The organism is Luteococcus sediminum, assembly GCF_054783495.1.
On the sequence record NZ_BAAGQL010000009.1, the window covers coordinates 1 to 56,592 of the forward strand.

Below are 56,592 nucleotides of genomic sequence, written 5' to 3' on the forward strand. Positions count from 1 at the left end.
TACAGACCTAGACAATCGGTATCTTCGCAGGTCAGCGGGCACTTCCCTCCTTCACGTCCAGACACCCCCATGAAATCTCCGGGTTAGAGGGCAACATCGAGGCCCATCTCACCTCTCATGGCTGGGCAAAGGCCGACCCTGGCACCCACGACAAGAGGCTCGGGCTGTTCCCCGAGGAGTTGTTTGCCTTCGTCGGCCTCACCCAGCCCAAGGCGTGGGCCAATCTGGTGCGCCGGCACGGTGGTGAGGAGGCTGCACGCATCAAGTTCCTGAGCCGCGTCGCTGCCGAACTCGACCAGCGCGGCACGATCTCCGTCCTGCGAGACCCGGTCAAGGACCTCGGTGTTGATGTGCGGCTGTGCTACTTCAAGCCAGCATCGGGACTCAACGCAGAGCAGACCTCTCGTTACGAGGCCAATCGGCTGGCGGTGGTGCGCCAACTGCACCATTCGGAGGCGAATCCGATGGACTCGCTGGACATGACCCTGGTGGTCAATGGCATCCCAGTGGCCACGGCCGAATTGAAGAACACCCTCACGGGGCAGAACGTGGAGAATGCCCGCCAGCAGTACCGCAACGATCGCAACCCGTCCGACCTGATCTTCGCCGGCCGAACCCTGGTGCACTTCGCCGTCGATCCGCACCACGTGTCGATGACCACGAAGCTCGCGGGCGAGCAGACTCGCTTCCTGCCCTTCGACCAGGGCAGTGCCGGCGCAGGCCAGCCGGGCACGGCAGGCAATCCCCCGGTGGCGCTGTCGGAAGGGTCAACCGGCAGCTACCAGACCTCATACCTGTGGGAGCAGGTGTGGCAGCGCGATGCGTGGCTCGACATCCTGGGCAACTTCGTCCACTCCAGCAACGGCACCATCCTCTTCCCCCGCTTCCACCAGTGGCATGCGGTGCGCTCCATCCTGGAGGCCACCCGCCGCGACGGCGCCGGGGTCGACCGGCTGGTGCAGCACTCGGCAGGCTCGGGCAAGTCAAACACCATTGCCTGGTCCGCCCACCAGCTCAGCCGTCTGCACGACGCATCAGACTGTCCGATCTTCGACAAGGTGGTCGTGATCACCGACCGCAAGGTGCTCGACAAGCAGCTGCAGGACACGGTGGCCGGCTTCGACCACACCCCCGGCACCATCGTGCGCGTCGACAAGCACTCCTCCCAGCTCAAGGAAGCCCTCGAAGGCAACGCCGCCCGCATCATCATCACCACCCTGCAGAAGTTCCCCGTGGTGGTGAAGGCCGCCGCCGAGGAGGCCGCTCGCGGAGAGGCCAAGGAAGTGGCAGGCCGCCAGTTCGCCATCATCGTCGACGAGGCCCACTCCTCCACCAGCGGCGAGGCGGTCAAGGAACTCAAGCGAGTCCTCGGAGGCCCAGAGGCAATGCTGGCCGCGGCCGAAGAAGCCGAGAATGCCGCCGAAGAAGCCGCCGATGCGGCCGACATCATCGTCGAATCCGCCGCCTACCGCGGCAAGCAGAAGAACCTCTCCTTCTTCGCCTTCACGGCCACCCCCAAGGCCAAGACTCTCGACCTGTTCGGCGAAAACGGTCCAGACGGGCTCAAGCGCCCCTTCCACATCTATTCGATGCGTCAGGCCATTGCCGAAGGCTTCATCCTGGACGTGCTGAGCAACTACACCACCTATGGCGTCTACTACCGGCTGGCCAACAGTGAGGGTGCTCTCGACCCCGACCTCGACACCCGCAAGGGCAAGGCGGCGCTGGCCCGGTTCGCGTCGCTGCACCCCTACAACCTCGATGCCAAGGCCGAGGTGATCGTCGAACACTTCCGACAGAAGACCGCCGCCCGGATCAACGGCCGCGCCAAGGCCATGGTGGTCATCCGCTCACGCCTCCACGCGGTAAAGACCAAGGAAGCGATCGACCACTACATCGCACGCAAGGGCTACGACAAGGGCGCCCACCCGCTGCGCGCGCTGGTGGCCTTCTCCGGTGAGGTCCCCGACCCTGACCTGCCCGAGAAGAAGCGGACCGAGGCGGAGATCAACGGCTTCCCCGAAGGCCAGCTGCCGAAGAAGTTCCACAGCGACGAATACCAGGTGCTGGTGGTGGCCGAGAAGTACCAGACCGGCTTCGACGAGCCACTGCTGCACACCATGTACGTCGACAAGAAGCTCTCCGGGGTGAAGGCGGTCCAGACTCTCTCGCGGTTGAATCGCACGGCCCCCGGAAAGGAGGACACCTTCGTCCTGGACTTCGCCAACACCGCCGAGGAGATCCAGCAGGCCTTCGAGCCCTTCTACGAGGTGTCCCTGGCCACACCCACCGACCCCAATGTGCTCTACAACCTCAGCAACGAGCTGTGGGCGGCGCAGGTGCTGTCGGACCCCGAGATGGACGCCAGCGTGGAGGCGCTGCTCAGCGACGACCCCAGCCGGCAGGACCAGATCTACGCCAACCTCAACCCCGCGGTGGGGCGCTGGATTGCGCTGGATGATGATGCGGCCGAAGCCTTCCGCGGCACCTTGAAGAGCTACTGCCGTGTCTACAGCTTCTTGGCTCAGGTGATGCAGTTCATCGACCCGTCGCTGGAAAAGCTGTACCTCTACGGCAAGCTGCTGCTCACCCAGCTTCCCGCCGCCGACGGGGATCCCCTGCCGCAGATCAGCGAACAGGTCCAGTTGACCCATCTGCGCCTTGCCGTGACCGAAGAAACCTCCATTGCCCTGGCCGGCGACGACACCCCCGGCTCTGCCCTGCCCGGCGAAGGGCTCGGACCGGGCACGGAACCCGAGATGGACAAGCTGTCGGCGCTGATCCAGGTGATCAACGAGAAGTTCGGTGCCGACCTGGACGACTCCGACAAGCTGCTGTTCGAGCAGACCCGGATCGACATCATGCGCCATGAAGGCATGAGGGTCGTCGCCGAGAACAACGACCGCAGCCAGTACCGGATCGTGCTGGAGGACAACGCCGACGACATGATGCTGGACCGGAGCAACCGCAACGAAGGGCTGCGCGACCGCTACTTCGCCAACCCTGAGTTCAAGCGGCTGGTGCTCGACTTCCTGATGAGCACCTACGACGAGTTCCGCAGCACCGTCTGAGCCCCTCTGTCACCCGTGCCCGCACGGTGAACCATTCTTGTCAGACCTCAATGCCACGCTTTCCATGGGAGCAAGGAAGCCCCACCCACTGATCAATGGGGAGGTCAACGTGGATTCCAATCAAGCAGTCATCGTCGAGGACGTGGCGGCGTGGCGACAGGTCATCCTTGGCGATGGCGCGCGACGACGCCAGCGCGTCACCCTGCACGGAGAGTTCCGTGGAAAACTCAAGCATGCATCGGGAAGGACCAGCCTGATCCTTCCCGGCATCGCGGGCGATGACTCAAGCGGCTTTGCCTCATTGGGCGGCTATGTGGTGTCGGTGAACAAGGTTGACGTGGCGGCAGGAGACCAAATCCATTGCGCAGCCGAGATGGCAGGCACCCTTCGCGTGGACAACCGTGGCCAGCTCTACCTCAACAACGCGACGCTCGCGCTCAAGCCCAATCTCCGAGGCCCCTACGAGCGCTGGCGAGCGCGGCAGTGCCGACTCAGCGGCATCCGGGTTGGTGAACGCCCCCGAGTGAAGCTCTCCCAGACGGAAACCGAGGTGACTGCCCACCTGACGGCCAACGCCGACAAGAGGATCCTCTGGGCGGGCAGCAGGGAACTCAAGGCCTTTGGCGACGCGGTGCGCACTGAGCACGGGGTGGATCGCAAGATCGCAGACCGGTTGCTTGCCCAGGATGTCAGTCTCGGCAGCCATGACACCCCGCAAAAGCTCGCTGCCCTCCTCAACACGGTCTCCTCAGACAACACAGCCATGGTGATCATCGCGCGCGGCGGCGGCGACATCGGCGACCTCGCTAGACTGGAGAATGCCGACCTGCTGCGCGCCGCAAAGGAGTGTGCGCAGCGAGTCCCGATCATTCTCGCTGCGGGTCACAAGGACGATGAGCTACTACTGGGTGGTGCCGTCACCTGGAGCGTCGGTGTGCCCGCGAACCTTGGCTATGTGCTGCGCCCCTTCTGCCACGGACTGGGCGGGACAACCGCTGACCGCAAGAGCAAGGAGTTCCAGCGTCGACAGGCCAACTCTCTGAGGAGGCAGCTTCTTGATCTCAGCAGCGAGAACAACGCCTTGTCCCGAGAACTCGCGGACAAGACGAGTGAACTGCGCCGCGCGCTGCGGGACCTTGGCGACGCTCGACGCCAGACTCAGCATGCATACGACGAGGCTGGCCGACAACTCCGTTGGACCACCCAACGGCATCTGGACGGATTGGCAGAACAAGCCCGGCACCGGATTGCCCGGACCTATCATCTCGCCTGTTTCACCATGGCTCTGCTGACTGCCACGGCTTGGCTGGCCATTGATTCCTTTGCCCCTGAGTTCGTTCGGGGCCACCCTCAAGCCGTGCTGGGAACCAGCCTCATCACCTTGATCATCTGTCTGCACCTTGCTCTAGCACCCCGACGGCTGGGTAAACGCCCCCGATTCGCCTCGTCCAAACCAATTGATCAAGAAGCAGCATTCCGGTCAGTTCGGACGGTCTGCGGCTACAACCGTGCTGTCCACGCGACTGATATCTCCATGGATACGCACTCCCAATGACCGATCTGCGACCCATTGGTCTGGCAAGAACAAGAGCGCCTCCTCTCTCGACACCACACCTCATGGACGGCCCGCCCAACGCACACGTAGCGTCACTGATACCAACGACGGAAGAGACGGCATGAACGACATCCTGAAGGATCCGAACTATGGAATCGACGTCATCATCCACATCCCCATCGACGACCTGCTACCCGTGCTCGCTCTGCTCAAGATCCTTGAGCGTCACATCGGCAGCCCTGCACTCACTCCTGACGATCTGATCGAGCGACTGCTGAACGCGGTGGTCAACAGCGGTTCAGTTCGCCCCGACTACAGTTTGATCTTCGAGCAGCACCAAGCACTCGATGCTGATGGACGGCGTCAGGCGCTGCAGGACATCTTGCAAAGCCTGAACAAAAGGTATGGAGATCTGTTCTTTGAACAGACAAACAGGTGACGAGAACAGGCGCGGTGGCCATGGAGATGGGCTGTTCAGCCACCGCGACTGAACTCTGCAGCTTCTGGTGGTTCTCAGTGTGTCTTGCACTCGCAGCACCTCAATTCGTGAAGATCCGCGGCTCTACTTCCAGAAGCATCACTCCCCCGTCGGAAGCTTCCACGTGGCGCGGGGATCCTTGGCGGATTTCCCCTCCCAGACCACCTCACCTACTTCCTGCAGCGCCTTGAGCGCCCGGATCGTCGCGGGCCGCTGGCGTCCGATGCCCGTCGAGATCTCTCCTGTTCCCAAGGGGCGGCCGGCGGCGCGCAGCACTTCCAGCACGCTGTGGGCGCCGCCGGGAAGTCGCGCCTCTGTCTCCGCAGCCAGCCGCGGCGTGCTCAGCAGGGTGAGCCGGACACTGCCGGACGTCTGCCGGTAGATGGGGTCGGCCAGTCCTCGCATGCGCATCTCGTCGAAGATGCGGATGATGCCCTCACCCTTCTCTTGGGTGATTCCCAGGTCATTGCAGACGCGGGCGATCCGCGGATTGCGGGCATAGCGGGCGATGTCGAGCGGGCGTTGCGGGTCGACGATCCCGGGAAAGCGCCCGGGGCTCTCGATCTCGATGCGGTCCGGGTACAGGTGGACCCTGATGTGGTCGCCGGCCATGCTGTAGGACCGGTGCACAACGGCATTCACCAAGCCCTCCAACCAGGCATCACGGGGAACCAGGTCAACCGGCCCGAACTTGCCGTCCTCGCGCAGGGCCCGGCGGCGTGGCATCCACTCCTCCACCAGCGCCGCGGATTCCTCAATGACATGGGGGATCGGCCCCTCGATGCGTCGATCACCGCCCTCGGCGAGGCTCTGCCGGCCGCCGGTGCCCGCCTCTGTCGACAGGTAGCGCAGGATGCGCACGTGCGCATGCGGCATGAGCTCCTGCGGACGGAGCGCCAGCAGCAGGTAGGCGGCGATCGTCACGTCCCCCTGCAGGCCGAGCAGGCTGCGGGCGGCCAGCACACGCTCGTCATTGCCCCGGGCGCCGATCGCTCGTCGCAGTCCGTCAAGCAGGGCCGGGTCCAGGTCATTGGACGAGATCCCGGGCATGGGGCGCGCCTCGTACTCCGCCGCGCCCCGGTCGTAGAGCAGCTCCTCGCGCTGGGTGACCGTCAGCTTCATGGTGGAGTCGCCAACGCGGAGGTAGCAGTGACCCGACGTGCTCTCGTGCACGGTCCGACCGGGCGAGACATCTGCCAGCAGGACGGTCTGCCCATCGATGACAGGTAGTTCCGTGAACCGTACCCGCGGTGGCGGGGCGCAGTGGGTCTGCGGCACCCGGCGCAATTCGTTGACGTGACGGGTGTTCGCGTCCAGGTCCTCGATGACGCCCTCACTGATGCCGACGACCACCAGCCCACCCTCGGCATTGGCCATGCCGATGATGGACTTGGCGAAGACTTCGGCCGTGACGCGCACGGACTTGCGCTCGACCCACTGATCCTCGGGCACGCTGAACAGCAAGGACTGCCGCTCCGCAGAATCCATCGCTTGAAGATTCGTCACATCGAGCTGCATCTACTCTCACCTACTCTAATATTATTAGAGTTAGAGTAGCTCAGCAAGATTGACCTGTTCTGCTGGAGCCTCTGGCTCCCCCAGCCCACTACGCAATCCTCCAAGGCCCGGCGAAGGCCTGCAAGGCGTCCGTTGCGAAGCACTCGCACACGTGAGCTTTTCCTCAGGCTTCAATCGCAGCGCGGTCAAGCGCAGGCCCCAGCGACAGGTGGATCCCGCGCTCAGCGGTCTCGATCTCGACCGGTCGACCGTGTACTGCGCTCACAACATCTGCGGTGGCCAGCCAAGCTGCGGTGAGGGCGCGCGCCTGGGTGACTTCGGCCGCGAAGAGGGACAACTCCCGGTACTGGTCACGGCGCTCCCAGGCGTCCGCCTTGTAGTCGCCCTCGAACAGGCGCGGCAGGGCCGGAGTCACCAGCCGGACGAACTTCTGCACGAGACCGGGGCTCGTCACATCGACCGGCGCCAAATCCAGCTCGTTGCTCACGAACAATCGCCGGTGCAGACGAGCTGGGTCACGAACGACCGCACTCAAGTCACGTCCAAAATCGCCCGTCGACTTCGCCTGAACGCACCGTGCCCAGCGGATGGCCGGATCCTCGGCCAGCTCATGCAGGAAGTCGAGGTTCAACGAGTGGTGCGGTAGCGCCTCGTGGACAACATCGGTGAGCGCGATCTCCGTACTTGCCGCCAGCGCATCGAACTGGTCTGCGAGCAGGGCGCGGTATCCGCGCAGTGATTCCTGAACCTGGTCCAGCTCGTAGAGAATCGACTGGGGAAGGGCTGCCTTCTTGTTCTCCACGAGGAATCGCATCATGGCGTCGGCCTCGCGCCCGACGTATTCGCTGACGTTGAGGTCGATGCCTGGAGTCGAGGAGTGGACCTTCCCCCAACGGCCGAGCATGTCCTCCAGCCATTCACGGTGGCGGGCAAGTTCGGCATTCGAGCGATCCCACTCCATCTGTTGGTGCCGCTGCCAAGTCTCGAAGATGGATGTCGCAGAATCCGTCACTGCTGCGATCGCCTGCACGTAGGGATTGAAGCTGAACGCTGCGGGCTGCACCGGGGCGGCGGAGGGCGGCGTCGGGGGCGCGGGCAGGGGAAACCACTTCACACCGCCTGGGCCGTACTGCATGGCCCAGTGGGAGCCGTCGTCCTTGGTCACGGAATAGGTCCGGGGTGGTGTGGTCATGGCTTCTCCTGGTGTCGGGGGAGGACTTGCGTGGATGGGTGGCCGATTCGCTTCACTCTTTGTACCGAAGGGGATACCTGCCGGGGCGCAACCGGAGGACAGTCTCAGGGGCGCTTCAGTCGGTCAGGCACGTGGTTGTCGTCGTGGACAGGTCAGTCCAAGGGCCGCAAATTGATGCGCAAATCCTCGGGTGACAGCGACGATTCCCGCATCATGTCGATCATGTCCTCTTGCCGGGGCTGCCCGAGGGCAACGCGGTAGAAGGCCACGTCCTGCTTCACCCGCTGGTAGGCCGACTGCTCCGTGCTGAACGCGATCGGTGCCACATGGCGTTCGATCCGTGCGTCTCCCGGGTAGACCCAGTCGGGGGCGAAACCGAAATCGTCGGTGTGTGCAGAAGCACAGGCGTACGCCCGACTCCACGGGTTCGCCGCATCACTCGACAAGATCTCCATGCTGTGCGCCTGTGCGATGTTCTTGCGGACCGCATGGCCGTGATAGCGGTCCACCCGCCCCTCGCGCTGCTCGAAGTCCACCGGATTGGGCGGCGTGTTCCAGTGGAAGACGGCGTGACACCACCAGTGGAAGTCCACCCCTTCCTGACCCACCGATGTGGACGCCAGGACGAAAGGCCAGAACGGCGAATTGAAGGCTGCACGCACCTGGGGCTGACGGGCATCCTCAGCCTTCTGGTCGCGCCCGCCGTACCGGGCAGCAAAGCCGCCATTGAAAGCCAGGGTCTCGCGTGGTCCCCCCGGATCGAGGGCCGTGTACGTTGCCGAGCGGAGACCGATGGAGCCCGCCAGTTCCTGGGCAAATGCGACGAGCGTCTCGTCGTTGAATCGCGGCCGTCCGCTGTCCGACCAGACCTGATGTGCCCACTCGTCCAGGACGGCCTCGAGATTGCCGTGGGCGCAGTAGTGCAGGGCTGCCTGCCAGGTCGGATACTTCTCGTACGTACCTTTGCTGAGCAGGGCGATCACCTCGGGGCGCTGGAAGAGTGAACGGACACCGTTGGCGAGCGCGGCCGCGGCCTGGTGGCGGCCAGGTTCGCTGACATTGCCCAGATCGTCCGAGCAGTCGACCAGACGACCGATGACACGCAGCGAGACACATCCCGGCGCGAAGAGCGCGACACGAGCCAAGGTGTGCCGGTCCCGCAAGTCAGGCTCGACATGGCCGCGCCGACGGCTGGCAAGGGCATGCAGCACGTGTTGATCCAGACCTGTGAGCCGCCCCTCCTGCACAAGGACACCATCCGCATCGGTGTCCTCATCGACCCCAGGTGCCGATGACGCCTGCCGGGTCATGGCAGTGACGAGCGGGCGGACAGAGTCCGGTACGCGCTCGTAGCTCTGTTCCAGATCGACATCGAGCCAGTTGGCGGGATCATTGAAGACCGTGCGCCACAGGACATCGCGACCCACCCCTTCGGCCGCGGGCCGCTCATCGTCGTTGCCCCCGTAGATGCACTTGAGCCGGTCAGCTACTTTTTTCACGGCCTGTCGGCTCGTGACTGGACGGCCGCCGTTGGCGCGTGCCATGGCCCGGACGTCGCCCAAGGTGGCCAGTCGCGTCAGTGGCCACATCATCAACAGGGTGGTCATGTTGGAGGGGCGGTCCCCCGAGACCGAGTACCCGAACCCCCGGGACACCTTGCGGCGCCCCTCGGGCGTGTATTCGGCATAAGCAGCCTCCCGCCCATGGGCGGGCTCGGCCATGCGCCGCTCAGCCTCGTAGCTGAGCATGCTCGCCACTGCCGCGGGAGTCGCCGTCCAGGACGAGAAGACAAGCCGCTTGGTCATGCCCGCGACCCAGGGTTCTGCATAGGCATGGGATGGCTCGACGTAGGGCAAGGTCGCAGGCAGCCACAGCAGCTTCCACCAGCCCCGGTCAAGTGTCTGCTCATAGAGCACACGCATGCGGGCATTTCCTGGCTCAATGGCCCGGAACGCGGCGGTCTGTTCGGACGACAGCAGGGCCGCAGACCTCAACGGCGCCCGCGCCGCATCCGGCCAGGCGTCGAGCAACTTCCCCTCGTGGTGGGTCAACCGCTCCCCCAGCTTGTAGCCGCCGCAGAAGTTCAGGAAGTAGGGCGCGCTCTTCCAGTACTCGGCACTGACGAGACGGTGGTCCTTGGGCCGTGCGATTGCTCGGGCCACATCGTTGGCGGCCATGTAGGCCTTCAGATCTGCAGCCAGCACCTGGTCAGCCGGGCTGATCACCTCGCGGTGCATGGTGTCTCGATCGAGCGTGGGGCGCTCCCACCGGGTCATCACCTGCCGGAGTTGGCTCGAGAGCCTCTCGAGCTCGACCTGCGGCGCCTGCCCACGCCGGGCACCCTCACGGATCGCTGCGAACCCCTCGCGCACCTCATCCACGTCCAAGCCAGCGCCACCATCGGCAAGGAATCTCAGCACGGCCATGAAGTCCTGCTCGTGATCCTCGCCCTCCTCCGCAAAGGTGAACGGCTTGTACGGGGTCGCTGACAGCAGCAGAGTGCGTGCATTCGGATGTGTGAACAGCGCATGCGCCAGCTCGCCCGACTCGGTTTCGGGATCGAGAAGTTCACGAAAGCGCTGGAACTCGTCCAGGATCACCAGGTCGGGCTCGAGGGTGTTGACGCCGGCCCGTGCCAGGGCCGAGCGGAGTTCCCCCGTCAGCTTCCAGATGTGGCGCCAGTGATCCTCGGTGGGGAGCTTGGGAGCTCCCGAAGAGAACATGTCGAGCGTCCGCTGGAGCAGGGTGTCGCCACCATCGGCCTCGGCGGTCAGCTGGGTCTCGAAGGAGGCAATGATGTCGGGGTCCAGACGCCCGTTGCGGCTCTGCCATTGAGGCCATGCGAGGTAGTCGCGGCGGAAGTTCTCGATGCTGCGCACACCGCCGCGGAAGAACTTGGCACTGGCACGCTCCACCTCGTCGCTGTTCCGCCCCATCTTGTCGAGCACCAGCCCGAGGATCACGTGCAGCATCGCGCGCTCCTCAGCCCTGCCGCCCGACCATCCCTTCTGGAAAGACGTTGCGGGAGTGAAGGAGACCAGATTCACGGGCTTGCTGCCGTCCTCCGGACGGGCGTTGAGCGCCCCCGTCTGGCTCGCCAACATCGTGAGACGGGTGTTCATCGGGTGCACCGCATTGCCCATCACGTTGAGTCGACGCAGGTTCTGGGCGGCGAGGTCCTGGTTCGAGCAGACGTAGACGATGTCGATCCGGTCGACGGAGTCGTCCTGCTGCAGCTGGTCGATCGTCCGGGCGACCACGCCGCGCGCCACAATGCTCTTGCCGAGACCAGTTTCGTCAGCGACCAAGAACCGGCGGCTCGGCGTCGGGCCGTGGAAGCGCCGCATGATGTGGTCGACCGTGAGCCGCTGGAAGGGGGTCAGCCGCGCGCACACCGAATCGGCGATGTTCTGCTTCACTTCACACCCTTCGGCAGCACCGTGCGGACCTCGTCCCAGAAGACCTCGAAACCATCCGGCAGCACGCTTCGGCCATCGTCGGTGGCTGCCAGGCGCCGAACCAGATCATCGATGGGCAGCAGGCTCCTCGGGTCGGTGGCCAGTGCCGACAGGACGAGTTCGAGCTCGCCTCCAGTGTCGCGCGCGCCACTGGCACCCCAACTTCCTCCAGGGTCGGCCGCCAACTCGTCCCCGGCGACGAAATCGGTGGCAGAAATCATGCCCAGCAGCAGGTGCAGTAGCCGTAGGAACTTGTCCTTGGTGTCGATCTGTCGGGCCAGCACCTGGTCGAAGCGGTCGTCTGGGGCACCTTGCAGCGTTGCCACCACAACCGTCGACGCGCTGATGCCGGAGGGATCCAGCACGCGGACGGTGACATAGGCGGTGATGTCGGGTGTTTCCACGCCTTCGAACGCGACGGTCATTGTCCCGTCGGGTGCGACGCGCCGTTCACGTCCCGGCAGAGTCAGTAGCCCCACGCTGACTGTTCGGTTGCCTGCTGTCGGATAAGCACGGTCGGCGCTGATGGTGATGGAATGCCCGTTGCCGGCCGCGGGGGCGACGTCGACTCGATGGCTGATGGCTGCCACTGATCGAAGCCAGTTCTCGAGTTCGCGGCGGACCTCGTCCTCCAGGTCGGGTTCTTCGACCTCACCGGGGTGGTAGCGATCGAGGAAATTCTCGAGGGCGCCGCCCTTCGCACCGACGTGGTGCCCCAGGATGGCATCGATGCCGATGGTGTGGCGTCGGCCGGTGAACTCAAGGAGAAGTTCCGTGTTGCGGGTGAAGGCCTGATTGGTGGCATTGGCAGACCCGACGAGCAAGCGATCCGTCCGGGAACGACCGTCGAGCGGTTCGAGCACGTAGAGCTTGGCGTGAAGGTCCGCGGTCAGACCGCCCAGGCTGGCGGATGGCGCGTCGGGTGGTGCAGCCTCGTCCGGCTCGATCCTGTCATCGCCCGCCGCCGGATTGATGACGAAGGTCGCCACGCCTCGGCGCGCGTCAGCGGACAGCGCGTCCATCTGCCCGGGGCGGGAAACCAGGAACACCCCCTCTCGGGCGCGCAGGTTGGTGATGCCGACGTCGTCCACGAAGGGCGAGATGGCCAGCACCCGGCGTCCGTGCAGATCGACGGATGAGAGGTCGGTGTGGATGGTGAGCGACTCGGCCCACGTGGGCCGTTCCCACACGACCCGCGCTGCGTCATGGGCCAGCGACTTGATGCGGTCACGACGCTCGGCCGGAAGTTCCCCGGTTGCTCGCTGCGGCAGGCTGCGAATGAGTTCCGCCAAGGAAAAGTTGCCTTCGATGGGATCTGCCGCGAGCCCGGTGGAATCCAGTCGGACGATGATGTCCCACGTGTTGTCGCCCGTGAGGTTTCGAGTCAGGACCAGCAACCGGTGAGTCATCTCCCCCGTGGGAGTGGAGAAGCGCAGGAACCACAACTTGGGATGGAAGAGCGCCCCGCGCGGGGGTGCCACCTGGTGGATCATGGGTTCCAAGAAGGTGAACAGGTCATTACGTCGGGAAGGGACCGCGATACAGCCTGCCTGACAGAACACATCGACGCGATCGCTGATGCGCTTGATGCCCTCCAGCAGGACGACCGGGTCGCGGGTCTCATCGTCGAGCCTGAGGGTCGAGAAGGCCAGCGCAGGGATCAGAGCGGCCTGCAGCGAGAGCGTGAAGGTGGTTGCCACGGCGGCGTCGAGCTGGTGGCCCGGCGGTGGCTGGAGACCGGCCAAGAGCACCTGGCGCTGGTCCGGTTCGAGCATCAGCCCAGCACTCCCTGCATGATGTCGACGACGAGGCCACGCACATTGGACCATCGAAAGGTGTAGCCGCCTGTGCCCGCCTCGCCCGACCACGTCTCCAGCATGCGGGGATTCGCCAGGCGCGCCTGGGCGCCCTTGCGACGCTCACGCTCGGTGATCAGAGTGCGAAGACCCCCATCGTCGGCAATCTCACGCTTGGCGTCGATGTCGACCTGCGCACCCTGCACCCAGGACTCGACGAACTGTCTGGCAGCCAGCGGAATGATCGCCGTCGAAGGCAGGATCGCCCACAGCTGGGAGGGCTCCCACGTGCGGAGCCCCTCATCCTTGGCGAACTCTTCCTGCCAGATGTGCAGGCGTTCGCGATGATCGTCGGTGAGCGCCCCTTTCTCCGTGAAGCCATTCGCCGCGCAGGCTTCCCCAAGCATCAGGTTGTAGAGCAGGGCGGCCCCCATCATGGTGCGGCTGAACCTGCGTGCCTGCTCCACCCGCTCGTCAGGCGCGAGGTCGGGATGGAGCCAAGCCTTGCCGCAGTTCATGAGTGACTGGATGCGCTGTGCGTCCAGATGCTCGGGATCAAGCAAGACGGCCAGTGGAGTGTCACGGTGGTTCGTGACAATGCGTTCTCTAAGCCACTGCGCCTCGGCCTGGCTCATCGAGAAGCCTCCAGCCGTCGATCGCGGAAAGCCCTTCGGCCGCGGCGGTAGTTCCGCCAAGGTGCTCCTGTTGCGGTTCGCCAGCTCGGTGGCCAAGTCGTCGACAGTCGACGGCCTCATGATGTCGTGGGGGCGTGCAGCACGGACGATGCCGTAGCTGCGCATGCCATTCCAGTAGAGAGCGGAAGCCCGGTTCCGCACCTCGCGCCCGGCTCGTCCACCGATGATGCCCAAGCCGGCTGCGTCAGCCTGCAGTTGCTCCACCAAATCGCCCTCCAGTCGCTTCACGATCTCGTCGAAGTCTCTGGGGGTGCGACTCCTCTCCGCGGCAATCTGGTAGATCCACGGGATGAACACGTAGTAGCGGGCGCGGGTTTGCAGCACCGAGGTTCCGGGGAAGAGGAGGTTAGAGAGCGCGTCCCGAATGGTGCCCAGGCCGAGTTCGTCGCGACCTTCCTTGCCTTCGAAGATCTTGATGATCTCCCGGGCCTGATTCATCTCTCGGGCTGAGGTATCGAGCCATGCGAGCGATGACGGCATTGTTCTCCTGGGCTGGCTGGGAATGGCTGCGATCCTAGCGACGAAAACGGGTGGAGAAGGGGAGACTCGTGGATGACCTGGGATTGATCACAGTCCCCGGAACCCCGGCCGTCGCTTCTCCCTGAACGCACCAACCGCCTCGGCGACGTCCTCGGATCCCGCACAGGCCCGCACCGACTCCGCCTCATCGGCCAGACTGTCCGCGAGGCTCGTCGTCACGCGCGCGAAGTTCCGGCGAATCCCCGCATAGGCGAGCGTCGGGCCGGCGGCAAGGCGCTCGGCAAGCTCACGGGCAGTCTGGTCCAGCTCCGTCTCGTCCACCACGACATCCACCAGCCCTGCGCGCTGCGCCCGCTCGGCATCCATCGCCTCGTTGAGCAGGCAGAAGCGCTTCGCCGCGGAAATGCCCATCCGGGAGGCGAATCCCAGGGTCGACCCGCCGGTGTTGGGGATCGCCAGGCCGGTGAAGGCCGCCCGGAAACGCGCCCCCGAACCGGCCACCACCACATCCGCCATCGACGCCAGGCCCAGCGCACCGCCCACGCACCAGCCCTGCACCTGCGCCACGCTCGGCACCGGGAGCGCCCAGAGCCGTTCGAGCGCGGGGTTCAGCGCCTCGAAGAGCTCCACGACCGCACTGGGCAGCTCGTCGCCGCGCTCGTGGAAGGCGCGCACATCGGCACCCTGGGAGAAGTGCTCGCCCTCGGCGCGAAGCCACAGCGCCCGCACCGAAGGATCGGCATCGACCACCTCCACGGCGCGCGCCAGTGACTCGGCAAATCCCACGTCCACGCGATTGCCCGAGGCCGGGGCGCACAGCACGAGCTGCGCCACCGTCCCGGAGACCTCGATCCGAACCTGCTGTGTCATGTGCTCCCCCTGTGTCTCGTCAGCTCGTGGCCATCATCCCGCCACTGGCCCGGTTTCCCCCAGCGCCTCACGAAAGTGCTCCCTGAGCTGGTTCAAGGTGAACTCGTCACGCAGTGGACAGGCCGAGTTCTGGTTGGCGAACATCCCCTTGCGCCACAGGGCGTCCTCCCGGGAGCGCGTCTCCAACCACTCGACGGGCACCACCCACTCGGCCAGGTCATCGTCCTCGGTCACCGAGGGGGCCTCCGCATGCCGGTAGTGACCCTTCGTTGCCCCTTGGAGCTGCCGGCGTTCCCCATCCACCGTCACCTCTGCCCGGTCGAAACGAACGGGCTCACCCGTCACCATGCCAACGCCCACATAGCCGCGCTGCGGGATGTGTACGTTGACTCTTGCCCCTGGCGCGAGCTTCCGGATGGTTCGCGTGTAGAAGGAGCCGCCTCCCGCGCTCACGAACCCGAACTCGCGCGCGTCCTCCCAGTCGCGGCTGCCGCCGTCCTCGCCAAATGCGACGTACCAGTCAACCTGGTTCCAGTCCGCCTTCGTGGAGGACCTTGGCTGCCGGGACGGATTCGCCACTTCGTCCACCAGCCAGGACCGGGCCAGATATCGGTGGTCGCCATCCTCCAAGTAGGCAAAGAAGACAGCATTGATCGGCACGCCGAAGTCCCTGAGGTAGCCGACGATGCGCTCGCTGGAATCATCGAGCTGCGTGGCCACGATCAACATGCGTTGGTTCTGGTTGATCTGCTCCGGCAGTGAGCTCCCAAAGGCTTCATCGAAGCGTTCGGAGAGCTTCCCGCCCAGATGGGCCGCAGCGATGTCGAGGATGTCCTCGCGCGTCTGGGTGCTCACCCATTGCGCATAGTCGAGGACCTGGGCGACGACCTCGCGCGGGGTCTTGTCCCGCTTCAGTTCAAGGACGTGGATGTCACCGTCGGCGTCCATCCCCAGAAGGTCGACGAACTTGCCCTGCTTCGTCGGCACTTGCCGGCCGATGATCAGCAGTCTCTCGCCCAGCAAGGACGGGTCGTGGCACAGGAAGTCCTCCAGGTCCTTCTCCAGTGGCAGCATCGTCGCAGGAATGCGTCGCGGCCTGTCACCCTCGACGCGCCAGAGCCCCATCTCCAACGGCATGGTCAGCAACCCTCCACCTCATCGAACGAAACGGGCGGCACGAGTTCCGCCTCGGGTAGGTTCATCGCCGCGGCAAGGCAGGCAGCCATCCGTCGTGCCTTCTCGAGACCACCGGAAGAGGCAGCCCAAGAGTCGAAGGTGAGGTGGAAGTCCACATCCTTGGTGATCACGTCCAGCGACGGCCCCTGTTTGCCGCGCTCCCGGAAGCGCACATAACGCACGTCATCAAGCCTGATGACGTGCTCCAGCAGGCCTTCACTGCGAACGGCCCGGTGGGAGGAGATGAACAGCTGGGCCTTGGTGACGCCGAGCCAGGCGTTTCCCCCCACCACGCGGTCCAGGTTCACGTCGGCGATTGCCACCAACTCGTCGTCAAAGGGCACCAACCAGCGAAGGATGCGCAAGACCTCCTCGGGTACTTCCTTCTCGACACCGGCAAGGGATGGGCGGAGGGCACCCATGACGGGACGTTCACTGCCCTGGAGCGCCGCGACCCGTCCGGCGAGGACTTCGGCCATCTCCATCGACGCGGCCAGTGTCTTGGAAGGAGCGACCTTGGCGCGGATTCCTCCCCCTCCCAGTTCGGCTGCCAGATGACACTGCCGCTCGAGTTCCGACAGGAGCCCGGTCAGCTCCGCCAACGCCTCCGTGTGTCCGCGCTCGGCATCGTCGACGAGTTTCTGCAGCAGCTTCTCGTTCTCGACGGCGTGCTCCACGTCATGGGCAATGTGCGCTGCCCGCAAGACCTGGTAGCGGTACCAGGAACCCTCGGCAATGAGCAGCCCTTGGGCGTCGGCGGCAATCTGGCGGGCATTCTTCACCAGGTAGTCACGGCGCTTGGCGGCATCGGCGTCGAGCTCTCGAAGGTGTGCGGTCACCAGTGAGAGGAACAGGTGCTGCTGTTTGCGCAGGTCTGCCTCTTTCGAGCCGATCCTGGTGAAGATGTGGTCATTCACGAACCCGACGGCCTGGGCTTCACGCAGCGCTCCGATGGTGGTGTCCCGCAACCCTTGCAGTGCGGCCCACTGGTCCTGGTGGATGGCTTCGAGGACCCCACGGGTGAGGTCGATCACCTCGTCCACCCGTCGCGAGATGGAGGCGAGTTGCATCTGCACCGCCAGCAGCACCGCTGCCGGGCCGAGCGAGGAGAGCACCTGGGTGGCCTGCGGCCCGGCCACGGGGGCCCATCGGATCTGCTGCGAGAACTGGCCTCCTTGGGTCAGGACACCCAGGTTCCAACCGCCCGAGGTGAGTGGCGCCGCCGTCTCCAGAGCCTTGATCGTCTCGGGGGCGAGTTGGACGAGCCCCATCGGCATGGTTGCGGCAGCTGCCGCCGCGGCGGCTCCCACATTGCCGGCACCCACGGCGACTGACAGCTGATCGGTGAGGCGGCGACTCGCCTCATCGCCCAGCAGGTCGAAAGGCATCAGCTCCAGTCCTGCGGGTGCTTCGTCCGCGAAGAGCACTGCCAGGCCTGGATTCACCTCGACCAAGCTCGCGCGGGGCTCTTGGTCTGTCGCGGTGGGCACATCAGGGGACTGGTCGGTCACGGCTTCTCCTCGGGGAAATGCCCGCGCGGGTGGGGGGAACCGGATCTGCACGCGAGCAACAGGTGGGATGTCACTCATTATCTTCCTTGTCGGGATGGGGTTCGCTCAACCTGTCCTGAGGGCCTCCTGAAGTGCCGCACCACCAGCTGAAGATCACCCAAAACCGCCCCGACTTCCAACCAGGTGGCCCTGCCGCGTCGAAGACTGGCCTCTTCGACCACCCCATCGAGCCGAAGAGATCACCATGCGCACATCCCCCGGGCGTCATCTGGCCACAGGCATGCTGCTGGTCCTGGCCGCTGGCGGCTGCGCGACGACGGGATCGGACACGGATGCGACGTCGCCGCAGGCCAGCCCATCGGTGCCAGCCTCGGCCCAGGCCTCGGCCTCCGCCCAAGCCTCCACCACCCCAACCACACCCCTCACCCTCACCACCAACGTCCGCTCCGGCGCCACCGACGTCCCGGTGAGCACCCTGCTGCGGGTGACGGCCACGGGCGGCAAGGTCAGCGACGTCCGGGTCACCTCCACCGCCGAGGGCAGGAACGCTGTGCCGGTGACCGGCAAGGTCGATGACAGGGGCACCTGGACGGCCAGGAGCCGTCTGGACCCGGGTGCCCGTTACACGGTCGAGGCCACCGCCACCGGAAGCGACGGCGCCACGAGGTCCAGCACCACCCGTTTCACCACGGCTCAGGTCTACCGCGTGAACGAGGTCTTCCCGACCCTCACCCCGGTGCAGGGCGGCCCCTTCGGCGTCGCCCAGCCGGTCGTGGTGCACTTCGACACCCCGGTGACGAACAAGGCCGAGTTCGAGCGCAACATGCACGTCACGTCGGTGCCGGCCCAGGAGGGCTCGTGGGGCTGGTTCGACGACCAGACGGTGCACTGGCGCCCCAAGCAGCACTGGAAGCCGGGCACCAAGGTCACCCTGGACGCGAACCTGAACGGCGTCGATGCCGGCAAGGGCCGCTTCGGGCAGCTGAACCGGACGCTGGAGCTGACCATCGGCAAGGACCAGCAAGGCACGGTCGACATCGCGAAGCACACCATCACCTGGCTGCGCGACGGCAAGCCGGTCGGCACCTGGCCGATGACGGCCGGCAAGCCCGGCTTCAGGACCCGCTCCGGCACCAAGGTGGTGATGGAGAAGGCGGAGAACATCACGATGAACTCCGAGACCACCGGCATCGCTCAGGACTCGGCCGAGGGCTACGAGGTGAAGGCGGCCCTGGCCATGCGGGTGACCAGCTCGGGCGAGTTCATCCACTCGGCCCCGTGGAACGAGGGCAATTTCGGCGTGCGCAATGCCTCCCACGGCTGTATCGGCCTGTCGAATGACTCGATGTACTCGGTCTACACCACCGCCCAGATCGGCGACCCGGTGGTCTTCACAGGCTCGGACCGCACGCTGGAGGACGGCAACGGCTGGAGCGAGTGGGACCTCAGCTGGGAGCAGTGGCGCGCGAAGTCGGCGCTGCGCTGATCCGCGCCGCGAGGGCCGGCTGTCAATCAGCTGACCTCCAAAACAACCGACCAAACCAGTCGATTCCTGACCTGCAAGGGATCGCGGAGACCGGATCGAGCCTGGGCCCCGGCCCCTGCCAGGGGGCGACCACCACGCCCCCAAAGGCTTGGTCCAGATGCCCTATCCTGCTGTTCTCTCTGAACGTTCAAACAGGAGTACCGGCATGCCCGTCACCAGCGCCCACAGTGATCTCGAGGCGCGCACCCTCACGATGGTCGCCGAGTTCGCCGCGCCGCTGGAGCGCGTCTGGCAGGTCTATGCCGATCCGCGCCAGCTGGAGCAGGTGTGGGGTCCCGAGGGCTACCCCGCCACGATCGTCGAGCATGAGCTGGGACCCGGCGGGCGCATGCACTACTTCATGACCAGCCCCGAGGGCGAGAGGTTCCCGGGAGCGTGGCAGGTCGAGCAGGTGGAGACGCTTCGTCGCTTCACCTTCCGCGACGTCTTCACCGACCAGGCCTTCACCCCCGCGCCGGACATGCCGGCCAGCCGCAACGAGTACCGCTTCGAGACGGCCCCGGTGGGCGCGCTGAGCGACGCCACCCGCGCCACCTACACCTGCACCTTCGAGACCACCGAGGGCCTGCAGCAGGTGCTCGACATGGGCGTCATCGAGGGCTCCACGTCGGCGATCAACCAGATCGACGAACTGCTGGGGCGCGACTGACCAGAACCAGGGGCTGACCAGAACCAGGGCTGACCAGAACCAGGGCTGACCAGAACCAGGGCTGACCAGAACCAGGGCTTGCCGGGCAGCACCGGGCCTCAGCCACGGGCGAGCATCCGTCCCGAGACCAACAGCAGCACCAGCGAGGCCGCGGCCAGCGCGGCGCAGACCACGAAGACGCCGGCGATGCCGGCCGACCCCGACGAGCCGAGCGCGATCACCGCACCGGAACCGATCGCACCGATCCGTCGGGTGTTCATGAACAGCCCCGAGCCCATGCCGGGGGCGTCGACGATCTCCTGCACCCAGGCCAGCCCCATCCCCTCGCTCAGCGCGATGAAGACGGCATTGGGAACCTGGAGCAGCAGGAGCATCCACGGAGCACTGGTGGCCAGCACCCCCAGGTAGTAGACCAGCGCGAGCAGGGCCCCGACGGTGACCATGGCGAACCTGGAGCGGTGCATGCCGATGCGCCCGCTGGCCACCAGCACGGGGATCTCGAGCGTCGCGCACAGCCCCAGCGCCAGCCCTGCCCACAGCGGCGCGGCGTGCAGGTGGTCGGTGACGAACAGGGTGATGACGGCAACGGCGGTGGTGTTGCTCGCACCGGTGAGCGAGAGCGCCAGCAGCGCCAGGCCCACCGGGAGCCTCTTCGGTGGGGCGCCCGACGGCTTCTGCAGCACGTGCTCGGGGCTGGCCGCGCGGGTGCGGCGACGCATCATGGCCAGGGTCAGCGCCAGGTTGCAGGCCGCGACTAGGGCGATCGCCACCAGCAGCCAGCGTGGCCCGAAGGAGCCGATCACCAAGGTGGCGACGGGCGGGCCCACCATCCAGGCGAAGGAGAAGACGGCCCGCACCTGGGTGACCTCGGGCAGGGTGGCGCCCTGGTGCTTGAGCTCGGCGAAGAGCATCGACGACCCGGCACCGGCGGGTGCGCCGAAGACGATCAGCGCGGCCAGCGCCAGCGGCAGCGAGGTGGCCAGCCACAGGGCGATGGTGAGCGCGATCGTCGACAGCCCGGCCAGCAGCATGGGCAGCAGGTAGTCGCCGCGACGGTCGGCCCAGGCGGGGACGACGAGCTGGGCCAGGAACCCGGCGATCTGGTAGGCCACGATCACCCAGCCGACCTCGGCCATCGGCACCCCGTAGAGGGTCACCAGCAGCAGGGTCAGGGCGGGGGCGAGGAAGCTGAACTGCAGGCCCCACAGCATCGCCGAGCCTGCCAGGTGAGGATGTCGTCGCACGGGCGAGCCACCTTTCCTACCAAACGGTCAGCACCGTTGGCCAAGACTACCCGCATAGGCTGGCGCCATGGCCTTCACCGGAATCCCCTTCGACGCCGTGCACTTCTACCAGCAGCTGGAGGAGCACAACACCAAGGAGTGGTTCCAGGCGCACAAGGCCGACTACGACCGACTGGTCCGTCAGCCCTTCCTGGCGCTGGCCGAGGAGGTCGGCCCGGCCTTCGGCGAGACGAAGGTCTACCGTCCCTACCGCGACGTGCGCTTCAGCAAGGACAAGACGCCCTACAAGACCCACCAGGGCCTGTATGCCAAGAGCTCCAGCTATGCCGGCTGGTACTTCCAGGTGGACGCCACCGGCTTCTTCCTGGCCGGCGGCACCTACTGGATGAGCGGCGACATGCTCTCGCGCTACCGCGACTCCGTCACCAATGACGCCACCGGCCTGCAGCTGGAGGCGATCCTGCAGCCCCTGCTCGAGGCCGGCTACCAGCTCGACGGCGAGAAGCTCGCCACCCGCCCCCGCGGCGTCGCCCCCGACGCGCCGCGACTGGAACTGCTGCGCCACAAGAGCCTCTCGGCCCGGCTGCCGCTGGGCCGGCCGGCCTGGATGGCCACCGCGGAGGCCGCCGAGTACGTCAACGACGGCTGGGACGAGCTGCGCGAGCTGATGGACTGGCTCAAGGAGTATGTCGGCAATGCCGAGGAGTCGCGGGGCTAGCAATCATCCGAGCGGTACGGCCCCGACCACCGCACACCAGGAAGTAAATAAAGTAAGAACAGATGGGATAACCATGCGGGAAGACCAAGCTCCACCCAGCCCCTTCCAACCCGGCTACGGACGGCGTCCGGCCGTCTACGGGGGACACGAGCAGGAGATCGCCGAGCTCACCGAGGTCTTCCGCACTCTCGACTTCGGCGAAAACCATTCGGTACTCGTCTCTGGCCTGCGTGGAGCGGGCAAGACTGCCTTGCTCTGAGTCCTGCAGGACCGTGCACGAGAACACGGATGGCTCGTGATCCATGATGACGCCAGCTCCGGGCTGATGGATCGGGTGATGGAATCCAGCATCCCCAATCTGCTCAACCAGTTCACTCCTGAGGACCGTGCCCGGTTGACCTCCGTGGCCCTGTGGGAGTTCTCCGCCAACTGGGAGTACGTTTCGCGGCGTGAGGGGGCCCAGACCCCGCCTGAGGGACGATCTGGTTGGGTTGTCGGCTGCACTGGGGCCACGGGGCGGGATCCTCATCACCATCGATGAGGTAGCAGCCGGACGCACCCGCCTCAGGGAGCTTGGCCGGTTCGCCCTCGAGGTGCAGCACGCCCTCACCGCGGGCGCCCAGATCATGGTGGTCTTCGCAGGAGTCCGGATCGATCTGGACGAACTGCTCAAGCAACCACACCTCACCTTCCTACGAAGGTCCAAGGACATGGACTTTCGCCGGCTGAGCCCCCACGAGACCAGCAAGGTTCTGCAACAGACAGCGGAGCTCGGCAACCGGAGCATCGACGACGATGCCCTCATGCAGCTGGTTGCCGTCTCACAGGGATACCCGTATCTCGTCCAGCTAGCCGGCGACTACGCCTGGCGCCACAGCCCCAACAGCCCCGCGATCTCACTCGAGGACCCCCAGCACTCCGTGGAGAAGTCGGTCAGCGCCATCCAGACGCGTGTCCTCAGCCGGGTCTATGACGATCTCTCGGACATCGACAAACAATTCCTCCAGGCCATGTCCATGGACGAGGGGCGCTCGAAGATGGCTGACATCGTCCATCGCATGGGGCAGAGCGACCAGTACGTGCAGGTCTACAAGAAGAGGCTGATTGACAGCGGTTATGTCCAGAGATCAGGGCATGGTGACGTCGAGTTCTCCCTGCCCTACCTCGACCAGTACATCCGCAGCCTCGGCGTGGTCGACGACGACGGACCCGAGCACGCAGAGAATCCTTGGGACGACTTCCCGCCGCCGAAGCTGTGATGGTGTGAGGAGCGCGACGGGCTAGCGCCCAAACCGCATCCCCGTCGCCGCCACCAGCGCCAGCACCCCGGCGCCCAGCACCGGCCAGAAGCCGTGCACCAGGGTGCTCGCCAGCCGTCCGGCGACGGCCGCGCCCAGGCTCACGCCCAGGGTGATGCAGGTGGCCAGCACCGTCATCATGGTCGCCATCCGCTCGCGCGGCGCGATCCGCTCCATCCACGTGAAGGAGCTCACCAGCGTCACGCCCGCCCCCAGGCCCAGCACGATCGCGACGACGGCCGCCACCGGGGCCTGCGGCAGTCGCATCATCGCCAGTGCCCCGCCGGTCATCAGCGCACCGCCGCCCAGCAGCCGCACCGGCGTCGTGATCCGCGGGGAGAGCCGCCCCACCAGCAGGCTCGCCACGCCGCTGCCGACGCCCACCGCCCCGTAGACCAGGCCGGTGAGCCCGGGTGTTCCGCGATGGTCGAACAGGGCCGTCAGGCTCGTCTGGGTGGCACCGAAGAGGGTGCCGACGCCCAGGCAACCGAACATCGGCCACAGCATTGACACCGTGAAGGACGGCACGGCCACCGCGCCCACGGGACGGTCCCGGTGCGCCTCGGGCAGCGCCCGCCAGTCCTCCCGGTGCGCGGCCAGGTGCGCAATGAACAGGCCCTGCATCAGCAAGGTGAGCACCATGATGGTGACCGTCGCCGTCGAGGCCCCCAGCCAGGTGACCAGGCTGCCGGCCACCACCGGCCCCACCACGAAGCCGGTCTCGTCGGCGGCCCCCTCGTAGCCCAGCGCGCGCGAGACCAGACCGGGAGCGCGGTGCCGTGCGGCCAGCAGCGACCAGCGGCTGCGGGCGATCGGACCCACCTGCGGATTCGCGGCACCGACGACCGCGGCGCAGCCCAGCAGGGCGGCCGATGGGGCCTGGGAGAGCAGCAGGAACAGGAATCCCGCCTGGGCCAGCAGCGAGATCGTGGTGGCCCCAGCCACCACGCGCAGCGGGCCGTGCCGGTCCACCAGGCGCCCCACCACGGGTCCGCCGAAGGCGCTGCCCAGGCCGACCGCCGCCACCGCCAGCCCGGCGACGGCCAGGCCACGGCCGTCGCGGGCCAGCACCATCAGGTAGCCGAGCTGCACCATCGAGGACGGCATGCGTCCCAGGAAGGCGGTGAGCAGGAAGGGCCAGCCGCCGGCCTGCGGCAGGCTGGGCTCGCGGGTGGTCTGCGTGCTCTTGGGGTTCTCAGGGGTTTGCGTCATGGGCTCTCCGGGCGTGGTCGACGGGACGCGGCCCGGCCTCACTCGCGTCTGGAATTCCCCTGTGTCTGCGCCCAGTTTACGCGCTGACCAGCTTCAGACCGATGACACACCCGACGATCCCCAGCACCAGCAGCATCTTCACCACGCTGAAAGGCTCCGCGCCGGAGGCGATCGACCAGACCAGGGTGGCGGTGGCACCGATCCCCACCCACACCGCATAGGCGGTGCCGACGGGGATCTCGCGCATCCCCCAACCCAGGCCCACCATCGAGATGGTCATGGCCACCAGGAAGGTGATGACCGGCTCGGGGCGCGAGAGGCCGTCCATCCGGTCCAGGGCCGTCGCCCAGACCGCCTCGAAGAGCCCGGAGAGCACCAACACGATCCATGCCATGGCGCCCATCCTCACACAGCGGCCCGAAAGCGCCCTCAGGAGCGACGGTGCGGCCGCCAGTAGCCGTCGGGCAGGGTGACCTCGGGGTCGACGCGTCCGCGCGAGACCCACTTGCGCACCTTCGGGGAACTGACCGCCAGCACGGTCAACACCGACAGGCCCGCGGCCAGCAACCGCCCCAGTCCCAGGTCACCCTGGCCGGACAGCACCGCCAGCTGGTTGATCGCGTCGATGGTGGCCACCGCCATCAGCGCCACCCAGGCCAGACGCTTGCGGGCCACGATGAACCACCACAGCACCACACAGACCAGCGCCAGGATGCCGCTGGTGCGCAGGTCCAACCCCAGGCCCAGCACCCGGGCTGCGGTCGGGCGCAGGGCGACGATCCCCCACGCCATCGCAGCCAGCAGGGCGCGCAGCGCCACCAGGCCACCGCCGATCCACAGCGGCATCGGCGGCACCCCGTGCTGGGCGAAGCCCGGGTAGCGGTGGGCCCGCAGCACCACCCGCCCCTGCTGCACGCGCATCAGCGCGCCGGAGACGTCAAGCACCGGCATGTCGCCGTCGGTGACGATCCGGTCGCCGCCGCCATTGCGGTGGTGGTAGGCGGTGGAGAAGTCCTTGATGACATGCACTGTGCTGGCCGGGTCGGCATAGCGCACCGTGTCGATGAGGTAGTCGCGCTCGATGTCGATGTTCTCGTCGATCTTGTGCGTCACCTGCCAGGTGAACATCGAGAAGCCCACCGCCCGGTCATAGCTGGCCGCCGCCAGCCACGTCGCCCGGTGCCCGCCGGGCAGCAACCAGCCGTGCGGCACCCGCCAGAAGCGCACGTGGTGGCGCTGGGAGGTGTTGCCGTCCACCTCCTGCTGGTAGGCGAAGTCGTGCAGCCGCCCGAACAGGTAGAGCCCGCTGACCGGCGCCGCCGGGTAGGAGCGGCGCAGCAGCCAACTGCGCACCGCCTGCCAGGCGGTGCGGATGGACAGGTCGTCGGCCCGGGTCCAGCCGGCGGCGGTCATGGCCGCGTCGATGTCGTGCTCGTTGCCGTCCAGGGCCAGGTTGATCGGGTCGCCCAGCAGTCCGTCGCCGGTGCGGGAGCGGCCGATGTAGTAGTCGGGCAGGTAGAGCAGGGTGAACAGCTGGTGCACCCGCGGCAGGGCCAGGTAGGCGGTCAGCGCCCAGAACAGCAGCAGGTGCAGCAGCCGGACGCGGTGCCCGCTGAAGCCACTGGACAGCAGCGTCGCGGCAAGCCAGAAGGCCAGGCCGAGGGCAACCACGACGAAGCCGGCACTGATCAGCTCGAACAGGTTGAAGCTCGCCCGCGCCGAGACCTTGCTCGGCGCGTGCCGGTAGACCGGCGGGGCCGGGGGCACCGGATAGCGCGAGGAGTTCACGGGACCATCCTGCCGCAGCCCGGTGACACTTCCCGACCCACGTGGTGTGGACAAGGGCCCTGATCGCCGGGTCCCAGTAGCCTTTCCCACCGCCGACCCCCGCGCGCCACCGAGAAGAAGACACCATGGAGTACACCCGCCTGGGCAGCACCGGCCTGCGGGTCAGCCGCATCGCGCTGGGCTCCAGGAGCTACGGCGACCGACAGGCGGGCCGAACCCCTGGACCCTCGGCGAGGACGCTGCCGCCGACGCCCTGGAGGTCACGCTGAGCCGGGGCGAGGTGGAGCTGCTGGAGCGGGCCTACCGGCCACAGGCCGACCGCTGGTGAGAGCCGCGGCGGCCTCGCGCACCGCCCTGCCGAGCCGCTCGATGCGCGGCGAGTCGATGCTCCACACCTGCCAGTGCAGGGCGACGTCGACGGCCGCGCCCGGCAGCCGCACCAGCCGGCCGTCCTCGATCCTGCGCTCCAGCTGCGCGACGGGGATCATGCCCCACCCCAGCCCGGCCTCGACCCCGGCCAGGAAGGCCTCCGAGCCGGGCACCTGCGGCTGGCGCGGCAGATCGGTGATCCCCAACTGGCGCAGGAAGTCCAGCTGCAGGCCGTCCTTGGCGTTGTAGCGCAGCGCCGGCATCGCCGCCCAGTCCGGGGCCTCTGCTCCCCCGTGGCGCGCCACCAGACCGGCCGCCGCGACCGGCACATAGGTCATCGCGCCGAGCGGGACGATCCGGCAACCCTGCACCGGCACCGGGTCGCTGGTGACCACCGCGACCACGTCGCCGCGGCGCAGCAGCCGGGCCGAGTGGTCCTGGTCCTCCAGTTCGAGCCGCAGGGTCACGTCGGGCCAGCCGGCGGCCTGGGCGAGCACGGGGCGGAACCAGGTGGCCAGAGAGTCGGCATTGACCGCCAGTCGCAGCACCCCGTCGGCCTCGGCGCCACGCTTGAGGCTGGCCATCGTCTCGTCGCTGATCATCACCACCTGGCGGGCCATCCGCAGCACCTGCTCTCCGGCGGGGGTGGGCCGGCAGGGAAGGGTGCGCTGCACCACCAGCTGGCCGACGTGCTTCTCCAGGGCGCGGACCCGCTGGCTCACCGCCGAGGCGCTGACGCCCAGTTCGTCGGCGGCCGCCTCGAAGCTGCCCTCGTCGACGATCGCCACCAGAGTCCGTAGCCAGTCCGTGTTCATGAGGACATCTTAGGGAAATGCAGAAAACATCGTTTGTCTTCAGAACCCTGTGCTGACAGGGTTCTCGACATGTTCTCCACCGCCTTCACCGGCCTGCTGACCGGCCTGTCGCTCATCATCGTCATCGGCGTGCAGAATGCGCTGGTGCTGCGCCAGGGCCTGCGCCGCGAGCACGTCGGGGTGGTGGTGGCGGTGTGCGCCCTGGGCGACCTGATGCTGATCGGGGCCGGCACCGCCGGGATGGGCGCCATCGCCCAGGCCCACCCGGGGGCGCTGCGGCTGCTCAGCTGGGTGGGCGCGGCCTACCTGCTGTGGAGCGCGATCGGCGCCTTCCGCGCGGCCGCGGGCAGCGAGGCCCTGCAGGTGGGCGAGCCCCGCAGCCGGCGCTCGGTGCTGGGCACGGTGGTGGCCGTCACCTTCCTGAACCCGCACGTCTACCTCGACACGGTGGTGATGCTCGGCTCGATCGCCGCCAGCCACGGCGCGCTGCGCTGGTGGTTCGCCGCCGGGGCGATGGCGGCATCGCTGCTGTGGTTCGGGATGCTGGGCTTCGGCGCCCGGATGCTCTCCGGTCCGCTGGGTCGGCCGTCGGTCTGGCGAGCAGTCGACGTGCTCACCGGGTGCGTGATGCTGGCCGTGGCAGTCACCCTGGTTGTCTGAGCCGGGAATGAGCCGTGGGCCGCCAGAAATGCACTCCTGGCGGCCCACGACACGTTCACATGTCCTTCGTGGCCGTATGTGCTGCAATCTCTGCGAGCACGGCGGTGATCAGGCCTGCTGGAAGTCCTCGATCAGGCCGCGGACATAGGCCAGGGTCTCCTCGGGACCCTCGACCGCATGGCAGGCGATGCCCATCTCGAGCACCGGGTAGTCATTGCCGCCGGGCTGCAGGCGGTCCCCGATGAACAGCATGTTGGCCTGCTTGATGCCGGTCTGCTTCTCCAGCTCGCGCATGCCGTGGGCCTTGTCGATGCCCTTCATGGTGATGTCGATGCTGGTGGAGCCACCGGAGCGAACCTCCAGCTGGGGCACGTCGGCCGCGACGGCATCGCGCAGGGCGCCACGCTTGGTCATCTCGGGGTCCCAGGCGTGCTTGTCGGCCACCGAGGCCTTCTGGCCCAAGGCCGAGAAGGTGATCTGCGAGCCACGGTCCTCGATACGCTCGCCCTTGCACTTCTCGTCGGGCTCCCACAGGCCCAGCTCCTTGGCGCGCTCCTCGAGCGAGGCGATGGCCGCGGCCTTGTCGTCCTCGGCCAGGTCGTGGGCGTAGACCTCCTGCCAGGCGCCGTCGGTGAAGCGCAGGTAGCGGGTGCCGCAGGTGGGCATCAGGTGCAGGCGCGAGAGCTCGGCGTCGGCCGGGAGGTTGTCGAGCACCTGGGTCTGGAACTGCTCATAGCGGCCGCCGGAGATGATGCACACCGGGCGCCGGGCGAGCAGGTCGGCCAGGGCGCGAGCCATCTCGGGCTGCACCGGCGACTTGGAGGCGGCCAGCGTGTCGTCGAGGTCGAAGGCGACGATCTGGATCTGGTCAGCAGTGATCTGATTGTGGTCGGTCATGGCTTCTCCCCGAGAAAAGCGTGCAAGGCGGACGCACGGTGCGTCCGTCGGAGCCTATCGGCGCCCCGGTGGGGTGTCCGGGTCGGCGATACTTCCTCTCAGCACCTGCCCAGATTGGCCACCCCTTCGGGTGGAGCGCCGTCGTCGCCAACGGGGCAGCAGCGAGACCAGCACCATGGCGGTGAACATCGCCGACCCGCCCAGCAGGATCTGCCAGGTGAGCCTCTCCCCACCGAACAGGATCGCGAAGACCGCCGCCCAGACCGGCTCACCGGCCATCAGCACCGCTGCGGTCGTCGACTCCACCAGGCCCTGCGCCCAGACCTGCAGGAAGACCGGGATGGCGCCCGCAGCCACCGCGATCCAGGCCATCATGAGCCAGTCGCTGCTGGTCGACGGCGCCTGTACCCCGCCGGGCAGGGCCACCAGGGTGCACAGGACGGCCACCGTCACCAGGGTCACCAGGGTGAGCGAGATGGCGGTGCCGGGTCGGCTCCACGAGTCGACCGCGACGATGTGGCCGGCATAGATCACGGCGCTGGCCAGCGTCAGCGCCTCTCCCCCGCCCATCGAGAGCCCGGCCCCAAGGTCGAGGGTGAGCACCCCCAGGCCGAGGGCGGCGAGCACCACCGCCAGCCAGGTGGCCCGGGGGATGCGCTCGCGCAGGAGGGTGGCCGCCAGCAGCGGGGTGAAGACGACGTAGAGGCCGGTGATGAAGCCCGAGGCGGAGGCTGCGGTGGTCTCCAGCCCGGTGGTCTGGACCAGCTGGGCGATGCCGTAGAGCAGCCCCAGCCCGATGCCGCGCAGCAGGGTGGCGCGGCTCATCCGCCAGTACCGCCAGCCCATCACGCCGGCCGCGGCGGAGGCCACGACGAAGCGGACCGCCAGTAGGTCCGGGACGGCCAGCCGGGTGGTGAGGTCCTTCATGCTGAAGAAGGTGCTGCCCCACAGCATCCCCATCACCACCAGGCTGGCCAGGGCCAGGAGCTGGGTGCGGCGGGGGATCGTCTGCGGGGCAGTGCTCACCCGGTCGAGTGTGGATGCTGGCCCGTGCGCTTGGCAATCTCGTCCGCGGCCCGGACCCCGGGCCGACACCCGGGAGCGCCCGGATAGCGTGTGGGGCATGTCATCCGCCTCGTTCACCCCTGCCCTGTCAGCCATCACGCTGCTGGTGGCCGACCTCGACACCAGTCAGGACTTCTACTCGCGGGCCTTCGAACTGGAACCGAGCTGGAGCGACGAGAAGTCGGTCAGCTTCACCCTGGGCAGCATCGTGCTGAACCTGCTCGTCAACAGCGAGGGCCCCCGGCTGGTGACGCCCGTCGCCCCCGCCGAGCCGAGCGCCGGCCCGCGCAACCAGCTGTCGATCTGGGTCGACGACATCGACACCGCCGTCGAGGTGCTGCGTGAACGTGGCGTGGCCTTCGACACCGACCCTGCCGACAAGCCGTGGGGCATGCGCGTGGCCACCTTCCACGATCCCGACCGCCACAGCTGGGAGATCGGCCAGGACCTCGGCGACTGAGCCACCCCCAACGCCCCCGCTCCCCGGTCACTGCCCCCCGACCACTTCCTGCAGCACCTCGACGGCGCGGTGCGCCCCGTCCTGGCCGGCCATCTGGCGGCCCACCAGGCTGGCGGTCAGCTCATGGGAGGGGGCCCGATCCAGCGCCCACGAGACCTGTGCGGCGGTGAGCCGGCGCGCGGGCAGGGCCTCGGTGGCGGCCCCGACGGCGTGCAGCCGGGAGGCCCAGAAGGGCTGGTCGACGGCGATCGGCACCGGGACGCTGACCACCCCTGCCCGGGCCGCGGCATGGCTCGTCCCGGCGCCGCAGTGGTGCACCACGGCGGCACAGCGCGGCAGCAGCCAGGAGTGCGGCAGGTGGCCCACCACCCGCACCCCCTCGGGAAGGTTCTCGGGGACGACACCCGACCAGCCCGGCGCCAGCAGCGCCCGCCGCCCGTCGAGTCCGTCGACGACCGTGTGCAGCAGCCCGTCGGGCAGCGCCATCGACCCGAAACCGACATAGACCGGGGGCGGTCCGTCGCCGAGGAAGGCCAGCAGGTCCTCGTCGAGGGCCGCGATCGGGGCTGGCAGGGCCCAGTTGCCGGTGACGTGCTGGCGGACGCCGCCGGGCACCGGCACCAGGCTGGGCGACCAGGCGCACAGGCTGGTGTAGTCGCGCCACACGCCACACTGCGGGGCCAGGCCGAGCCGGCGACGGGAGTCGTTGACCTGGCCGGCCAGGCTCCACCAGCCCAGTTGCTGCCCGCCCGTCGCCAAGGGCTCGTGCAGGGCCAGCGGCAGCCGGGTGGGCAGCACGGAGGAGGGCTGTCCGCGGCCGGGCAGGAAGGGCTGGAAGAAGCAGGCCACGACGGGCGCGTCGAGCATTTCGGCCGCGGTGAAACCGGCGGGCAGGGACAGCCCGCTGGCCAGCACCACGTCGGCGCCCCCTGCCTGCTCGACGGCCTCGACGAAGGTCACGGTCCACTCGTGGAGGTGGTCCTCGAAGAGGGTCCGCAGCACTCCCAGACCGGCCAGGGTGGAACGTCCGCGCCGCACGAAGCGCGCCAGGTCGTCGCCGCTCTCGCCGGCACTCAACCGCGAGCGGATGCCCCCGCCCAGGGGGACGAAGGTGACCGGGTGCCCCTCGACGAGCGGCGCGGAGCCCTCGTCGCCGGCCAGGACGAGCTCGTGCCCGGCCAGATGCAGTTCCCGGGCCAGGGCGAGGAAGGGGCGCACGTCGCCCTCGGTTCCATAGCTGATTGCCGCGATGCGCATGCCGCCAGTCTGGCAACACATGGCGACGGGCCGCACCCCTCAAGTGGAGGGGTGCGGCCCGTCGGGTGCCGGATCAGACGGCGGTGATGACGTTGCCGGCCAGCAGGCCGAGCACGGCCAGGCCCACCAGGATGCGGTAGATGACAAAGCCGGTGAAGGTGTTGCTGGCGACGAACTTCAGCAGCCAGGCGATCGAGGCGTAGGCGACGAAGAAGCTCACCACGGCGCCGATGACCACCACGCCCCAGCCGATGGTCTCGCTCACGTGGCTGAACTCGGTGGCCGCCTCATAGACGCCGGCGGCGACCAAGGTGGGGATGCCCAGGTAGAAGGCGAGCTTGGTGGAGGCCAGGCGGTCGAGGCCGCTGAACAGGCCGCCGACGATGGTGGCGCCGGAGCGGGAGACGCCGGGCACCAGCGACAGGCACTGGATGAGGCCCAGCAGGGCGCCGTCCTTCCAGGTGATGGTGTCCAGGGTGCGCTGCTTGGAGGGGGCGAGCTTGGCCGAGTAGCGGTCGGCGGCGAACATGGCGAAGGACCACAGGATCAGGCCGATGCCCACCACCCACAGGCTGCGCAGGGCTCCGGTGATCAAGTCCTTGCCGACCAGGGCGACGCTGGCGGTGATGACGGTGCCGACCACGACGGCCCAGCCCATGTTGTAGTCGCTGCCGCGCCTGGACTTGTTGCCCAGGCCGCCGAGCCAGCCGGTGAGGATGCGCCAGATGTCGCCCCAGAAGTAGATGACGGCGGCCAGGATGGCGCCGATCTGGATGATGGCGGTGTAGGCGGTGATGCCCGGGTCGTCGATGGGCAGGCCCATCAGCTTCTCGGTGATGGTCAGGTGACCAGTGCTGGAGACGGGAAGGAATTCCGTCACTCCCTCGACGACTCCCAGAATGATCGACTGCCACCAGGTCATGTGCATCCCCTTCACGAGCGCAGCCCGAACCTCGAAGCTGCCGTTCATGTCAATGTAGGGAGCCCTCTGAGAGGTTCCCGAACGACTCTCAGGCCGGGCACAGCCCCTTGCCAGCCAAGGTCCAGCGCAGATCGGCAGGAGTGCTGGGCTAGGGTGTGGCTGCTGGCTGCGGCCAGCGCGTCGCTGCCAGCGAAGCCGGTGTGACCCCGGCGCTGTCCCGCAACGGTGATGCCCCCATGGTCCTGGCGTGCACGTCGAGCGATCCGGCGGGGGCGAGCCCGGTCGCCTGGCTGCCTCGCCCGTGACGACATTCGCGAAGGACGAGTGATGGCCTCACCCCTGCCAGGTGCGCACCAGCACCTCCCCGTTGCCGATGCTGCCCCACTCCACCTCGCGGTGGCCGCGGCCGTCGACGACCGCCAGCAGCACCCGCAGCGCGTCGCCGTGGCCGACCAGCACCACCTCACCGACGCCTCTGGCGGCGAGCTCGTCGAGCAGTTCACGGCAGCGGCCATGGACCTGCTGGATGGACTCCCCGCCGCCCCAACAAACCTCGCTGACGTGCATCCCCTCGGGGGTGTCTTCGGCGACGAGCTCGTCGAATCCCTTGCCCTCCATGCATCCCAGCCCCTGCTCACGCAGCAGTCGGGTGGGCTCGGGGATGCTGCCAATGGCCGCCGCGACGTGCTCGGCGGTCTGGACGGCGCGCAGCTGGTCACTGCACAGCAGCGGGGCGCCGGGCGCGACCAGGCCGACGACGACGGTGGCCGCGGCCTCGGCCTGGGCATGGCCCAGCTCGGTCAGCGGCACCTGCATCGTCTGCCCCTGCAGGCGACGCTCCAGGTTCCAGGTGCTCTGGCCGTGGCGAACGAGGACGATCTTCACCCCTCCACCCTCTCAGGTGCCGCGTGATGTGGGCGCGGGCAACCGGCCTGCTGCTGGGCACCCTCGCCGATGCCGTCGTGCCCGACCCGCAACGACACCATCCGGTTGCCTGGTTCGGCTCCTGGGCGATGTGGGTGGAGCGGCGCACCTACCGCGACGAGCGCGGAGCGGGGGCGGTACACGTCGCCTGCTGCCTGGCACCGCTGGCCGTGCTGGGCGTGGCCGCCGAGGCCGTGGGTCGCAGGCACCCGCTGGCACGGGCGGGGCTGACGGCGCTGGCCACCTGGGCGGTGACCGGCGGCTCCTCGCTGGCGCGCGAGGGTGAGCTGATGGCCGCGCACCTGGCCGAAGACCACCTGGAGCGGGCCCGCGACCGGCTCTCGCACCTGTGTGGCCGGCTGGCCGACGAGCTCAACGAGCCGGAGCTGGCGCGGGCGGCGCTGGAGTCGGTGGCCGAAAACTCCGCCGACGCAGTGGTGGCGCCGCTGGTCTGGGGCGCGGCGCTGGGCATGCCCGGGCTGCTGCTGCACCGCGGCATCAACACCCTGGACGCCATGGTGGGCCACCACAACCGGCGCTACGAGAACTTCGGCATGGTCGCCGCGCGGCTCGACGACGCCGCCTGCTGGCTGCCGGCCCGGCTCACCGGGGCCGTCACCTGCGCCGTCTCCGGGACGCGCGCCGGCCAGGCCTGGCGGGTGATGCGCCGCGACGCCCACGACCACCCCAGCCCCAACGGCGGCTGGTGCGAGTCGGCCTTCGCCGGGGCGCTTGGGGTGCAGCTCGGCGGGCACAATGTCTACCCCGGCGGACGTGTGGAGGACCGGGGACTGCTCGGCGACGGCCCACGCCCAATGGCGCGCGACCTGCTACGCGCCGCCCGGCTGGCGCGTCGGGTGCAGTGGGCCTCGGCCGCGCTGGTGGCCGCGGCACTGATCGGAAGGAAGCTCTGATGGTGGGAATCCTGGTGGCCGGCACCTCGTCGGATGCCGGCAAGTCGCTGGTGACGGCGGGCCTGTGCCGGGTGCTGCGCCGCCGCGGCGTCGACGTCGCCCCCTTCAAGGCGCAGAACATGAGCAACAACTCGATGGTGGTGACCGACGGCGAGATCGGGCGCGCCCAGTTCCTGCAGGCCATCGCCGCGGGCGTGGAGCCGAGCACCGCCATGAACCCGGTGCTGATCAAGCCCGGCACCGACCGTCGCGCCCACGTCGTGCTGCGCGGCCAGCCCGACGGCACCCTGGAGGCCGGTCAGTACGCCACCGGCCGCAGGCACCTGGCCGAGGCCGCCTTCGCCGCCTACCGGGAGCTCGCCGCGACACACCAGGTGGTGGTCTGCGAGGGCGCCGGCTCCCCCGCCGAGATCAACCTGCGCGGCGGCGACTACGTCAACATGGGCCTGGCACGGCAGTTCGGCATGCCGGTGGTGCTGGTGGGAGACATCGACCGCGGCGGGGTGCTGGCCAGCATCTACGGCACCTGGGCGCTGCTGGACGACGACGACCGCGCGCTGCTGAAGGGCTATGTGATCAACAAGTTCCGCGGCGACCCGTCGGTGCTGGCGCCGGGCCTGGACGAGATCAGCCGCCGCACCGGCCTGGCCAACCTGGGCGTGCTGGAGTGGCTGCCGGGGGTCTGGCTCGACGGCGAGGACGCCCTGGCGATCGGCGGCTGGCGCCGGGCCTCGGCCTCGACGCCCGGCGCGCGGCCACTGCACGTGGCCGTCGTCCGGCTGCCGCGGGTGAGCAATGCCACCGACGTCGACGCCCTGGCCGCCGAACCGGGTGTGCGGGTGGAGGTGACGGCCGATCCGGCAGTCTGCGCCGAGGCGGACCTGCTGGTACTGCCCGGCACCCGCGCCACCGTCGACGACCTGCGATGGCTGCGAGGGCAGGGAATCGACCGGGTCGTCGCCCAGCGGCACGCGGCCGGACGCCCCACGCTGGGGATCTGCGGCGGCTACCAGATGCTGGGGCAGGTGATCGTCGACGAGGTGGAGGGGGACAGCTCTGGCCCGGTTGATGGGCTGGGCATCCTGCCGCTGCGCGTCGACTTCCACCCCGACAAGGTGCTGGCGCGTCCGACCGGCAGCTGGCAGGGGCACGAGGCCGCCGGCTACGAGATCCACCACGGCCAGCCCACGACGCTGGCCAAAGCCGACGAGCACTTCCTGGACGGCATGCGGGTCGGCGCCACCTGGGGCACGCACTGGCACGGGGCGCTGGAGAACGACGGGCTGCGCCGGGCCTGGCTGGAGCGCGTCGCCGAGCAGGCCGGGCACCCGTGGCGGCCCGAACCGGGCGCGCCCGGTTTCGCCGAACGGCGCGAGCAGATGATCGAGACCCTGGCCGATGCCATCGAGCGGCAGCTGGACGTCGAGGCACTGCTGGCCCTGGCCACCGATTCAACCACCCCCACCGACCCGACCAACCCCACCGACAGGGAGAACTGATGCAGGGCAAGGCACCCCAGAACACCAGCGGACTGACCACCCGGCAGCTGCGCCACCAGCCGCGGCTGATCATCAACACCGGCGACGGCAAGGGCAAGTCGACCGCCGCCTTCGGCATGGCGCTGCGGGCCTGGAACCAGGGCTGGAGCATCGGCGTCTACCAGTTCGTGAAGTCGCCCAACTGGCGCACCGGTGAGAAGGCCGCCTTCGCTGCGCTCAACGAGGTGCACCAGCAGACCGGGCAGGGCGGGCCGGTCGAGTGGCACGCCATGGGCGCCGGCTGGACCTGGCTGCGCTCGACGAAGGAGGTGGACCACGTCGCCATGAGCAAGGAGGGCTGGGCGCGGATCAGTGAGCAGCTCGCCAACCAGACCCATGATCTCTATGTGCTCGACGAGTTCAGCTATGTGCTGGCCAATGGCTGGCTGGACGTCGACGAGGTGCTCGAGACCCTCGCCAACCGCCCCGGCACCCAGCACGTCGTGATGACCGGGCGACGGATGCCACAGCAGGTGCTTGACGCCGCCGACCTGGTGACCGAGATGACCAAGGTGAAGCACCCCTTCGACACCGGGGCGAAGGGCCAGGCGGGCATCGAGTGGTGAGACCGCCGTCGTAGCCCGCCAAAACAGACGCAATGGGCCCTCTGGAAGGTTCAAAACCAGTTGGCCCTCCACAATTCGTCTGTTTCCGCGCGGCAATGCCCGGGCAGGCTTTCCCCCGCACCGGCCACCGACCCTCGGACTGTCTCCGGATGGTGCCGACAAGCCGCTCGGATGCGCCGTCAGCTGCTGGCTGTCGGCGAAGCCCCGGGCGCGCGGCGCACCCACACGAGCATCGCGATTGCCCCTGCCACCCCTAGAACCGCCTCCCCGGTGAAGATGACCGAGCCCGGATCAAAGCCCAAGTGCCACTGCCATGCCCACCTCTCTCCGAAAGCGAGCACAGCGACGAGAAGGGGGACCAACGCATTGGGGTGCTGCCGCCACCATCCTCCCAGCGCGCCCATGACCGGACCGCTGATGAGTCCGAGCACGAAGTACTTGGAGCCGTAGCGGCCCACGTACTCGAGCATGATGCCTGGCTACCATGAAGACACACCCGCCGAAGCCGGGATGTAGTAGGCCACGAGAGCGGCCTGGGTGATCATGAGCCCCCATGCCGCGCCCTTGCCCAGGCGTCCCGTTCGCCAGCCGAACCACAGCGGAATCAGCAACCAGGTCAACGACACATTCGACACCCACAAGGCATCCCAGGTGTCGAGCGACAGGATCGCGCCCAGGCCGAAGACCAACAGCAGTGTGATGACCCCGTCCGGGATCAGGTGTCGCCTCATGACAGGAGTAGGGCGCCGGACAGTACCCACCCCGCCGCGAAAACAGACGCAATAGGCCCTTTGGAAGGTTCAAAAGCACATGATGCGCCACAATTCGTCTGTTTCCGCGCGGCAATGGCCAGGGAGCCCGTTCCCGCTAGGCTTGCCGCAGCCCACGGCCCAGGAACCCGGTGCAAGCCCGGGGCGGTTCCGCCACTGTGACAGCCAGACACTGGACGTCGGGTGAGTCCATGCCCACGTTCCGGAGCGAGAACTCCGGGGGAGGAGACGCGCCGATGCGCATCGCCCTGCTGTCCACGTCCGACACCGACCTGCTCTCGGCCCGCGCCAGCGGCGCCGACTACTTCCTGGCCAATCCCGCCCGCCCCGCCCACCAGCAGATGGCCGAGCAGATCGAGGCCTGCGACCTGGTGGTGGCCCGCATCCTCGGCGGCCCGCAGGACCTGTGCGACGGATTCCGCCGCATCGCCGGCACCCGGCCGATGGTGGTGCTCGGCGGCGAACAGGAGCCCAGCGCCCAGCTGATGGAGCTCTCCAGCGTCCCGATCGGCGTCGCCGCCGAGGCCCACCGCTACCTGGCCGAGGGCGGCCCGGAGAACCTGGCCCAGCTGCACGCCTTCCTGTCCGACACGGTGCTGCTCACCGGCGAGGGATTCGAGCCCCCGCAGCCGATCCCGAGCTGGGGCGAGCCGTCCTGGTGGGAGTCACCCACCGAGCAGCCCGGGCAGCCCGCCCTCCCCCGCGTCGGCGTCCTCTACTACCGCGCCCACGAGACCAGCGGCAACACCGACTTTGCCCGCGAGCTGTGCTCCGCCATCGACGCCACCGGGCATGCCACCGCGGTCCCGGTCTTCGCCGGCTCGCTGCGCCAGGCCCCCGACGAGCTCTACGGCTTCCTCGGCACCCTGGATGCGCTCATCGTGACGGTGCTGGCCGCCGGAGGCTCCACCCCGGCCACTGCCCAGGCCGGCGGGGACGACGAGGCCTGGGACGTCGCCCGGATGGCGGCCCTCGACATCCCCGTCTTCCAGGGGCTGTGCCTGACCAGCAGCCGCGCCGACTGGGAGGCCAGCGACGACGGCGTCACCCCGATGGACTCGGCCACCCAGATCGCCATCCCCGAGTTCGACGGCCGCATCATCGCCGGTCCCTTCAGCTTCAAGGAGTTCGACGACGACGGCCTGCCCCGCTACGTCGCCGACGCCGAACGCTGCACCCGGCTGGCACGCCTGGCCGCCAACCACGCCCGGCTGCGCCACGCCCCCAATGCCGACAAGAAACTGGCGCTGGTGCTGAGCGCCTACCCCACCAAGCACGCCCGGATCGGCAATGCCGTCGGCCTGGACACCCCGGTCTCGGCGATCCGGCTGCTGCGCAGGCTCCGCGAGGAGGGCTACGACCTGGGCGCCGACAACGAGGTGACCCGGATCCTGGGCGCCGCCGAGGCCAGCCCCGAGGCGCAGGACGCCGACGGGCGCACCCCCGACACCATCGCCGGCGATGCCCTCATCCACGCCCTGATCGCCGCCGGCGGGCAGGACGAGGAGTGGCTCACCAATGCCCAGCTCACCGATGCCCACGTCCGCATCACCCCCGAGCAGTACCGCGCCTGGACCGCCGACCTGCCCGAGGAGCTGCGCGAACAGATGCGCGAGGCCTGGGGCGAGGGCCCGGGCAGCCTGTTCGTCAACGAGGCCGGGGAACTGGTGCTGGCCACCCTGCAGGCCGGCAATGTGGTGATCCTGATCCAGCCGCCGCGCGGCTTCGGCGAGAACCCGGTGGCGATCTACCACGACCCCGACATGGCGCCCAGCCACCACTACATCGGCGCCTACCGCTGGATCGAGCACGGCTTCGGCGCCCACGCGGTGGTCCACCTGGGCAAGCACGGCTCGATGGAGTGGCTGCCGGGCAAGAATGCGGCCCTCTCGGCGGCCTGCGGACCCGACGCGGCGATCGGCTCGCTGCCGCTGGTCTATCCCTTCCTGGTGAACGATCCCGGCGAGGGCGCCCAGGCCAAGCGACGCGCCCACGCGGTGATCGTCGACCACCTGGTGCCGCCGATGGCGCGCGCCGAGAGCTATGGCGACATCGCCCGTCTGGAGCAGCTGCTCGACGAGCACGCCAACATCGCGGCGATGGACCCGGCGAAGCTGCCGGCCGTGCGCGGCGAGATCTGGAACCTGATGCGCGCCGCCGAGCTGCACCGCGACCTGGGCCTGGAGGAGCAGCCCGAGGACGAGGACTTCGACGACTTCATCCTGCACGTCGACGGCTGGCTGTGCGAGATCAAGGACGCCCAGATCCGCGACGGCCTGCACACCCTGGGCGCGGCACCGGCCGGCGAGGCCCGCGTCAACCTGGTGCTGGCCATCCTGCGCGCCCAGCAGGTCTGGGGCGGCGCCAGCGATGCCGTGCCGGGGCTGCGTCGGGCCCTGGGGCTGGCCGACAATGCCGACGGCGCCCGCACCGACGAGGTGGAGGCGGCCGCCCGCGCCCTGGTCCAGGCGATGGAGGAGGCTGGCTGGGAGCCGTCGGCCGTCGACTCCCTCACCGACGACGAGCAGGTGCGCCGGGTGCTGCGCTTCGCCGCCGAGCAGGTGGTGCCGCGCCTGGAGCGCACCACCGACGAGCTGGATGCGGTGCTGCACGCGCTGGAGGGCGGCTTCATCCCCTCGGGCCCCTCGGGCTCGCCGCTGCGCGGGCTGGTCAACGTGCTGCCCACCGGCCGCAACTTCTACACCGTCGACCCGCGCGCGGTGCCCTCGCGCCTGGCCTGGCAGACCGGCCAGGCGATGGCCGACTCGCTGCTGCAGCGCCATCTCGACGAGACCGGCGCCTACCCCACCTCGGTGGGCCTGAGCGTCTGGGGCACCTCCGCCATGCGCACCAGCGGCGACGACATCGCCGAAGTCCTTGCCCTGTTGGGCGTGCGGCCGGAATGGGATGAGGCCTCGCGTCGCGTCAGCCGGCTCGAGGTGGTGCCGTTGGAGGAGCTGGGTCGTCCCCGCATCGACGTGACGGTGCGCATCTCGGGCTTCTTCCGCGATGCCTTCCCGCACGTCGTCGCGATGGTCGACGACGCGGTGGCGATGGTCGCCGAGCTGGACGAGCCCGACGAGCAGAATTTCGTGCGCGCCCATGCCCGCGCCGACCTGGCCGAACACGGTGACGAGCGCCGCGCCCGCACCCGCATCTTCGGTTCCAAGCCGGGCAGCTATGGCGCCGGCATCCTGCAGGTGGTGGAGAGCGGCAACTGGCGCAGCGACGACGACCTGGCCGAGGTCTACACGGCCTGGGGTGGCTTCGCCTACGGCCGCGGCCTGGACGGCGTGCCGGCCAGCGATGACATGCGCACCAACTACCGGCGCATCCAGGTGGCCGCCAAGAATGTCGACAACGTCGAGAGTGACATCCTCGACTCCGACGACTTCTACCAGTACCACGGCGGCATGGTGGCGACGGTGCGGGCGCTGACCGGCGCCGACCCGAAGGCCTATGTGGGTGACTCCACCAGCCCCGACCGGGTGCGCACCCGCAGCCTGGCCGAGGAGACCGCCCGCGTCTTCCGGGCCCGCGTCGTCAACCCCCGCTGGATCTCGGCGATGCGCCGCCACGGTTACAAGGGGGCCTTCGAGTTGGCCGCCACCGTCGACTACCTGTTCGGCTTCGACGCCACCGCAGGGGTCGTCGACGACTGGATGTATGACCGGGTGGGCCGCGAGTACGTGCTGGACGAGACGACGCAGGAGTTCATGCGCACCAGCAATCCGTGGGCGCTGCGCGGGATCGTCGAGCGGCTCCACGAGGCCGCCGAGCGGGGCCTGTGGGAGCAGCCCGACCCGGAACTGATGCAGCAGTTGCAGCAGGTCTACCTTGAGGTGGAGGGCGACCTGGAGGACGACGAATGAGCGAGCACGCCACAGCACTGCAGAGGCTGCGGATCCTGGGCATCGGCATGGGCCCGCAGCACGTGACGCCGGAGGTCTCGGCGGCGCTGCGCGGCTGCGACGTGGTGGTGGTCTTCGACAAGTCGGCCACCGACGGTGCCCACGCCGGCCGGGAGCGCGACGAGCAGATGGTGGTGCGCCGCCGGATCGCCAAGGATCACGGCGTGCCCGTCGTCCGGGTGTCCGATCCGCCCCGGGACCGTCGCGGCCCGTCCGAGTCGTCGGGGGCGCAGTACCGCAAGGCCGTCGCCGACTGGCACGCCGCGCGGGTGGAGCGCATCCTGGCGGCGCTGCGGCGTGAGGCGCCCGAGGCGCGCACCGTCGCCATCCTCGCCTGGGGCGACTCCTCGCTCTTCGACTCGCTGGTGCGCCTGGCCGGGCGCATCGAGGAGCAGACGGGCTGCACATGGGACGTGCTGCCCGGCGTGAGCGCGCCGCAGGTGCTGGCGGCACGGCACAGGGTGGTGCTGCACCGGGTCGGCGAACCGGTGCACATCACGACGGCCCGCAAGCTCTTCGAGGACATCGAGGCTGGTCAGCGCAACCTGGTGGTGATGCTCACCCTGCCGCACACGCTGGACGACCTGGCCTCCTCGCCGGGGCTGGCCGACTGGCAGCTGTGGTGGTCGGCGAACCTGGGCTCCGAAGGAGAACAGTCACTCTCGGGCCGGGTCCGCGAGGTGGTGCCGCGGGCGAAGGTTGCACGTGAAACGGCGCGCGAGACCGACGGCTGGGTGATGGACATGTTCCTGCTGCGTGCCCCCGACTCGCGCGGGGACGTGCTGTGAGGGTGCTGCTGCTCGGCGGCACCAGCGAGGGTCGGGCATTGGCCGCTGCCCTGGTGGAAGCCGGGATCGACATCACCAGCTCACTGGCTGGCCGCCTGCCGGAGCCGAAGCTGCCCGTCGGGGCGGTGCGGATCGGTGGCTTCGGCGGGGTCGACGGGCTGCGGGCGGCGCTGGCCGACTTCGACGTGGTGGTCGACGCCACGCATCCTTTTGCGGAGGGGATGAGCCGCAATGCTGCCGAGGCCTGCGCCACCCCGCTGCCCGACGGGCGACGCATCCCGCTGCTGCGGTTGGAACGCCCTGCCTGGCCCGCCGAGGACGGCTGGCATCTGGCCGGGAGCCACGAGCAGGCGGCCGAGCTTGCCGCCAGCCTGGGATCGCGCCCCTTCGTCACCGTCGGCCGCCAGGAGCTGGAGCGCTACCTGCCCGCCTTGGGGGAGCTTGCGGTGCTGGCGCGGATGGTGCGCGAACCCGACATGGCCGTCCCCGATGCCTGGCAGGTGATCACCAGCCGCGGCCCCTACACGCTGGACGGCGAGCTGGAGATCCTGCGCGAGCACCGCAGCGACGTGCTGGTCACCAAGAACTCCGGCGGCAGCTTCACCCGCCCGAAGATGGAGGCGGCCCACGAACTCGGGATTCCCTGTGTGGTGGTGCAGCGGCCTCGGCCCACCGACGGGGTGGAGACCGTCAACAAGGTCGAGCAGGCCGTCGACTGGGTGCTGGGGAGGGCCAGTGAACCCACCGGTAGGTGAGCAGCCGGAAGCTGGCTGCCCGCTGCCGCACACGCAGGAAACACGGGGCACACGCACGCAGCACGGGGCACACGCAGGAAACACGGGGCACACGTTCCAACGTGTGCCCCGAGCCCCTGGTGTGTGCGTGGTGCAGCGACTCAGGTCCGTCGGCGGGGTGGAGGCCATCAACCGGGTGCTGGGCGACCCTAGAGCCGAAGCATCGACCGGTTGCCGCGCTCGTCACAGGAGGCGAGCGCGTTGACCGCCGCCACGGTGACGGCCGAGCCGCCGCGTCGCCCGTGCAGGGTGAGGTAGTCCAGCCCGAGGTCATTGCCTGCCAGGGCCTGTTTGGACTCGGCGGCCCCGACGAAGCCCACCGGACAGCCGACCACGGCGGCGGGCCGCACTCCGGTCTCGCGCACCACCTCCAGCAGGCGGAACAGGGCGGTGGGGGCATTGCCGATTGCCACCACGGCCCCGTCGAGCAGGTGGCGGGAGGCCATCAGGGGGCGCTCGGCCCAGAGCTCCACCGCCGCCATCGTCTTGGTGATGCCCTTCTCGGTGGCGCGTCGGACGGTGGCCGGCTCCTGCAGCAGGCAGACCACCTGGTTCTCCCGCGGCAGGCGCGAACGGGTGATGCCGGTGGCCACCATCGTCGAGTCGCACAGCACCGGCGCCCCGGCCAGCAGGGCAGCACGGGCGGCGGTGACCAGGCCGTCGCTCCAGCCCAGGTCGTCGACGATGTCGGGCTGGCCGGTGGCGTGCACCATGCGTGCGGCGACCGGCGCCAGGTCGTCGGGGAGCCGGTCGAGGTGGGCCTCGGCCCGGATGATCGCGAAGCTCCTGTCGTAGATCGAGGAGCCGTCGGTGATGTAGTCGTACTGCACGGGGATCTCCTGGTGGTCAGTAGTCGAGTGCTTCGCGGTAGCGCTGGACGAGCACCTCGGCCAGTTCGTCGCAGGGTCCGAGGACGTCGGCAATCCGCACCTCCACCTCGGGATGGGTGGCGGTCCAGGCCACCACGTCGCGGTGCAGGAAGCCGTTGACGCGGCCCTCGAAGAGCAGGTGCGGGGCGACGACGATGCGGCGCGCCCCACCGTCCAGGGCCTGGTGGAGGGCGCTGGTGACGTCGGGATCGGCCACCTGCACGAAGCAGCCCAGCACCCGGGCATAGCCGCGCCCACCCACCCGGGCGGCCAGTCGCTGGTGGTCGTCATTGGCGCGGGCGACGGCCGATCCGCGACCGGCGAGCACCACCGTCGTCTCCTGGACCGTCCACTGGCCACGAGCTGGATCACGTCGGGCCTCGTCAATCCGCACGTGCAGCAGCTCCACCAGCCGGTTGTGCGGCGACAGGTGCTCGGCGACGACGGCCCGCCTGCCCAGGCGCAGCGTGCCCTGGCGGGCAGCCTGCGGGATGTCGCGGCGCACATGGGCGCCGGTGCCGAGCATCAGCGGGGCGACGACGACGGGCTCGTGGGTGGCCGAGAGCCCGTCCACCACCTGGTCGATCGAGGGCTCCACCAGCTCCACATAGCCCATCTCGACGGTGGTCTGGGGAAGCTGCCGGCGGACCCGGTCGAGCAGCTCGTGGCACTGCTCGACCCCCGCGCCGTGCCGGGTGCCGTGGGCGGCGATCACCAGGGCGGGCTTCACGGCCGTCCCCCTTCCGTCGCAGGCATCCACGTGTAGTCGCGCGGCGTGACGATCCGCTGGCCCGAGCCGCTGTCGACGAAGCGGGTGCTGGAGGCTCCGACGACCACCAGCGAATTCATGTCCACCCACTCTGGCTGGAAGTCGGCCAGCGTGGAGGTGATCACCTTCTGCCGCTGCCGGGTGGCCTGCTGCACCACCGCGACCGGCGTCGACGGCGGCCGGTGGGCACCCAGGATCTCCAGGGCCCGCGGCAGGTGCATGCGTCGCTTCTTCGAGCGCGGGTTGTAGAGGGTGACGACGAAATCGCCCTGGGCGGCGGCCTGCAGCCGCCGCTCGATCACCGGCCATTCGGTGTGCAGGTCGGACAACGAGATGGTGGCGTGGTCGTGGCCCAGCGGGGCACCCAGGATCGCGGAGGCGGCCAGCTCGGCGGTCACCCCGGGCACCACCTCGACGTCGATGCCGTCGGTGCCCTGCTCCAGCACGGGCGAGGCCATCGCATAGATCGCGGGATCGCCGCTGCAGACCAGCGCCACCCGCTCGCCGCGACGGGCGGCCTCGATGGCCAGCGCGGTGCGTTCGGCCTCGGTGCCCATCTTCGAGGCGTGCAGCCGCGCACCGGGGGCGACGAGGTCGCGCACCTGCCGCACATAGGGTCCGTAGCCCACGACCAGGTTGGCCTGCTGCACCACGCTGCGGGCCCGTGGGGTGAGCAGGTCGCGCGCGCCCGGGCCGAGCCCGACCACGTGCAGCACGCCCCGTACCGGCAGCCGCCCCACGGCACAGGTGGCATCGGTCGACTTCTGCTTGCCGATCACCAGGTCGGCGCCGTGGGCCAGCACCGCCGCCTCGGCCACCGACGGCGTGCCGACATGCCCCTGCACGGTCTGCGACGGATTCGGCACCGGCTGGGCGGCCAGCTCCTCGGCGCAGTGCCACAGCAGCGGGATGCCGAACTGGTGGCACAGCTGCACCAGGCCCAACTCGCCCGCCTTCACCTCGTGGGTGACGACGGCCGAGACACTCGCCGGGTGCAGGCCCGCCCCGGCGAGGGTTGCGTCGAGGAGCTCGCGCAGCTGCTCCACGCCGGTGCCCTTGTTGCAGCCCATCCCCACCACCAGGGAGCGAGGGTGCAGGGTCACGGTCGGCAGCTCGCCGGGGGCGGGCCCGGAGCTGTCGGTGACCCGGATGCGCGCGACGGGACCGGCGGCCTGCTCGGTGACATTGGGGGCGATCTGCGGCACCGGCCAGCCCAGCCCCCGGTCGAGCAGCACCGGCTCGCCGTCGAGGATCGCGCGGGTGACCGTCGCCAGGTCCCCGTCGTGGTGCCAGCCGATGGTGTCCAGCGCCTGCACGCCCAGCGCGTCGGTGGCGGTGGTGAGCACCGGCGTGCCGCCCAGCGCCTCAGCGATCGCCGTGGCCAGCGCATTGGCTCCCCCGACGTGCCCGCCGACCAGCGGCACGGCGAAGCGTCCGGCGGCGTCGACGACGACCACCCCCGGGTCAGTGTGCTTGTCGGCCAGCAGTGGCGCGAGCAGCCGGGTGGTGGCGCCGAGCGCCAGGTGCGAGACGACCATGTCCGCCTCGGCCCAGGCCCGCGGCAGGCACTCGGCGGCCGGGCCGTCCAGGCGGATCGTCTCCCCGCCCAGGGCCGTGTCGATGGCATCGGCGAGCCGGCGTGCGGCGGGGCTGTTGGTCACCTGGGCGATGCGTGCACTCTTCCAGTCCCTCATCACTGCTCCTCGACCTCGATGACGGCCGCGCCGTTGTAGCGGGCCAGCGCCGCCACCTCGCGGCTGATGGGGCCCCGGACCCGCACCACGTCGCCGCGGCCGGGCAGGGTGCGGCAGAAGATGCGGGCCGCCTCGTCGCTCACCCGCGGCGGCGGCCCCGCGGGGCGCGGTGCCCCCTGGTGCCATCCGACGGTGCTGGCCAGCTGCGGATCGACGACCAGCACCACATTCGGGTTGACGAGGTCGGTCAGCGCCATCGCCTGGGCGGCGTCGAGGAGGCGGACGCGCTCGTCGTCCTCCCCGAGCCGTTCGCACAGCCAGAACTCGCGGTCGAGGTCGGCCAGCTGCGTGGCGAGCTCGACGATCCCCTGGTCGGGGCCGGTCATCACCGCCACCTTCCCCCAGGCGCGGCAGACCGCCAGCGCTGGTTCGAGCGGGCGGCCGTGGATGCTGACCACCTCGGCGTCGTCCCAGGGGATCCCGACCGTGGCGAAGGCCAGCGAGATGCTCGTCGGGGCCGGCAGCACCCGCAGCGGCAGCCCGGCCTCGCGCAGCCGGCGCACGATGCCGAACCAGCCCGGGTCCCCGGAGGCGACCACCATGATGCGGGCCTCGGGGCCGGCGGCGACGATCCGTTCGACGGCCGCAGACAGCGCCCCCAGCCGGATCCGTCGCGGCTGGTCGACGCCGAGCGCGTCGAGGTGGCGGTCCCCACCCACGACGAAGTCGGCGCGGGAGGCCTCGTCGAGCATCGCCGGGGTCACGTCGCCGATGAAGCCGTGGACGCGGATGGGGGTGCTCACTGGACTGCCCCCTTCTCCCGCAATTCCTTCTGGGCTTCGGGATCGGCGGCGCGGAACTCGTGCCGGAAGCCCGGGTGGTAGAGGTGCGAGCGGTACTCGGGAGTGGCGGCGGCCAGGGCGGGGCCGACGAGCACCACCGTGTGCTTCCACAGGTGGCGCTCCTTCATGGTGGCCGAGAGATCCCGCAGCTCGCAGCGCAGCATCACCTCGTCGGGCCAGGTGACCTGATGGCCGATGATGCAGGGCGTCTCGGGCGCATAACCGCCGGCCAGCAGCTCCTCCTGCAGCACCTTGTTGCGCGCCGCCGAGAGGTAGAGCGCCATGGTGGCGCCGTGCTGGGCGAAGCCGCGCACCGTCTCCTTGGGCGGCATCGGGGTGCGGCCGCCCTCCAGCCGGGTGAGGACCAGCGACTGCGCCACCTGCGGCAGCGTGATCTCGACGTCCATCCGCGCCGCGGCGGCAGAGAAGGCGCTGACGCCGGGGATGGTCTCGTGGGCGACGCCGAGGCGCTCGCACAGCGCCCGCTGCTCCGCGGTGGCGCCGTAGATCGACGGGTCGCCGGTGTGCACGCGGGCGATCAGCTGGCCGTCGCGGGCGCGCAGGTAGTAGGGCTCCAGCGCCTCCAGCGGCAGCGAGGCGGAGTCGACCAGCTCGGCGCCCGGCTTGTGGTCGGCGACCACGTCGGGGTGGACCAGCGAGGAGGCCCAGATGATGACGTCGGCCTCGGCGATGACGCGCGCGCCGCGCACCGTGATCAGGTCGGCGGCACCCGGGCCAGCCCCGACGAAGACCACCCTTCCCGTGGGATTTCCAGTACTCACAGCGATCCTCCGATGCTGGTGCGGCTCGGGGTGCTGAGCACCGCCGAGAAGTAGCCGGTGCGGGTGTCCTGGTCGAGGTCGTCGAGCGACGCCAGGTGCTCTTCGGGCAGGCTCACCTCGCTGCCGACGATCCCGTCGCGCCCGCGCTCGGCAAGGGCTTCGCGGACCATGCCGAGCTGGCGTCCGCCCTTGTAGACGCAGACCGAGTCGGCGGCATCGAGCACCGGCCCAAGGCCCTCGGCGCCGAGGGTGGCGGGGGCGAGCGCCAGCACCTCATTGCCCTCGACCAGCGGGGTGCCCGAGGCTGCGGCAAGCGCCTGCATCGCCGTGATGCCGGGAATCCAGGAGACCTCCACCGCGGGCAACGCCGCCCGGACGGTGCCCGCCAGGTAGCTGAAGGTGGAGTAGACGGCCGGGTCGCCGATGGTGGCCATCGCGATGGTGGTGAGGCCGTCGGCGAAGTGGGTAAGCGCGGCCTCGGCGGCGGCCTGCCAGGACTCCTGTCGTCGGGCGCTGCGGCCCTGCTCGCGCATGGCGAAGCCGATGCGTTCGATGCGGGCGGCGGGGGCGACGGCCCGCACGATCTGCTCGGCGCGGCCGGGTCCGTCACCCGACTTCTCGGTGGCCGGCACCAGCACGACATCGGCCTGCTGCAGTGCGGTGGCCGCCGCCAGGGTGACCAGTTGTGGGTCGCCGGGGCCGACTCCGGCGCCAACCAGATGGGTTCGTTGCATGTGGGGCTCCTCCAGGTCTCTCGCCTGTTGTCCAGTGGCCGTCGACCGGGGGCGTTCCTGACTTCGCAACCGGCATCACAGTGCCGGTGGTGCTCACAGTGGCGGGACCGTGCCAGATGTTCGCTGGCTTCCGCGTCCCGGTCAGTCCACATGCTTCCATGACGAATTCTTCGCCTCGTGGGCGGGGTCGGTGCAGGACCTGTGACGGCTAGGGTCGAGCCATGAACGAGCAGCCCAGTGCCCCGGTCCGACTCCTGCAGTGGCTGGGGCTGGCACCCTCGGCGCAGACCAGCCGCCAGCAGGTGGTGACCAACTGGCTCTATGCCGTCTCGATGGCCCTGCTGATCGCCCTGACCTCGGGACGTTGGCCGCTGGGCTGGTGGATCCTCGGCTGCATCGTCGCCGCCACCATCCTGTACGGGGTGATCTCGCTGCTGGTGCGTTCGGTGATGGGCCCCGACGACCCCGTCCGGTCACGCTGAGGTTCCGGGCCGGGGCGACACCCAAGAGATTTCGGAAGATCTGGTCCCCTCAAGGGGCCGGATCTTCCGAGATCTTTGCGGTGCCGGGTGGAAAGGGGCCGTCAGGCCACCGCTCGGTTGCGCTGCACCGTCGAGGTCAGGCCGTCGGCGGTCACCTCGTCGACCGGCACGTGCTCGGCGCCCAGGTGCTCGGCCAGGGTGCGGGCCAACCCCATCCGCAGGGGGCCCTGTTCGCCGTCGATCACCACCGTCGTGATCCCCATGCCCGCCACGAAGTCCGCCACCTGGCGGGAGCGCTCGACGGCCCCCGGCCCGGCCGTCGCCCGGCCGTCGGTGACCACCACCAGCAGGGGGCGCAGCAGCGGGTCGCGCAGGTGCTCGCGGCGGATCACCCGCGCCGCCTCCATCAGGCCCTCGGCCAGCGGCGTCCTGCCCCCGGCGGGGATCTCGTCCAGGCGGGCGGCGGCGATGTCGATCGATCCGGTGGGCGGCAGCACCAGCTCGGCGGACCTGCCCCGGAAGGTGACCAGCCCCACCTTGTCGCGGCGCCGGTAGGCGTCCAGCAGCAGCGACAGGATCGCGGTCTTCACCTGCACCATACGCTTGCGGGCGGCCATCGACCCCGACGCATCGACGCAGAAGAGCACCAGGTTCGCCTCGCGGCCCTCGCGCACGGCCAGGCGCAGGTCCTCCAAGGCGATCCGCACCCGGCCGTCGGGGCGCTCCCGCCCGGTCTGGTTGCCGGCCGCGGCCCGCAGGGTCTCCAACAGGTGCAGCGACCCCGGCCCGCTCTCGGGCAGGCGGGCACCCACCCGTCGCCCGCTCGAGGTGATCGCCCGTGAACGCTTGCCCGCGGCCCCGGCCCCCAGGCCGCGCACGGTGAAGGTGCGGGGGCGGGGCGACGGGGTGGCGGCCTTCACCACCTGGCCGGGCTGCTCAGCGCCGGCGGGTGGCAACATCGGCAGGTCCTGCTCCGGGGCCTGCGAGTCGGCGCAGTCTGAAGGGTCAGCGGAGTCCGAAGGGTCAGCGGGGCTCTCGGGCGGCTCGGCGGAGCCGCCCTCAGGCGCTTTTCCCTGACCATCCCCCTGCGGGGTCTCGTCGGAGTCGTCCTCGGGATCAGGGGCACCCTCAGGCTCGGGGCCGTCCTCGGGGTCCGGGCCACCCTCGGGTCCCGGTTCGGGCTCGTCGGGCGGCAGATCGTCGTCGCCGAGGATCCGGTCGAGCAGCTCCTCGTCCATGCCGGGCGCGTCGAAGGGATTGCGACGGCGACGGTGCGGCAGGGCGAGCAGGGCGGCCTGCCGGATGTCCTCGCGGGTGACGGCCTCGCGGCCGCTCCAGGCGGCGTGGGCGATCGCCGTGCGGGCGGTGACGATGTCGGCGCGCAGCCCGTCCACCTCGAAGGCCGCGCACACCTCGGCGATCTTCAACAGGGCGGCATCACCGAGCCGCACCGAGCCGAGCTGCTGCTGGGCCCGGGCGATGCGCTCGCTCAACGCGGCATCGTCGGCGGCGTGGGCGGCGATGAAGCCCGACGGGTCGGCGTCGAAGGCCATCCGGCGGCGCACGACGGCGGCGCGGGCGGCATGGTCGGTAGGGGCGGCCACCTCGACGGTGAGCCCGAAGCGGTCCAGCAGCTGCGGGCGCAGCTCCCCCTCCTCCGGGTTCATGGTGCCGATCAGCACGAAACGGGCCTGGTGGCTCACCGAGATGCCGTCGCGCTCCACGGTGGAGCGGCCCATCGCGGCGGCATCCAGCAGCAGGTCGACCAGGTGGTCGTGCAGCAGGTTCACCTCGTCGACGTAGAGGATGCCGCGGTGCGCCCGGGCCAGCAGGCCGGGTTCGTAGCTCACCTCGCCGGCCGAGAGTGCGCTCTGCAGGTGCAGCGATCCCAGCACGCGGTCCTCGGTGGCGCCGACGGGCAGCTCCACCAGCCGCACCGGACGCTCGTGGCGGGGACTGGTGGCGTCGAAGGGGCCGTCGGGCGAGGTGGCCTGTGCGTCGTCGGGGTCGATGGAGAAACGGTCGCCGTCGAAGACCTCGATGCGGGGCAGCACCTCGGCCAGCGCGCGCACCGCCGTGGACTTGGCGGTGCCCTTCTGGCCGCGCACCAGCACGCCGCCGATCTGGGGAGAGATGGTGCTGAGCACCAGGGCCAGGCCCATCGCATCGAGGGCGTCGGGCTCGCAGCCGACGATGGCCGTGAAGGGATACTGCTGTGGCATGAGGCTCCCGCTCATTCGTTGCCGGACAGGAAGGGCGCGAACACGGCGTGCCGCGCGCAGCGCGAGGCCGGTCTTCGGACTGACGACTGACGTCGATCACCGCAGCGGGCCTGTGCCGGACTCCCACCGGCTTCCCAGATTCTCCCCGTCGCCGGGCTGGCCGGCTGTGGGGCACCTCGTGCCGGGCCCCACCCTAGCGGCTCGATAGCGTGACACCATGAGCTCTTCCTTCGAGGCCGCAGGGCCCGTTCTGGTGCTGGGCATCGGCGCCAACGGCTGGGATGCGCTGGCTCCCCGGCACCGGGAGCGGGTGCTGGCGGCCGACGTGCTGCTCGGCGGCGCCCGGCACCTGGCGATGGTGCCCGAGGTGGCCGGCCAGCGACGCGAACCGTGGCCCTCGCCGCTGCGCGACCGGCTACCGGCCCTGCTCGACTCCCTGGACGGTGCGACGGTGGTGGTGCTGGCCAGCGGAGACCCGCTGATGAGCGGCATCGGCACCACGCTGGTCTCCTTGCTGGGCAGCGATCGCGTGGAGCTGGAGCCGGCCGTCTCCTCGGTGGCGCTGGCCCGGGCGCGGATGGGATGGGCGGCCGAGGACTGTGCCGTGGTGAGCGTGGTGGGCCGCCCCGTCGAGCTGGCCCTGCGCGAGGTGGCGCCCGGACGTCGGGTGCTGGTGCTCAGCTCCGACGAGACCACCCCGGAGCGGCTCGCCGCCCTGCTCTCGGCCACCGGCTTCGGCCGCTCGGTGCTGCACGTGTTCGGCAACCTGGGCGCCGCCGACGAGTCGCACACGGTCGGGACCGCCGACGACTGGCGGGAGTCCTCGCCCCGGTTGACCATCGTCGCCATCGAGTGCGTCGGGCCGGGACTGGTCGGCTGGGCGCCGGGGCTGCCCGACGAGGCCTACGAGCACGACGGCCAGATCACCAAGCGCGACCTGCGCGCCAGCGCCCTCTCGCGGCTGCAGCCGGTGCCCGGGGAACATCTGTGGGATGTGGGCGCCGGCTCCGGGTCGATCGGTATCGAGTGGATGCGCAGCCACCCCAGCTGCCGCACCAGCGCCGTCGAGGCCAACCCGGAACGGGCCGCGCGGGCCCGTCGCAATGCCGCCCGGCTGGGCGTTCCCGGACTGCTCGTGGTCGACGGCCGCGCCCCCGACGCGCTGGCCGGGCTGGCGGCACCCGACGCGGTCTTCATCGGTGGCGGCGCCACCCGACCGGGCGTGCTGGAGGCCTGCCTGGCCGCGCTGCGCCCCGGCGGCCGGATCGTCGTGCACGCGGTGACGCTGGAGACCGAGCAGCTCGTCGCCGCCGCCTTCGCCGAGCACGGCGGCGAGCTGACCCGGCTGGCCGTCGAGAGCAATGACTCTATCGGCGCCTTCACCGGCTGGAAGCCCGCCCGCACCGTCACCCAGTGGTACTGGCGACGGGACTGAGTGAGGCGTCGTCCCCTCGATCCGCAACAAACTGCGCCCATCCGGATGCTGCCACGTGCGGATGGGCGAGCTTGCGGACGGCGGGATCAGGACAGCACCACAGCGGCCACCAGCAGCACGGCCGCGAGACCCACCAGCAGCCACCGCGCCGGTGGCCTGGTCCAGGCCGGGGCGCACAGCGCCGTCGAGACCAGGAGGCCAGCAGCCGCCACCAGATGGCCCACCACCGCGGCGCCCGCGCTTGGGGCCCGGGAGAAGGCGAACAGACCCACTGCCCCCGAGGCGATCCCCAGCAGCGGCCACACCGGCAGCAGTCCGTGGGTGCGGAAGGCGAGGGCTGCCAGCGCGATCCAGCCGACCGCCATCACGAAGAGCCCGACCACCGAGCCGTGGAGCCAGCCACCGAGCTCCACCCAGTCGCCCGGGTCGTCCCTCGCACCCAGCTCGCCGAGCCAGCCGAACAGGGGCACCGGCACCATCGTCACCAGGCAGGCGAGCAGCGCCCATCCCAGCAGGGCAAGGCTCTGGCGCCCCACCCCATCGGGGAACCTGCCGGGTGGGCGACGGCGCACCGCACGCCCGGTGGCATCGGGTGTGACACCCCAGGGATCCTCGACCGGCATCGTCATGCGCCCACCCTAGGAGCCGCCATCGGCCAGCAGCTCCCGCACCGTCATGATCGTCGACGGACTGGTGCGGCAGCAACCACCCACCACCCACGCGCCCGACTCCAGCCACTGCGGCACCAGCACCTCGAGCTGCTGCGAGGGATCGCCCTCGGACCACGTCTTGGTGACGGGGTCATAACGCTCCCCCGAATTCGGGGCCACCAGCAGCGGACGATCGGCCACCGCGGCCATCTCCGCCACGGCCCCGGCCACCAGGTCCCGCGGCACGCAGTTCACCCCGACCGCCAGCACGCGCGGATCCTGCTGCACGGCCTGCACCGCCTGCGCCAGCGACAGGTCCTGGTCCCCACCGGCCGGCAGCCTGCCGTCCTCGCCCAGCGAGAAGGAGACCGTCACCGCCACGTCGGGGAACTCGCGGGCCACCAGCCCCAGCACCGCCTGCACCTCGTCCAGGCGCGGCTGGGTCTCCACCGCCAACAAGTCCACTCCCTCGGCCACCAGCAGCGCGATGCGTTCGCGGTGGAAGTCCTCGTACTGCCCCGCCTCGAGCCGGTAGTCGCCGGTGTACTCGCTGCCGTCGGCCAGGTGGGCGCCGTAGGGGCCGATGCTGCCCGCCACCAGCGCCGTGCCGCTGCCCCCGTCGGCCCGCCACTGCTCGCGGGCGAGCAGCGCGAGACGGGCGCTGTCGCGCACCATGGCCTGCGCGGTCGCCTCGTCCAGGCCGGCGGCCAGCAGGGTGGGCACCGAGGCCTGGTAGCTGTTGGTGGTGAGCACCAGGGCCCCGGCATCCAGGTAGCTGCGGTGCACCGCGACGATCGCCTCGGGACAGTCCCGCATCGCGACCGCCGACCACAAGGGCTGGGCGGTGTCGACACCGCGCTTCTCCAGTTCGGTGGCCATCGCCCCGTCGAGCACGACGGGGCGGGTGGAGCTGAACAGGGCAAGGGCATCGTGCTGGTCCATGGCTCGACCCTATGGCTGCGGGCAAGCATTCGTGAGACGTCCCAACCAGCCGGTCAGTCGAGGGCTAGCGTCGTCCACCGTGACCCACCAGACCAGCATCCCCACCGACGACGGACGCTCCCTCACCCGTTCGATGTCGACGCGACACCTGATGATGATCAGCTTCGGCGGGGTGATCGGGACGGGGCTCTTCCTCAGCTCGGGATGGACCATCAACCAGGCCGGCCCCATCGGCACCCTGCTCGCCTACTGCCTGGGTGCGGTCATCGTCTACCTGGTGATGCTCTGCCTCGGGGAGCTGGCCGTCGCCATGCCCTTCACCGGCGCCTTCCACGTCTACGCCACCCGCTTCCTCGGCCCGGCCACCGGCTTCACCGTCGCCGTCCTCTACTGGCTCACCTGGACGATCGCGCTCGGCAGCGAGTTCACCGGCGTCGGACTCATCATGCAGCGCTGGTTCCCCGGCACCCCCGTCTGGGTCTGGAGTGCGGCCGCCATCGTGGCGATCTTCACGCTCAATGCCGCGTCGGTGCGGGTCTTCGCCGAGGCCGAGAGCCTGCTCAGCGGCGTCAAGGTGGCCGCCATCATCGTCTTCATCGTGCTCGGACTGCTCGCCATCGTCGGCATCGTGCCGATGGAGGGCCACGACGCAGCCCCCGGCCTGCACAACCTCACCGACGGCGGTATCTTCCCCACGGGACTCGGGGCCGTCTTCACCACCATGCTGGCGGTGAACTTCGCCTTCTCCGGCACCGAACTGATCGGCATCACCGCGGGCGAGACCAAGGACCCGGCCCGCACCATCCCGCGTGCCATCCGCGCCACGCTGTGGCGGCTGTGCCTGTTCTTCATCGGCAGCATCTTCGTCATGGCCTGCCTCATCCCGTGGCGCGAGGCAGGCGTCGACCGGTCCCCCTTCGTCACCGTCTTCGACGCGATGGGCCTGCACTGGCTGGCGGGGCTGATGAACGTGGTGGTGCTCACCGCGATCCTGTCGGCCGCGAACTCCGGGCTGTACGCCTCCACCCGCATGCTGTGGTCACTTGCCAACGAGGGCACCATCCCGGCAGGCATTGCCCGCACCACCCGCAACGGAATCCCGCTCACCGCCCTCGTGCTCAGCATGGCCGGTGGGCTGTTGGCACTGCTGTCCAGCGTCATCGCCGCCGACACCGTCTACCTGGTACTCGTCTCCATCTCGGGGCTGGCCGTCGTGCTGGTCTGGGTCTCCATCGCGGCAAGCCAGATCAGTTTCCGACGCCAGTGGCTGGCATCGGGCCGCAGCGCGGAGGAGCTCTCCTTCCGGGCACCCGGCCACCCGTGGACGGGCTGGGCCGCGCTCATACTCAGCGCCCTGTCGTGCATCCTGATCGTCTTCGACCCCACCCAGCGGATCGCGCTGTACTGCACCGTGCCCTTCGTGGCGCTGTGCTACCTGGTTCACGCCCTGTTGCGTCGCTCCCGGCTCGCGTCATAGAGGAAGCTCTCGCCACCGCCGGCCGGGTCCAGGGCCCGGCCGACGAGGATGATCGCGGCCTGCCGCAGCCCGGCCTGCTCCACCTGGCCGGCGATGGTGCCCACCGTGCCGCGCAGCACCAGCTCGTCAGGCTGGCTGGCCCGGCTCACCACCACCACCGGGCAGTCGGTGCCGTGGGTGGGCTCCAGCTGCGCCATCAGCTCACGGGTGCGGGTGATCGCCAGGTGCAGCACCAGCGTGGCGCCGGTGGCGGCGAAGTTGGCCAGCTCCTCGCCGTCGGGCATCGGCGTCGAGCGGGCCCGGGTGCGGGTGAGCACCACCGACTGCGCCACCAGCGGCACCGTCAGCTCCCGCCCCACCAGCGCCGCGGCCGCGGCATAGGCCGGCACGCCCGGCGTCACGTCCCACTCCACCCCGGCCGCGTCGAGCCGTCGTCCCTGCTCGTGCAGAGCGGAGTAGACGCTCAGGTCGCCGGTGCCCAGGCGGACCGCCTGGCGTCCGGCGCGGTCGGCGGCCACCAGGTGCTCGGTGATCTCGTCCAGGCTCAGGTGCTGGGTGTCGACGAGCTCGGCGCCCTCGCTGACGTGCCCCAGCACCTCGGGGTCAAGATAGGTGCCCGGGTAGAGCACCACGTCGGCCTCGGCGAGCAGGCGCGTCGCGCGGACGGTGAGCAGGTCGGCGGCACCGGGGCCGGCCCCGACGAAGTGGATCATGGGGACTCCTCGGCAGGTTCTGGCACGAAGCGAGGGCTCCACACCTGGCCCTTGCGGGTCACGCGGGTTCCCCGGC

General features: G+C 69.4%; 50 protein-coding genes, 1 pseudogene and 3 riboswitches (1 of these 54 only partly in view). Of the genes and pseudogenes, 20 read left to right on the forward strand and 31 right to left on the reverse strand.

Features of this window, described 5'->3' with window-relative positions; genetic code table 11:
* The first annotated feature begins 179 nt into the window (after positions 1-179).
* The 3 genes from ACYVKA_RS05730 to ACYVKA_RS05740 all read left to right on the forward strand — a co-directional run bounded on the left by ACYVKA_RS05730 (position 180) and on the right by ACYVKA_RS05740 (position 5,065).
* Positions 180-3,071, forward strand: a complete 2,892-nt coding sequence (locus ACYVKA_RS05730; RefSeq protein WP_460703744.1) for a type I restriction endonuclease subunit R — start codon at positions 180-182, stop codon at positions 3,069-3,071.
* A gap of 109 nt (positions 3,072-3,180) precedes the next feature.
* A complete protein-coding gene (locus ACYVKA_RS05735; RefSeq protein WP_460703746.1) occupies positions 3,181-4,626 on the forward strand; it encodes an exodeoxyribonuclease VII large subunit in 1,446 nt (481 codons plus the stop codon).
* Positions 4,627-4,747: 121 nt separating this feature from the next.
* Positions 4,748-5,065 (forward strand): hypothetical protein, encoded by a 318-nt coding sequence (locus ACYVKA_RS05740; protein ID WP_460703748.1) that lies wholly within the window; start codon positions 4,748-4,750, stop codon positions 5,063-5,065.
* Between the two features lie 138 nt (positions 5,066-5,203).
* Here the strand turns inward: ACYVKA_RS05740 and ACYVKA_RS05745 are convergent, their stop codons facing one another.
* The 8 genes from ACYVKA_RS05745 to ACYVKA_RS05780 form a co-directional block, all read right to left on the reverse strand.
* Positions 5,204-6,592, reverse strand: coding sequence for an ATP-binding protein (locus ACYVKA_RS05745; RefSeq protein WP_460703750.1), 1,389 nt, complete (start codon positions 6,590-6,592; stop codon positions 5,204-5,206).
* A gap of 193 nt (positions 6,593-6,785) precedes the next feature.
* On the reverse strand, positions 6,786-7,814 hold the full coding sequence (locus ACYVKA_RS05750) for a hypothetical protein (RefSeq protein ID WP_460703752.1): 1,029 nt from the start codon (positions 7,812-7,814) through the stop codon (positions 6,786-6,788).
* A 152-nt stretch (positions 7,815-7,966) separates the two neighbouring features.
* Positions 7,967-11,233, reverse strand: coding sequence for a P-loop NTPase family protein (locus tag ACYVKA_RS05755; protein WP_460703754.1), 3,267 nt, complete (start codon positions 11,231-11,233; stop codon positions 7,967-7,969).
* Positions 11,230-13,047, reverse strand: coding sequence for a hypothetical protein (locus tag ACYVKA_RS05760; RefSeq protein ID WP_460703756.1), 1,818 nt, complete (start codon positions 13,045-13,047; stop codon positions 11,230-11,232). Before ACYVKA_RS05760 ends, ACYVKA_RS05755 begins: the two co-directional genes overlap by 4 nt.
* Complete coding sequence (locus ACYVKA_RS05765) at positions 13,047-14,243, reverse strand: DUF6361 family protein (protein WP_460703758.1); 1,197 nt, start codon at positions 14,241-14,243, stop codon at positions 13,047-13,049. The genes ACYVKA_RS05760 and ACYVKA_RS05765 overlap by 1 nt, the downstream gene beginning before the upstream one ends.
* A gap of 87 nt (positions 14,244-14,330) precedes the next feature.
* Positions 14,331-15,113 carry an enoyl-CoA hydratase/isomerase family protein gene (locus tag ACYVKA_RS05770; RefSeq protein WP_460703760.1) on the reverse strand — a complete coding sequence of 261 codons (783 nt, stop codon included), beginning with the start codon at positions 15,111-15,113 and terminating at the stop codon, positions 14,331-14,333.
* A gap of 33 nt (positions 15,114-15,146) precedes the next feature.
* Positions 15,147-16,187, reverse strand: a complete 1,041-nt coding sequence (locus tag ACYVKA_RS05775) for an endonuclease NucS domain-containing protein (protein ID WP_460703762.1) — start codon at positions 16,185-16,187, stop codon at positions 15,147-15,149.
* Positions 16,188-16,252: 65 nt separating this feature from the next.
* Complete coding sequence (locus tag ACYVKA_RS05780) at positions 16,253-17,800, reverse strand: hypothetical protein (RefSeq protein ID WP_460703764.1); 1,548 nt, start codon at positions 17,798-17,800, stop codon at positions 16,253-16,255.
* Positions 17,801-18,044: 244 nt separating this feature from the next.
* Here ACYVKA_RS05780 and ACYVKA_RS05785 point away from each other — a divergent pair, with 244 nt between their 5' ends.
* Together ACYVKA_RS05785 and ACYVKA_RS05790 are read left to right on the forward strand one after the other, a co-directional pair.
* A complete protein-coding gene (locus tag ACYVKA_RS05785) occupies positions 18,045-19,286 on the forward strand; it encodes a L,D-transpeptidase (protein WP_460703766.1) in 1,242 nt (413 codons plus the stop codon).
* A gap of 205 nt (positions 19,287-19,491) precedes the next feature.
* Positions 19,492-19,995 carry an SRPBCC family protein gene (locus ACYVKA_RS05790; protein ID WP_460703768.1) on the forward strand — a complete coding sequence of 168 codons (504 nt, stop codon included), beginning with the start codon at positions 19,492-19,494 and terminating at the stop codon, positions 19,993-19,995.
* Between the two features lie 98 nt (positions 19,996-20,093).
* Here the strand turns inward: ACYVKA_RS05790 and ACYVKA_RS05795 are convergent, their stop codons facing one another.
* Positions 20,094-21,239 (reverse strand): MFS transporter, encoded by a 1,146-nt coding sequence (locus ACYVKA_RS05795; RefSeq protein ID WP_460703770.1) that lies wholly within the window; start codon positions 21,237-21,239, stop codon positions 20,094-20,096.
* A 67-nt stretch (positions 21,240-21,306) separates the two neighbouring features.
* Here ACYVKA_RS05795 and ACYVKA_RS05800 point away from each other — a divergent pair, with 67 nt between their 5' ends.
* From ACYVKA_RS05800 to ACYVKA_RS05810, 3 genes are all read left to right on the forward strand, one after another.
* The gene (locus ACYVKA_RS05800; protein WP_460703772.1) at positions 21,307-21,957 is read left to right on the forward strand and encodes a DUF2461 domain-containing protein; all 651 of its coding nucleotides are present in this window, start codon (positions 21,307-21,309) and stop codon (positions 21,955-21,957) included.
* A gap of 73 nt (positions 21,958-22,030) precedes the next feature.
* The gene (locus tag ACYVKA_RS05805) at positions 22,031-22,216 is read left to right on the forward strand and encodes a P-loop NTPase family protein (RefSeq protein WP_394274632.1); all 186 of its coding nucleotides are present in this window, start codon (positions 22,031-22,033) and stop codon (positions 22,214-22,216) included.
* 190 nt (positions 22,217-22,406) lie between these two features.
* Positions 22,407-23,216 carry a hypothetical protein gene (locus ACYVKA_RS05810; protein ID WP_460703774.1) on the forward strand — a complete coding sequence of 270 codons (810 nt, stop codon included), beginning with the start codon at positions 22,407-22,409 and terminating at the stop codon, positions 23,214-23,216.
* Positions 23,217-23,237: 21 nt separating this feature from the next.
* On the opposite strand, the gene ACYVKA_RS05815 is transcribed toward ACYVKA_RS05810, so the two are convergent.
* The 3 genes from ACYVKA_RS05815 to ACYVKA_RS05825 all read right to left on the reverse strand — a co-directional run bounded on the left by ACYVKA_RS05815 (position 23,238) and on the right by ACYVKA_RS05825 (position 26,255).
* Complete coding sequence (locus ACYVKA_RS05815) at positions 23,238-24,467, reverse strand: MFS transporter (RefSeq protein ID WP_460703776.1); 1,230 nt, start codon at positions 24,465-24,467, stop codon at positions 23,238-23,240.
* 76 nt (positions 24,468-24,543) lie between these two features.
* A complete protein-coding gene (locus ACYVKA_RS05820) occupies positions 24,544-24,861 on the reverse strand; it encodes a DMT family transporter (RefSeq protein WP_460703778.1) in 318 nt (105 codons plus the stop codon).
* 35 nt (positions 24,862-24,896) lie between these two features.
* Positions 24,897-26,255: an LssY C-terminal domain-containing protein gene (locus ACYVKA_RS05825; protein ID WP_460703780.1), complete on the reverse strand. Its 1,359-nt coding sequence runs from the start codon at positions 26,253-26,255 to the stop codon at positions 24,897-24,899.
* A 125-nt stretch (positions 26,256-26,380) separates the two neighbouring features.
* Between ACYVKA_RS05825 and ACYVKA_RS05830 the strand changes: the two genes are divergently transcribed.
* Positions 26,381-26,524, forward strand: coding sequence for a hypothetical protein (locus ACYVKA_RS05830; RefSeq protein WP_460703782.1), 144 nt, complete (start codon positions 26,381-26,383; stop codon positions 26,522-26,524).
* Here ACYVKA_RS05830 and ACYVKA_RS05835 read toward each other — a convergent pair.
* On the reverse strand, positions 26,516-27,439 hold the full coding sequence (locus ACYVKA_RS05835) for a LysR family transcriptional regulator ArgP (protein WP_460703784.1): 924 nt from the start codon (positions 27,437-27,439) through the stop codon (positions 26,516-26,518). The genes ACYVKA_RS05830 and ACYVKA_RS05835 overlap by 9 nt on opposite strands.
* Positions 27,440-27,508: 69 nt before the next feature.
* On the opposite strand from ACYVKA_RS05835, the gene ACYVKA_RS05840 reads away from it, so the two are divergent.
* A complete protein-coding gene (locus ACYVKA_RS05840) occupies positions 27,509-28,099 on the forward strand; it encodes a LysE/ArgO family amino acid transporter (RefSeq protein ID WP_460703786.1) in 591 nt (196 codons plus the stop codon).
* Between the two features lie 108 nt (positions 28,100-28,207).
* On the opposite strand, the gene ACYVKA_RS05845 is transcribed toward ACYVKA_RS05840, so the two are convergent.
* On the reverse strand, positions 28,208-28,996 hold the full coding sequence (locus ACYVKA_RS05845; RefSeq protein WP_394277085.1) for an HAD-IIB family hydrolase: 789 nt from the start codon (positions 28,994-28,996) through the stop codon (positions 28,208-28,210).
* 54 nt (positions 28,997-29,050) lie between these two features.
* On the reverse strand, positions 29,051-30,022 hold the full coding sequence (locus ACYVKA_RS05850) for a DMT family transporter (RefSeq protein ID WP_460703788.1): 972 nt from the start codon (positions 30,020-30,022) through the stop codon (positions 29,051-29,053).
* A 97-nt stretch (positions 30,023-30,119) separates the two neighbouring features.
* On the opposite strand from ACYVKA_RS05850, the gene ACYVKA_RS05855 reads away from it, so the two are divergent.
* Positions 30,120-30,521 (forward strand): VOC family protein, encoded by a 402-nt coding sequence (locus tag ACYVKA_RS05855; RefSeq protein ID WP_394277087.1) that lies wholly within the window; start codon positions 30,120-30,122, stop codon positions 30,519-30,521.
* A 27-nt stretch (positions 30,522-30,548) separates the two neighbouring features.
* On the opposite strand, the gene ACYVKA_RS05860 is transcribed toward ACYVKA_RS05855, so the two are convergent.
* From ACYVKA_RS05860 to ACYVKA_RS05870, 3 genes and pseudogenes are all read right to left on the reverse strand, one after another.
* Positions 30,549-31,778, reverse strand: a complete 1,230-nt coding sequence (locus ACYVKA_RS05860; protein ID WP_460703790.1) for a glycosyltransferase — start codon at positions 31,776-31,778, stop codon at positions 30,549-30,551.
* Positions 31,779-31,851: 73 nt separating this feature from the next.
* On the reverse strand, positions 31,852-32,700 hold the full coding sequence (locus ACYVKA_RS05865; RefSeq protein ID WP_460703792.1) for an undecaprenyl-diphosphate phosphatase: 849 nt from the start codon (positions 32,698-32,700) through the stop codon (positions 31,852-31,854).
* 333 nt (positions 32,701-33,033) lie between these two features.
* Positions 33,034-33,686 (reverse strand): annotated as a pseudogene (locus ACYVKA_RS05870) (histidine phosphatase family protein).
* Between ACYVKA_RS05870 and ACYVKA_RS05875 the strand changes: the two are divergent.
* Genes ACYVKA_RS05875 through cobO form a run of 3 tightly spaced genes read left to right on the forward strand, consistent with a single transcriptional unit; the run spans position 33,612 to position 36,642 of the window.
* Entirely contained in the window at positions 33,612-34,538 is a 927-nt protein-coding gene (locus ACYVKA_RS05875) for a cobalamin biosynthesis protein (RefSeq protein WP_460703794.1), read from the forward strand. The pseudogene ACYVKA_RS05870 and the gene ACYVKA_RS05875 sit on opposite strands and share 75 nt — an antisense overlap.
* Positions 34,538-36,037 (forward strand): cobyric acid synthase, encoded by a 1,500-nt coding sequence (locus tag ACYVKA_RS05880; protein ID WP_460703796.1) that lies wholly within the window; start codon positions 34,538-34,540, stop codon positions 36,035-36,037. The genes ACYVKA_RS05875 and ACYVKA_RS05880 overlap by 1 nt, the downstream gene beginning before the upstream one ends.
* Positions 36,037-36,642, forward strand: a complete 606-nt coding sequence (cobO, locus tag ACYVKA_RS05885) for a cob(I)yrinic acid a,c-diamide adenosyltransferase (protein ID WP_394275811.1) — start codon at positions 36,037-36,039, stop codon at positions 36,640-36,642. Before ACYVKA_RS05880 ends, cobO begins: the two co-directional genes overlap by 1 nt.
* 179 nt (positions 36,643-36,821) lie before the next feature.
* Here the strand turns inward: cobO and ACYVKA_RS05890 are convergent, their stop codons facing one another.
* Positions 36,822-37,112, reverse strand: coding sequence for a hypothetical protein (locus ACYVKA_RS05890; RefSeq protein WP_460703798.1), 291 nt, complete (start codon positions 37,110-37,112; stop codon positions 36,822-36,824).
* Positions 37,113-37,121: 9 nt separating this feature from the next.
* Positions 37,122-37,373 (reverse strand): hypothetical protein, encoded by a 252-nt coding sequence (locus tag ACYVKA_RS05895; RefSeq protein ID WP_460703800.1) that lies wholly within the window; start codon positions 37,371-37,373, stop codon positions 37,122-37,124.
* Between the two features lie 162 nt (positions 37,374-37,535).
* A riboswitch (cobalamin riboswitch) is annotated at positions 37,536-37,642 on the forward strand.
* On the opposite strand from ACYVKA_RS05895, the gene cobN reads away from it, so the two are divergent.
* The 3 genes from cobN (at position 37,604) to ACYVKA_RS05910 (ending at position 42,866) form a co-directional block, all read left to right on the forward strand.
* Positions 37,604-41,284, forward strand: coding sequence for a cobaltochelatase subunit CobN (gene cobN, locus ACYVKA_RS05900; protein ID WP_460703802.1), 3,681 nt, complete (start codon positions 37,604-37,606; stop codon positions 41,282-41,284). Its footprint overlaps the riboswitch before it by 39 nt.
* Positions 41,281-42,111, forward strand: a complete 831-nt coding sequence (locus ACYVKA_RS05905) for an SAM-dependent methyltransferase (protein WP_460703804.1) — start codon at positions 41,281-41,283, stop codon at positions 42,109-42,111. The genes cobN and ACYVKA_RS05905 overlap by 4 nt, the downstream gene beginning before the upstream one ends.
* Positions 42,108-42,866, forward strand: a complete 759-nt coding sequence (locus ACYVKA_RS05910) for a cobalt-precorrin-6A reductase (RefSeq protein ID WP_460703806.1) — start codon at positions 42,108-42,110, stop codon at positions 42,864-42,866. Before ACYVKA_RS05905 ends, ACYVKA_RS05910 begins: the two co-directional genes overlap by 4 nt.
* A 188-nt stretch (positions 42,867-43,054) precedes the next feature.
* Here ACYVKA_RS05910 and ACYVKA_RS05915 read toward each other — a convergent pair whose 3' ends face one another.
* The 6 genes from ACYVKA_RS05915 to cobI are packed head-to-tail and all read right to left on the reverse strand — an operon-like array spanning position 43,055 to position 48,595.
* Positions 43,055-43,735: a precorrin-8X methylmutase gene (locus ACYVKA_RS05915; protein WP_394275801.1), complete on the reverse strand. Its 681-nt coding sequence runs from the start codon at positions 43,733-43,735 to the stop codon at positions 43,055-43,057.
* A 16-nt stretch (positions 43,736-43,751) separates the two neighbouring features.
* Entirely contained in the window at positions 43,752-44,504 is a 753-nt protein-coding gene (locus tag ACYVKA_RS05920; RefSeq protein ID WP_460703808.1) for a sirohydrochlorin chelatase, read from the reverse strand.
* A complete protein-coding gene (gene cobJ, locus ACYVKA_RS05925) occupies positions 44,501-46,240 on the reverse strand; it encodes a precorrin-3B C(17)-methyltransferase (protein ID WP_460703810.1) in 1,740 nt (579 codons plus the stop codon). The genes ACYVKA_RS05920 and cobJ overlap by 4 nt, the downstream gene beginning before the upstream one ends.
* Positions 46,237-47,040, reverse strand: coding sequence for a precorrin-6y C5,15-methyltransferase (decarboxylating) subunit CbiE (gene cbiE, locus ACYVKA_RS05930; RefSeq protein WP_460703812.1), 804 nt, complete (start codon positions 47,038-47,040; stop codon positions 46,237-46,239). Before cbiE (ACYVKA_RS05930) ends, cobJ begins: the two co-directional genes overlap by 4 nt.
* Positions 47,037-47,867: a precorrin-4 C(11)-methyltransferase gene (cobM, locus tag ACYVKA_RS05935; RefSeq protein WP_394275815.1), complete on the reverse strand. Its 831-nt coding sequence runs from the start codon at positions 47,865-47,867 to the stop codon at positions 47,037-47,039. Before cobM ends, cbiE (ACYVKA_RS05930) begins: the two co-directional genes overlap by 4 nt.
* Positions 47,858-48,595 (reverse strand): precorrin-2 C(20)-methyltransferase, encoded by a 738-nt coding sequence (gene cobI, locus ACYVKA_RS05940; RefSeq protein WP_460703814.1) that lies wholly within the window; start codon positions 48,593-48,595, stop codon positions 47,858-47,860. Before cobI ends, cobM begins: the two co-directional genes overlap by 10 nt.
* 31 nt (positions 48,596-48,626) lie before the next feature.
* Positions 48,627-48,751: riboswitch (cobalamin riboswitch) on the reverse strand.
* Between the two features lie 65 nt (positions 48,752-48,816).
* Here cobI and ACYVKA_RS05945 point away from each other — a divergent pair.
* Positions 48,817-49,077: a hypothetical protein gene (locus ACYVKA_RS05945; RefSeq protein ID WP_460703816.1), complete on the forward strand. Its 261-nt coding sequence runs from the start codon at positions 48,817-48,819 to the stop codon at positions 49,075-49,077.
* Between the two features lie 101 nt (positions 49,078-49,178).
* Here ACYVKA_RS05945 and ACYVKA_RS05950 read toward each other — a convergent pair whose 3' ends face one another.
* Complete coding sequence (locus tag ACYVKA_RS05950) at positions 49,179-51,299, reverse strand: VWA domain-containing protein (protein ID WP_460703818.1); 2,121 nt, start codon at positions 51,297-51,299, stop codon at positions 49,179-49,181.
* Positions 51,300-51,361: 62 nt separating this feature from the next.
* A riboswitch (cobalamin riboswitch) is annotated at positions 51,362-51,478 on the reverse strand.
* Positions 51,479-51,516: 38 nt separating this feature from the next.
* Here ACYVKA_RS05950 and cbiE (ACYVKA_RS05955) point away from each other — a divergent pair.
* Positions 51,517-52,734: a precorrin-6y C5,15-methyltransferase (decarboxylating) subunit CbiE gene (cbiE, locus tag ACYVKA_RS05955; RefSeq protein ID WP_460703820.1), complete on the forward strand. Its 1,218-nt coding sequence runs from the start codon at positions 51,517-51,519 to the stop codon at positions 52,732-52,734.
* Positions 52,735-52,820: 86 nt separating this feature from the next.
* Here the strand turns inward: cbiE (ACYVKA_RS05955) and ACYVKA_RS05960 are convergent, their stop codons facing one another.
* Both ACYVKA_RS05960 and mmuM read right to left on the reverse strand, forming a co-directional pair.
* The gene (locus ACYVKA_RS05960) at positions 52,821-53,363 is read right to left on the reverse strand and encodes a hypothetical protein (protein ID WP_460703822.1); all 543 of its coding nucleotides are present in this window, start codon (positions 53,361-53,363) and stop codon (positions 52,821-52,823) included.
* A gap of 9 nt (positions 53,364-53,372) precedes the next feature.
* A complete protein-coding gene (gene mmuM / locus ACYVKA_RS05965) occupies positions 53,373-54,326 on the reverse strand; it encodes a homocysteine S-methyltransferase (RefSeq protein ID WP_460703823.1) in 954 nt (317 codons plus the stop codon).
* Positions 54,327-54,405: 79 nt separating this feature from the next.
* On the opposite strand from mmuM, the gene ACYVKA_RS05970 reads away from it, so the two are divergent.
* Positions 54,406-55,803 carry an amino acid permease gene (locus ACYVKA_RS05970; protein ID WP_460703825.1) on the forward strand — a complete coding sequence of 466 codons (1,398 nt, stop codon included), beginning with the start codon at positions 54,406-54,408 and terminating at the stop codon, positions 55,801-55,803.
* Here the strand turns inward: ACYVKA_RS05970 and ACYVKA_RS05975 are convergent.
* Both ACYVKA_RS05975 and ACYVKA_RS05980 read right to left on the reverse strand, forming a co-directional pair.
* Positions 55,767-56,516: a cobalt-precorrin-4/precorrin-4 C(11)-methyltransferase gene (locus ACYVKA_RS05975; RefSeq protein ID WP_460703827.1), complete on the reverse strand. Its 750-nt coding sequence runs from the start codon at positions 56,514-56,516 to the stop codon at positions 55,767-55,769. The two genes, ACYVKA_RS05970 and ACYVKA_RS05975, sit on opposite strands and share 37 nt — an antisense overlap.
* Positions 56,513-56,592, reverse strand: partial view of a precorrin-2 C(20)-methyltransferase gene (locus ACYVKA_RS05980; RefSeq protein ID WP_460703829.1) — the end only. 1,501 nt of this gene lie beyond the right edge of the window; the window shows 80 of its 1,581 coding nt (coding positions 1,502-1,581); the start codon falls outside the window, past its right edge — the gene reads right to left on this strand; its stop codon occupies positions 56,513-56,515. The genes ACYVKA_RS05975 and ACYVKA_RS05980 overlap by 4 nt, the downstream gene beginning before the upstream one ends.

Coding starts and splice junctions, on each gene's coding strand:
- ACYVKA_RS05750 (WP_460703752.1), bottom strand. CDS start 7,814: ATGACCACACCACCCCGGACCTATTCCGTGACCAAGGACGACGGCTCC.
- ACYVKA_RS05855 (WP_394277087.1), top strand. CDS start 30,120: ATGTCATCCGCCTCGTTCACCCCTGCCCTGTCAGCCATCACGCTGCTG.
- ACYVKA_RS05840 (WP_460703786.1), top strand. CDS start 27,509: ATGTTCTCCACCGCCTTCACCGGCCTGCTGACCGGCCTGTCGCTCATC.
- ACYVKA_RS05815 (WP_460703776.1), bottom strand. CDS start 24,467: ATGACGCAAACCCCTGAGAACCCCAAGAGCACGCAGACCACCCGCGAG.
- ACYVKA_RS05960 (WP_460703822.1), bottom strand. CDS start 53,363: ATGACGATGCCGGTCGAGGATCCCTGGGGTGTCACACCCGATGCCACC.
- ACYVKA_RS05830 (WP_460703782.1), top strand. CDS start 26,381: ATGGAGTACACCCGCCTGGGCAGCACCGGCCTGCGGGTCAGCCGCATC.
- ACYVKA_RS05745 (WP_460703750.1), bottom strand. CDS start 6,592: ATGGATTCTGCGGAGCGGCAGTCCTTGCTGTTCAGCGTGCCCGAGGAT.
- mmuM (WP_460703823.1), bottom strand. CDS start 54,326: ATGGACCAGCACGATGCCCTTGCCCTGTTCAGCTCCACCCGCCCCGTC.
- ACYVKA_RS05785 (WP_460703766.1), top strand. CDS start 18,045: ATGCGCACATCCCCCGGGCGTCATCTGGCCACAGGCATGCTGCTGGTC.
- cobN (WP_460703802.1), top strand. CDS start 37,604: ATGCCCACGTTCCGGAGCGAGAACTCCGGGGGAGGAGACGCGCCGATG.
- ACYVKA_RS05845 (WP_394277085.1), bottom strand. CDS start 28,996: ATGACCGACCACAATCAGATCACTGCTGACCAGATCCAGATCGTCGCC.
- ACYVKA_RS05835 (WP_460703784.1), bottom strand. CDS start 27,439: ATGAACACGGACTGGCTACGGACTCTGGTGGCGATCGTCGACGAGGGC.
- ACYVKA_RS05790 (WP_460703768.1), top strand. CDS start 19,492: ATGCCCGTCACCAGCGCCCACAGTGATCTCGAGGCGCGCACCCTCACG.
- ACYVKA_RS05760 (WP_460703756.1), bottom strand. CDS start 13,047: ATGCTCGAACCGGACCAGCGCCAGGTGCTCTTGGCCGGTCTCCAGCCA.
- ACYVKA_RS05765 (WP_460703758.1), bottom strand. CDS start 14,243: ATGCCGTCATCGCTCGCATGGCTCGATACCTCAGCCCGAGAGATGAAT.
- ACYVKA_RS05820 (WP_460703778.1), bottom strand. CDS start 24,861: ATGGCATGGATCGTGTTGGTGCTCTCCGGGCTCTTCGAGGCGGTCTGG.
- ACYVKA_RS05880 (WP_460703796.1), top strand. CDS start 34,538: ATGGTGGGAATCCTGGTGGCCGGCACCTCGTCGGATGCCGGCAAGTCG.
- ACYVKA_RS05890 (WP_460703798.1), bottom strand. CDS start 37,112: ATGCTCGAGTACGTGGGCCGCTACGGCTCCAAGTACTTCGTGCTCGGA.
- ACYVKA_RS05865 (WP_460703792.1), bottom strand. CDS start 32,700: ATGACCTGGTGGCAGTCGATCATTCTGGGAGTCGTCGAGGGAGTGACG.
- ACYVKA_RS05875 (WP_460703794.1), top strand. CDS start 33,612: ATGTGGGCGCGGGCAACCGGCCTGCTGCTGGGCACCCTCGCCGATGCC.
- ACYVKA_RS05895 (WP_460703800.1), bottom strand. CDS start 37,373: ATGAGGCGACACCTGATCCCGGACGGGGTCATCACACTGCTGTTGGTC.
- ACYVKA_RS05740 (WP_460703748.1), top strand. CDS start 4,748: ATGAACGACATCCTGAAGGATCCGAACTATGGAATCGACGTCATCATC.
- ACYVKA_RS05805 (WP_394274632.1), top strand. CDS start 22,031: ATGCGGGAAGACCAAGCTCCACCCAGCCCCTTCCAACCCGGCTACGGA.
- cobO (WP_394275811.1), top strand. CDS start 36,037: ATGCAGGGCAAGGCACCCCAGAACACCAGCGGACTGACCACCCGGCAG.
- ACYVKA_RS05975 (WP_460703827.1), bottom strand. CDS start 56,516: ATGATCCACTTCGTCGGGGCCGGCCCCGGTGCCGCCGACCTGCTCACC.
- ACYVKA_RS05945 (WP_460703816.1), top strand. CDS start 48,817: ATGAACGAGCAGCCCAGTGCCCCGGTCCGACTCCTGCAGTGGCTGGGG.
- cbiE (WP_460703820.1), top strand. CDS start 51,517: ATGAGCTCTTCCTTCGAGGCCGCAGGGCCCGTTCTGGTGCTGGGCATC.
- ACYVKA_RS05775 (WP_460703762.1), bottom strand. CDS start 16,187: ATGCTGCCACTGGAGAAGGACCTGGAGGACTTCCTGTGCCACGACCCG.
- ACYVKA_RS05905 (WP_460703804.1), top strand. CDS start 41,281: ATGAGCGAGCACGCCACAGCACTGCAGAGGCTGCGGATCCTGGGCATC.
- cobI (WP_460703814.1), bottom strand. CDS start 48,595: ATGCAACGAACCCATCTGGTTGGCGCCGGAGTCGGCCCCGGCGACCCA.
- ACYVKA_RS05770 (WP_460703760.1), bottom strand. CDS start 15,113: ATGACACAGCAGGTTCGGATCGAGGTCTCCGGGACGGTGGCGCAGCTC.
- ACYVKA_RS05950 (WP_460703818.1), bottom strand. CDS start 51,299: ATGCCACAGCAGTATCCCTTCACGGCCATCGTCGGCTGCGAGCCCGAC.
- ACYVKA_RS05860 (WP_460703790.1), bottom strand. CDS start 31,778: ATGCGCATCGCGGCAATCAGCTATGGAACCGAGGGCGACGTGCGCCCC.
- ACYVKA_RS05800 (WP_460703772.1), top strand. CDS start 21,307: ATGGCCTTCACCGGAATCCCCTTCGACGCCGTGCACTTCTACCAGCAG.